This window comes from Paenibacillus spiritus (assembly GCF_008710135.1).
Taxonomy (GTDB): Bacteria; Bacillota; Bacilli; order Paenibacillales; family Paenibacillaceae; genus Paenibacillus_AQ; species Paenibacillus_AQ glufosinatiresistens.
Genome location: NZ_VYKK01000017.1, coordinates 57,328 through 114,998 on the forward strand (window position 1 = coordinate 57,328; position 57,671 = coordinate 114,998).

Below are 57,671 nucleotides of genomic sequence, written 5' to 3' on the forward strand. Positions count from 1 at the left end.
GCAACCAGTGGCAGGACGGCCTCGGAGCGTATTTGCAGACGCTAAAGGACCTGAATCTCCAGCCGGTGGTGGGCATGATCGGCTCCAACTATATGGGCAGCACCGAGATGCTTGCCGGACATGTGTCCGAGGAGATCAAGACGTATATCCGCCAGTTCATGGCCTCCTACGGTTCGTCTTTCGCTTACCTGGAGCTGGACAACGAGCCGGGCGTATTCAATCACAACCAGGCATCCCTGGTGGAACTGGCGCAATTCCTCCAATCTCAGAAGGCCGCTTATCCCCAGTTAAAAATCGTGGCCCCCGGCTGGGCCTACTGGCCCTCCAAAGGCACCCCCTACGGCTGGGAGCGCGATCCCGCCCAGCGGAGACCGATTGAAGCCCTGTCCGATCTGACGAACGGCCACAGCTACGGGCTGTCCGGCCTTACGCAGGGCCGGGGTGGCTCCCTGAACGAGAACCTGTTGTCCTACAACGGGGGCACGGAAGAAGGTCTGCCCAAGGAAATGATGATGACGGAGACGGGCGCCAACGATCTGCATACCGACAACAGCAAGTTCGGCGCTACGGCTTACAAATACGCCGCGGCATTCGACCGGGAGCTGCGCGCCGACATCGGCTATGCCGACCATATGATGCAGCATACCGCCTTCGATACGGCCAATCCGAACTATGCGCTCTTTGCCCAGCCTGCCAACTGGAGCACCCACCGCGCTGCGGACACGGCGGCCTGGTCGGCGAATGCGGCAGAGGGCGGGGAGACGCGGCTGCGCACCTTCCGCAGGCTGGCGGCTGCCTATGCGACGCACGGATCGCCCCTGGCCTACTCCTTCCTGAGCAGCGATGAATCAGCCGGTCGCAAAATCTATGTCCGCGCTGTCGACACCCGGGCCTTGGGCGCTTCAAGCATCGGCGCTTCGGCGGACAAGCGGATTGTCAGCATCGTCAATTTCGAGCCGGCCGGCACCCCGGCACGGCGGGTTGCGGTCCGGATTATGTTCCCGGATAACGCCGCCTACCGGGTAGAGCAGTACCGGGACGGCAAAACGCTGGGGGCAGCTTACTCTTCCTATGAACGCACGGCATCGCCGTATATGGATGTGGATTTGAATGTGGCCGCAGGCGAAGCGGTGCAGCTGTACCTGACGCCGAAGGAGACGCAGGCTCCGGCGCAACCGGTCATTGCCAGCGCCGCTATGGCGACCTGGAATACCGCAGTCATCCAGTGGGGCGAGTCGGCCGACAACCGCAAAACAACCGGCTACGTGCTGTACCGCGACGGGGCCGAGCTGGCCGTCCTTCCCGCTGCCGTGACACGCTATACGGATACCTCGGTCGCCTATGACCATACCTATGCCTACACCGTCCGGGCGTTTGACGATTCCGGCAACAGCTCGGCGGCGAGCAGTCCGGCCACGCTGGCCGTGCCGGATATGCCGGTAACGCCGGGCGGACCGCTCTATGAGGCCGAGAAGGGCAAGCTCGGCGGCATCGCCAAGACGGCAGCCGACGCCGCGGCTTCTTCCCAAGGCTATGTCCGGGATATGCACGGCAGCGGAGCAAGCGTCAGCATTATCAACATCATGCCGGGTGCGGGCGATTATTCGGTTCGCATCGGGTACGCCACCGCGGCGGACGCTACGCTGAACCTGTACGTCAACGACAAGCTGATTCGCAAGCTGACCTTTGCCTCGACCGGCAAGTCGTCGGGCGCGGGCGCTTACAAGAGCATTGCCACCGAAGTGGCGTTGACCGACGGGCCCAATACCGTGATGCTGCGTCATGACAGCGGCAACACCGGCGGAGTCAACCTCGATTATATCGAGCTGACGCCGAAGCAGGGACTGCCCTCCACCGAGACCGGCTGGCGCGATTATGCTTTCAGTGACGAGGGGATCTTTTACTCGGCCGGCATTGCAACCAACGAGAACGGAAGCTGGAATGAGACCGAAAGCTCCGGCGAGATCGCTTCCTTCAGCTTCACCGGCACCGGCGTACGCTGGCTGTCCAATGTCCAGAGCAACATGGGCACGGCGCAGGTCTATATCGACAACGTCGCGAAGGGCATCATTGACCTGACTTCAGCGAACCTCGAAGGCTACAGCAAAGTCGTCTACGAAGTCAAAAACCTGACCGATGCCCCCCACTCGCTGCGGATCGTCTCATTGGAAGGCAAAGTAACCTTCAACCGGTTCAGCGTCAACGGCCAGGAGCAGGCTCTGAGAGCGGGCCAGTAATAGAAGTAACCTGGGGCAGCCACGGACAGTCTTCCTGAATGCCATCCTTGCAAAATAAAGAAGGTCGGCCAGCGCCGACCTTCTTTTGCATTCAGTGCCGCCTTGCGGACGGCGACGACGGCAGACTGCTTAACCCTAAGCCCCGCTCCCGCCTGGGGCCGGAAGAGATTCCGCCGCCGGTGCACCGCCGGCTCCGCCGGGTGCGGACGGGGACGCGGAGCGGGCCCGGGCCCGGGACCGGGCAACCGCGGCTCCCCAGCCGCCGCCGTCCATCTCCGTCAGCTCCTTCCAGTACCGCTTCGGCATATTGGAGATACGAAGCCGCTCATTCCGGCGTTCCTTGATGCCGATTGCTTCGTAGAAGCCCTTCCAGAGCCGCCGGTAGCGCTCCTCCGTCTCATCCGGTTGGGGCGGGGTCCACGCTTCCAGCGGGATGATGGCGGATCGTCCCGGTTCGTGAATGAGCGCCATGCGGTGGGCGGCATCATAGATCATGAAGCGTTCGCCCCCGAACCGGTCGCAGAAGTGGTCGCGGATGAGCGGGAGTACCCGGTTCCGCGGCTCAATCACCGCCGCCATGACCGGTCCGTAGACGGAGAAGCGGATCAGGCCGAGATAGCGGTGGCTCTCCCGCCGCAAATGCAGAACGGCCTTGAGCAGCGCATCCACCGTGTCATCGGCAAGCATGTCCATGACGCGCGGGCCATGGGCGAAGCCGAGCTGGAGGAACTTCAGCAGCAGCAGTTCCTTGTCCGGGAGACAGGTGCAGAAGCCCAGGCGCACCAGTTCCTCTGCCTCCGTTCCGATGCGCTGGGGGATGGACCGCAGGACGCGTCCGGCGTGCTCGGGATCGGTCTCGATCCATTTGGACTCCAGCAGCAGCCCGGGTCCATCGCCATCCGGTTGAATGGCCAGCGGGGTCTCCTTCCATACATAACTCTCAAATACGCAGGAGAGCAGCCCTTCGAAGCTGCCGTCATAGCTGTAGGCCAGCGCAGCCGTCTTAAACATAAGCAGTCCTCCCGGAAGAGGCCTCTTGGGCGAGCGCGTCGATGGAATCCGCGGTACCCGAGGCCGCTTCGGGGATCGGCGGATAGGCGGATTCAGCCCGGGCGGCAGCGGGCCCGCCGGCAGCCGGTCCGCCCGCAGCCGCTTCGCCAAGAGGCCGGGAAGAATTAGGCCCGCCGGGGAAGAGGTCCGCAGGCGCTGCGGGCTCCGGCAGTCCGGCCGCTTCGGCCTCGCTGAAGAAGGAGAGCTGTTCCGCCTGCGGCTCCCGGAAGGCCGCCAGCTCCTGACCGGACATCAGCGAGCGCAGCAGCGTATGGTCGCTGACCTTCAGCCCCTCCAGCATGCGGCCCCGGCAGGTCAGGAAGAACTGAGCCCGCTTCAGCACCACACCCAGCTTCTTGAGCGCAGCGAAGTCCAGGCTTACGGCCCGGCGGGCTTTGACGATTCGCTGGGCGCTGCGCACTCCGATGCCCGGTACGCGCAGCAGCATTTCGTAAGGCGCGGTGTTGGCCTCCACGGGGAACAGCGCCCGGTTGCGCAGCGCCCAGCTGCATTTCGGGTCCAGCAGCGGATTGAAATTCGGGGCCGACTCGTCCAGCAGCTCGCCCGCGCGAAAGCCGTAGAAGCGCAGCAGCCAGTCGGCCTGGTACAGCCGGTGCTCCCGCAGGAGCGGCGGTTTGGTGTCCAGCGCAGGGAGGAGCGAATGCTCCACGACCGGCGTGTAGGCGGAGTAGAACACCCGCTTCAAGCCGTATTTGCGGTACAGTCCTTCCGTCAAGGCGAGAATCCGCTGATCCGTGTCGGGCGTCGCTCCCACAATAATCTGCGTGCTCTGGCCCGCGGGGGCATACCGGGGCGCATGGTTGTAACGGACGAGATCGTGGCGATTCTCGCGGATTCGGGCCTGGATGAGTCCCATAGGCTTCAGAATGGAATCCTTGCTCTTGTCCGGCGCCAGCCTGCCGAGGCTTGCCTGTGACGGCAGCTCGATGTTGACGCTCATCCGGTCGGCGAGAAGGCCGAGCCGGGAGAGCAGCCGTTCGTCCGTTCCCGGAATGGCCTTGACATGAATGTAACCGCCGAAGCGGTGAACGTGGCGCAGCAGCTCCAGGGCGGCAATCATCTGCTCGGTCGTATAGTCGGGATTGCGCAGAATGCCGGAACTCAGGAACAGGCCCTCGATATAATTGCGGCGGTAGAACTGCATCGTGACATCGGCAATCTCTTCCGGCGTAAAAGTGGCCCGCCGCGTATGATTGGACCGCCGGTTCACGCAGTAGGCGCAGTCGAAGACGCACCGGTTCGTCATCAGCACCTTCAGCAGCGAAATACAGCGGCCGTCGGCGGCGAAGCTGTGGCAGATGCCCATGCTGGTGGTGTTGCCCATGCCGCCGGCGCTCCCCTTGCGGCTGGAGCCGCTGGAAGTGCAGGCGACGTCATATTTGGCCGAGGCGGTCAGAATTTCGAGTTTCTCCATTACGTCCACGGGGAACCCTCCTTTATATAAATGGAAGTATATATCGAACATGTGTTCCTGTCAAAGACAAAAATCCCGTGCTTCGGCTATAGTAAGTTCAGGAGAAGAAAGGGGTGTGAGGGCAATGATCGAAGTGGCGGCAGCGATTATAGAAGACCGTCAGGGGCGGATTCTGATTGCCCGCAAACGCAGAGGCAAAGCCCAAAAGGGGCTCTGGGAGTTCCCGGGCGGCAAGCTGGAGCCGGGGGAGACGCCGGAGGCATGCCTGAAGCGCGAGCTGCTGGAAGAGATGGGGCTGCGCATCCGGCCTTACGCCCGGTTCGGCGTCAGCGAGCACCGGTACGAAGAGATTCATATCCGGCTGACGGCTTACCGCGCCGTGCTGGAGGGCGGCGAGCCGGTGCTGACCGACCACGACCGGTACGAATGGGTCCATCCCAGCGGGCTGGGAGCGTATGAATTTGCGGCTGCGGACATAGAGTTTGTGGACAAGCTTATGCTATAGTTAACCAAGAGACTAACGAAGCAGAGGACCGGAGAGGAAGTACGTAATGGCAGAGTTCGTGTACAAGCAAATTATCGACGATCTGAAGAAGAAAATATTCGCCGGGCAGTTTGCGGATATGCGTCTGCCGGATGAGCGCAGCCTGAGCGAGCTGTACCAGGTCAGCCGCAGCTCGGTGAAGCAGGCGCTGACGAAGATGGAGCACGCCGGAATTATTTTCAAGAAGCGAGGATCGGGGACCTTCATCAACCCCCTGTACATTAAGAACGAATCGGTCTTTAACTATGAAGGCTCGAATCTGGGCGTGACCGACAACTTCCATATGAACGGCCAGAAGCCGCAGACCCGGGTGCTGGGCTTCGAGGTGATTCCGCCGACGGAGGAGCTGCAGCGGGATTTGTTCCTGGAACCGCATGATTTTGTCTACAAAATCGTCCGGCTCCGCCTGTTCGACGATGTGCCTTTTATGTTCGAGACGGGGTATATTCCGATCAAGATCGTGCAGAACCTGAACCAGACGATCATCGAAGGGTCGATCTTCAATTATCTGGAGAACGCGCACAATCTGGCCGTGACCAAATCCTTCATGTCCATCTTTGCGGAGCCTTCGCAGGAGCAGGACCGGGAGCTGCTGCTGCTGAAGGAGAACGAGCCGGTCGGCATTATGGAAGGGATCTTCTTCCTCGACAACGGAACGCCGCTGGAATTCTCCCATATGCGCATTCATTACCAATACCTAAAATTTAACACGTTTGTATCGGTGCAATAAGCGGAAGACTGGAGGAGACTCCGGTCTTTTTTTATTGGGTTGAAAAGGCGAATGACCATCCGTCCATATGTTGTTCAACTTTTCACAAAATTGGACCGTATCAATTATAAAAAAGGTTGTATTTTATAATTAAGTTGGTATGATGAATTAAAGAGAAATTTTTCACAATCGATCGGAAGGCTGATATTAAGGAGTGGAGAGAAATCATGGGACTGACTCTGCAAGTGGATTATTCGTCCAAAACCTATTTCGACAAGCTGGATGCATACTGGCGCGCTACGAATTATATTTCGGTCGGGCAGCTGTACCTGAAGGATAACCCGCTGCTCCGGGAACCGCTGCAAGCCGATCATGTCAAGGTGAAGCCGATCGGGCACTGGGGCACCATCCCGGGCCAGAACTTCATCTATGCGCATCTGAACCGGATCATCACCAAGTACGATCTCGATATGTTCTATATCGAAGGACCGGGCCACGGCGGTCAGGTCATGGTCTCCAACTCCTATCTGGACGGCAGCTACACCGAGATCTATCCGGACATTACCCGGGATATTGCCGGCATGAAGAAGCTGTTCAAGCAGTTCTCCTTCCCGGGCGGCGTTGCTTCCCATGCGGCTCCCGAAACGCCGGGATCGATTCATGAAGGCGGCGAACTGGGCTACTCCCTGTCGCACGGAGTCGGCGCAATTCTCGACAACCCGAACCTGATCTCCGCTGTAGTCGTGGGCGACGGCGAAGCCGAGACCGGACCGCTCGCCGCTTCCTGGTTCTCCAACCGGTTCATCAATCCGGCGACCGATGGAGCCGTACTGCCGATTCTGCATCTGAACGGCTTCAAGATCAGCAATCCGACCATCCTCTCCCGGATGTCGCGGGAAGAAATAACCGCCTACTTCACAGGCATGGGCTGGGAACCGCACTTCGTGGAAGGCAGCGATCCGGCGCTGATGCACCCGGCTATGGCCGAGACGCTGGACCTCATCGTCGAGAAAATCCGGGACATTCAGCGCGAGGCCCGCACCGGCGGCGGACAGACAACCCGCCCGCTCTGGCCGATGCTCGTGTTCCGTTCCCCGAAAGGCTGGACCGGACCGAAATCGTGGGACAATATGCCGAATGAAGATTCGTTCCGCGCCCACCAGGTACCGATTCCGGCTGACCGGAAGCATATGGAGCACGCGCCGGCGCTGCTGGAATGGATGAACAGCTACCGTCCGGAGGAACTCTTTGAGAACGATGGTAAGCTGAAAGCCGACATTGCCGAAATTCTGCCGACGGGCGACCGCCGCATGGGCAAGAATCCTGTGACGGATGCCGGACGGCTCGTGAAGGAACTCCGTCTGCCGGACTTCCGCGATTTTGCGCTGGATAACTCCGTACCGGGCGCCGTTACAGCGCAGGATATGGCCGTTCTGGGCAAGTACATGAAGGACGTCCTCGCCCTCAATGAAGACAACCGCAACTTCCGCATCTTCGGACCGGACGAAACGATGTCCAACCGCCTGGGACCTGTCTTTGAAGTAACGAAGCGGCAGTGGATGGATGCCGTCAAGGAACCGAACGACGAGTTCCTGGCTTCCTACGGCCGGGTCATTGACTCGCAGCTGTCCGAGCATCAGGCCGAAGGCCTTCTGGAAGGCTATGTCCTGACCGGCCGCCACGGATTTTTTGCCAGCTATGAAGCGTTCCTGCGCGTCGTCGATTCGATGATTACCCAGCACTTCAAATGGCTGCGCAAAGCGACCGATCAGGGCTGGCGCGCAGATATTCCGTCCCTGAACGTCGTGGCGACCTCGACCGTATTCCAGCAGGATCACAACGGCTATACGCATCAGGACCCGGGCCTGCTCGGCCATCTCGCCGACAAGAAGCCGGAATTCATCCGTGAATATCTGCCCGCCGATGCCAACACCCTGCTGGCCGTATTCGACAAGGTGCTGAATGACCGCCAGAAGATCAACCTGATCGTCTCGTCCAAGCATCCGCGTCCGCAGTGGTTCAGCGCGGACGAAGCGCAGGAGCTTGTCAATAAAGGCTTGAAGAGCATCGACTGGGCTTCGACCTGCGGCGGTCAGGAGCCGGATGTTGTCTTCGCTTCCTCCGGTACGGAACCGACCATGGAGAGCCTGGCTGCCATCTCGATTCTGCACGAGAAGCTGCCGAACCTGAAGATCCGCTATGTGAACGTCGTCGATCTGCTGAAGCTCAGAAGCAGCAAGCTCGACCCGCGGGGCCTCAGCGACGACGAATTCGAAGCTTACTTCACAGCCGACAAGCCGGTTATCTTCGCCTTCCACGGCTATGAAGGACTCATTAAGGATCTGTTCTTCGACCGCCGCAACCGCAATCTGCATGTGCACGGCTACCGGGAGAACGGCGATATCACCACCCCGTTCGACATGCGCGTGCTGAACCAGATGGACCGGTTCGACCTGGCCAAGGAAGCGGTGCTGAGCCTGCCGAACCCAGAACAATACCGGGCCATCGCCGATGAGATGGATGCGGTCATCGCCAAGCACCATGCCTACATCCGGGAAGAAGGCTCCGACCTGCCGGAAGTTGAGAGCTGGGTATGGAAAGACCTGAAATAACGACAGAGCCGAAATAACGAACGTGCAATCGGATCTCCGGCGGATCTGCCCCGGCAGCGAGCAACAGAGAGGCACCCTGGAGAGGGTGTCTCTTTTGTCTGTGCCGCTTTACCGGGAATGGACTATAATAAGCAGATAAACGAATGAGAGCGCATACGGAGGGATCGGGTATGGACAAGGTAATAGCATTGGCGCAGAGATTGCAGGCGAATATCGGCAAGGTGATCGTAGGCAAGGAGGAAGAGACCGAGCTGCTTCTGACAGCGCTCCTGGCCGGAGGACATGTGCTGCTGGAGGATGTCCCCGGCACCGGCAAGACGCTGCTGGCCAAAAGCCTGGCGGCCTCGCTGAGCCTTGGCTTCCAGCGCATCCAATTCACGCCCGACCTACTGCCTTCCGATCTGACGGGAAGCCATTACTATAACCAGAAGGACGGCGAGTTTCATTTCCGCCCCGGTCCCTTGTTCACCCAGATTGTGCTGGCCGACGAGATCAACCGGGCGACGCCGCGGACGCAATCCAGCTTGCTGGAATGCATGGATGAGCGGCAGATCAGCGTCGAAGGCATCACCATGCCGCTGGAGCGGCCGTTTCTCGTCATGGCCACCCAGAATCCCATCGACAACCAGGGAACCTTTCCGCTGCCGGAAGCGCAGATGGACCGGTTCATGATCAAGATGCGGCTCGGTTATCCGACCGCCGGCGAAGGCGTAGAGATTCTGAAGCGGACGCTCGGAGAAGGGGGAGGAACCTCGGTCATTGCTCCGGTCGCTTCCGCAGCCGAAGTGCTGGAAGCGCAGCGGCTCTGCGAAGAGGTCCGCGTAAGCGGCGACCTGCTCGGCTATATCGTGGCGCTGGCCGAGGCGACCCGAGAGCATCCGGAGACGGCGCTCGGCGTCAGCCCGCGCGGAACCCAGGTGCTGCTCCGGGCCTCCAAGGCGCTGGCAGCGCTGCGGGGCCGCTCTTTTGTGCTGCCGGACGATATCAAGCAATTGCTTGTCCCGGTATGCGCCCATCGCCTCGTTCCGAAGCGCCGCTATGGCGTTCAGGAACAGACGGCGGAGCGGCTGCTGCTGGACATCGCCGCGAAGGTTCCGGTTCCAAGCGAGGAAGGCGTGGAAGGCGGCGTTCGCTGATGGCGCTGATCTGGCTTCTCATCGCCTGCATGATTGCGATGACTCTGCAGGGCTGGCTGCTCGGCCGAAGGTCGCTGTCGAAGCTCGGTTATACCCGCCGGTTCAGCACGGAGGCTTGCCATGCCGGGGAAAGGATCGAGATGGTGGAGACCATTGCGAACCTTAAGGTGCTCCCGGTTCCCTGGCTCCGGCTGGAGGCGCTGCTTCCGGCTTCGCTGACTTTTGCCCGGAGTAGGGAGACGGCCATCAGCAAGGGCAGCATCTACCAGAACCATGCCAGCCTGTTCACGCTGCCTCCGAAGACCCGGATTACCCGCACGTACCAAGTGGAGTGCGAAGGCTGGGGAATCTACCGGATCGAATCGGTGACCATGACCGGCAGCGATCTGTTCGGGGTCTATACGCCGGCGCGCCAGATTCCGCTGAACCAGCGGCTGGTGGTCTATCCGAGGCTTCTGGAAGAGGAGGAGCTGCCGCTGTCGTGGCGGACCTGGCAGGGAGAACTGGCTGTGCGGCGCTGGATTGTCGAAGATCCTTTCCAATGGAGCGGCATCCGCGAGTACGCGCCCGGCGACCCTCTGAACCGCATTCACTGGAAAGCCAGCGCCCGTAGCGGCGGGCTTCAAGTGCGCCGCAACGGCCATTCCGCCGATCCCCGGGCCATGATCTGCCTGAATATCGAGGAATCGGAGGCGATGTGGAGCGTCGTTACGGAGCCCGCGCGGCTGGAGGCTGCGCTGTCCTGCGCGGCGACGGTGGCCGCCCGGCTGATCCATCAGGGCATGGCTGCCGGCTACGCCCATAACGCCTGCGTCTCGGAGGCCGCCGGCCGGCCGGAAGGGCGGGTGGCGCCGGGTCACGGGCTTCCGCATCTCGTGCTGCTCCTGGAGGCGATGGCCGGGACCGACCTTAAGGCCCGGGAGCCGTTCTATGAATTTCTGGCGCGCGAAGCGGCGGAAGAAGAGCGGGAGCCGCTCGATTATCTGCTCGTCACCGCCCATGTCTCGAACCGGATTGCGGATGCCATCCGGTCATTGGAAGAGCGGGGGCACCGCGTTACGGTAGTCGGCGAACCGCTATGGGGAGGAGGCGCGCGCGATGAACGATAAAGCCAAGCCGCAGGCGGCATTAAGCGGCGGACGGAAGGAAGCGGACTCCCGCCCGGAGCCGTCTCCCGGGGCGGCAGCCGCCCGGGAGACCGGGCGTGCCCGCAGCCGCGAGCTGCGGGCAATGGCCGCCGTCGCCCTCCTGGAGACGGCGGGCTTGTTCCCGGCAGCGCTGCTGTACGCCGTCTACGCGCTGCATGCTTCCCCGCCGATCCTCCTGCTGGGGATCGGCCTGCTGCACCTGGGCGGCCAGGCTGCGGGCGCCCGGCAGATCCGCAGCGGCCGGGCGCTGCCTGCGGCCCTGGCGCTGCTGCTGGCCGCGGCGGCGATGGCCGTCGCCGCGTACGGCCTTCGCCCCGCCGCGCTTGCGGGCGGGGCCGCCCTGCTGGCCGCTGCGCTGCGCGGCCTGTTGATCGGCCGGCAGCGGGGCTGGGCCCGCCTGCTGCCGCAGGTACCGGCCGTCGGGGTCGCCGCGGCGGCCCTGATGTATGCGGCCATCGCCGCTTCCAAGCCGGCGGGGCTGACTCCCTATGCCCCGCTGCTGTACGGCGCGGGCATGACGGCCCTGTTCCTGCTGCTGCTGCGCTGGAACCGGTACCGCATCCGCGCCGCTGCGCTGAACGTCGAAGGCGAGGCGGCGCCGGCCGGCCGGATTGAGACGGTCAACCGGCGGATGACCGGGCTCCTGCTGCTCCTTGTCGCCGCCTCAGCCGGCTGGCAGGGCCTCGGTCCTCTGCTGCGCAGGGTGGCCCGCTGGCTGATCGGCCTGCTTCCGAAGCCGGCCGCGCCTGTCCCTGAAGAGAAGCCGGCCGAAGTGCTGCCGCAGGCGATGCCGGGCTTCACCAAGGGCGAGGATGCCGCCGCCGGCACGCCGGAATGGCTGCGTATTGCCGGCTATATTCTGCTCGGTCTGCTGGCGACGGCAACGGCGGTTGCGCTGCTTGTGCTGCTGTACCGGCTGGTGCGCCGCTGGCTGCCTGAACGGGTGCGGTACGGGCTTCGCCGTCTCGGCCGGCTGCTGCGGCGTCTGCGCGAAGGGCGCAGAGCGCCGGAGGCCGAAGGCGGGTATATCGACGAGGTTGAGAAGATCGAGCGCGCCGCAGCGCCGGCACGGCGCCGCTGGCTGCGGCTGGGGATCTCCGCGCGCTCTGCGGACGAGGACCCGAGGGCCGCGTACCGGCGGCTGCTGCGCGGAGCGGTGAAGCGCGGCTTCGGCTACCGGCCAAGCCGGACCCCGCTGGAGAACGGAGCCGATATCGCTTCACCGGAGAAGCGCTTCACGGAACTGGAAGACCGGGAAGTCCGGCGGATTATCGACCGGTACAACGAAGTCCGCTACGGCGGAGAACGGCCTGACTGACTAGGCGGACCTTGGGTCCGCCTTTTTCTGTGCGGCGCGGCGTACACAGACGGACGGGACCGGTATTAATCTTTCTCTCATACTAGAAGCAGCAGTGTCCGCAAGAGAGGGAGGCCCGGCGCCCGGCAGCCAAGCCGATACCGCAGTTCGCTCGGCAGAAGGCAGAAATCCGCTTCAAGCATTTACCCTTTGTGAAAGCGCTATTTATATAGTAAGATAGAGCGGATGAAGGGTTTTAAACGCGCGTTCACAACCCAACAACCCGGTCACGGGAACCGATATGCAGAAGAATCAACGGACAGACAGGAGGAAGAGGAACAATGAAGATTACGCAACTGGGAGTCCCCCTGGAGGGCTTCGCCGAATTCAGCCGCCGGTCGGCTTCAGAGGGCGCCGTGCTGTTGAAGAATGACGAACAGACGCTTCCGCTCCGCAAGGGAGAACGCGTTTCTATATTTGGCCGTACCCAAATTGATTACTACCGCAGCGGTACCGGCTCGGGCGGCAGCGTGCATGTCGCGTACACCACCCATCTGCTGGGCGGGCTCCGGTCCAAATCCGGCCTCGCCGTCGATGAGGAACTGGCTGCGGTCTATGAGCAGTGGATTGCAGAGAATCCGTTCGACAACGGCGGCGGAGGCTGGGCCGCCGAGCCGTGGCACCAGCGGGAAATGCCGCTGACCGATGAACTGGTGGCCGGTGCGAGAAGCCGTTCGGACAAGGCGGTCATCGTCATTGGACGGACGGCCGGAGAAGACCAGGATAATGCCGATGAACCCGGAAGCTATCGGCTGACCGAAGAAGAGAAGGCGATGCTGGAGCGGGTTACGGCTCATTTCGAGCAGACGGTAGTCGTCCTCAATGTCTCCAACATCATCGATATGAGCTGGCTGAACGACGGAGATTATGTTCATCCGATCGCCAGTGTCATTTATGCTTGGCACGGCGGCATGGAGGGCGGCAACGCCATCGCCGACGTTCTGTCCGGAGAGGTGACGCCGAGCGGCAAGTTGACCGATACGATTGCCCGTTCGATCGGCGATTATCCGTCGACGCGCAACCACGGCAATGAATTCGCCAACCTGTATCAGGAAGACATTTATGTCGGATACCGTTATTTCGAGACCTTCTGCCCTGACCGGGTGCAGTTCGAGTTCGGGTTCGGCTTGTCTTACACGACCTTCTCCATTGCTCCCGGCGAAGCCCGGTTGTCCTCTGATAAAGGCGGGTCTGTTCTTAACCTGGAGGCTGTCGTTACCAATACCGGAACCGCCTATGCCGGACAGGAAGTCGTCCAAGTCTATTATGAAGCGCCGCAGGGGCTGCTTGGCCGGCCGGCCAAGGCGCTGGCAGCCTTTGCGAAGACGGGGCTGCTGAAGCCGGGCGAGAGCGAGACCGTTACGTTGAGCTTCCCGGTTCACCGCATGGCTGCCTATGACGATGAAGGCGTTACGGGCCACCGCTCGGCCTATGTGCTGGAGGCGGGCACTTACGTCCTGCATGTCGGAAGCAGTGTCCGCAGGGCGGCGAAGATCCGGGTAGAAGGCCGGGAAGGCTACCTCGTGCCCGAGCTCACGCTGGTCGAACAGCTGCAGGAAGCGGGAGCTCCGACGCAGAGCTTCCGGCGGCTGAAGCCGGGAGCCCGCAAGAATGACGGAACCTATGAGCCGCAGTGGACAGAGGTCCCGACCCGCCGGATCTCCATGGCCGAACGGATAGAGCAGAACCTGCCGGGCGAGCTGAAGCAGACCGGCGATCTCGGCTATACGCTCCGGAATGTTCAGGAAGGGCGAATCCGTATGGAGTCCTTCATCGCCCAGCTGGATGATGAGGACCTGGCCGCCATCGTCCGCGGCGAAGGAATGAGCAGCCCGCTGGTCACTCCGGGCACCGCTTCCGCCTTCGGCGGCGTCAGCGACGCGCTGGCCGGCTTCGGTATTCCGGTTGCCTGCACGGCGGACGGCCCTTCCGGCATTCGGATGGACAGCGGCCATAAGGCGACGCAGGTAGCGATCGGAACGCTGCTGGCGGCAACATGGAACCCGGCTCTCGTGGAGGAGCTGTATGTGCTGGAGGGCCAGGAGCTGCTTCGCAACGGCATTGACACCCTGCTCGGGCCGGGCCTGAACATCCGCCGGAGCCCGCTCAACGGCCGGAACTTTGAGTATTTCTCGGAAGATCCGCTGGTTACCGGTATCTTCGCAGCAGCCTGCACCCGCGGCATCCGGCGCGGAGGATCGAATGCCACGCTGAAGCATTTCGCCTGCAACAGTCAGGAGAAATACCGCAGCAAGGTCGACGCCGTCGTCTCCGAGCGAGCCCTGCGCGAGATCTACCTGAAGGGCTTCCAGATCGCCGTTGTCGAAGGCGGAGCCAAGAGCATTATGACCGCTTATAATCCGGTCAACGGTCACTGGTCGGCCTCCAACTATGACCTGAATACGACCATTCTGCGCGGCGAATGGGGATTCCAGGGCATTGTGATGACCGACTGGTGGGCCCAGATGAATGATCCTGTCGAAGGCGGGACGGCCGACCCCAAGAACACGGCCGCGATGGTCCGCGCCCAGAATGATCTGTACATGGTCGTGAGCAACTACGGCGCCGAAGTGAACGCAAGCGGCGACAATACGCTGGAGGCGCTCGGTGACGGGCGTCTGACCCGGGGCGAGCTTCAGCGCTGCGCCGCCAATATCTGCGGCTTCATCATGCAGGCTCCGGTCTTCTTCAGAGAGCAGGGAACGTGGGAGACCGTCCAATCGTTCTCCGGCGATTCCGGCCTCTCGCCGGAAGGCGCGGCGGAACTGCCCGAAGAGGGCGGCGCGATCACGCCGAACCCTTCGGGAGTTACCCGGGTGGCCGTGCGCCGCTCCGGCGAGTACCGGATGTTCGCCACCGTAATGTCCGAAGGCGATCATCTGGCGCAGAGCGCCTGCAATGTAACGCTGGGCGGCGAGCCGGTAACGACGATACAGACCAACGGAACCGGCGGCCGCCGGATCAGGCTGAAGCAGGTCAAGGTCCGGCTGGAGGCCGGCGTGTACGAAATGAAGCTGGAGTTCGTCAAGCCGGGCCTTCACATCGAGACGATTGAATTCAATCCCGTGTCCTGATCCTAAAGGGAACGGAGAGAGCGGACGGACGCCTCATCCCGCCTGTCGGGCCATTATTTTGGAAGCTTGGCCTCTGCCGCGGCGAGGACGCCGCTGATCTGTTTCTCCCAGCCGTACATGTTCTGCCAGCAGGCATGAATCCGGCCGAGTTCTCTGTACATGATCGCCATCTCGGTTGCAGCCGTCATGGCAAGCCCTGCCTTGACGGCCGAGCGATAACGCTTGCCGGCGGCGGTTCGGGTCTTGTTGGCTGACGCGATCTTCCCGTTCTCCGCCGTAATCTGCTTGCGGAGAGCCGCAACCGGAGCCAGCGCTTCCCGGACGGCGGCGGCTTTGGCCGCCGCCGTCTTCTTCGCTTCCGCCAGCGCCGCTTTGGCACCCGCAATCTCCTGGCGGGCGGCGGTTACGGCCGGCTTCATCCGGTTCCGCTGCAAGTCCAGCAGATCGGCGCTCTTCTTGTCCTTGGCCCCGCGGGCGGCGGTCGCCCGCTTGCCGAGGTCGGCATACTGCTGGAGCAGGGGAGCATAGCCGGCCGATGTGCCGGCGGCCGCTGCGGACAGCTTGTCGATGACGGCCTTGTCAATGAGCTTGACGGCGGCGGTGATGCGCTGCTGCCGAAGGTCATTGGACGCACGGAGATCGCGAATCTCCGCCTTCTCGAGCTTAATCGCCGCCTCCAGAGCGCCATACCCGTCATACAGTCCGTCCATGCGGGCCAGCGCTGTGCTGAAATCGGCGGCAGACTCCGCCCCTGAGGCTTCTGCGGAGCCGGACGGAGGCAGGACCAGGAGAGCGGCGGCCAGACACAGAACGAGCAGGCGGGCAAGCAGACGGGAAGAACGGCGGTACACACAAGGGTCAGGGGTTGGCATGGAATTCGATCCTCATTTCTATGAATATGTACCGGAAGCCGAAGCAGTCTTCGCCGGCAGACGGCAAGAAGCACCCTGCGGAACAAGGCGCAATGGCCTGTCCGCAGGGTGCTTCCCTGCTTTCAGCTATGGTTTGACCCAACTATATACAATATTTCCCTGGTCGTCAACATCTATCGGAACAAATGTTTCCCCGACGGGGAACCGGTAATCCCGTTTCAAAATAAGGCTTGCGCCTGACTCCTATCCATGATATATTATCCCTTGTGACTGCCCCTTATAGTTATGCGGTCGTGGCGGAATTGGCAGACGCGCACGGTTCAGGTCCGTGTGGGCTAACCCCCCGTGGAGGTTCGAGTCCTCTCGACCGCATCTTGATTTGAATATCGCAGTCCAGCCCTCCGGCGCTTAGCCCGGAGGGCCTTTCTTTTTATATTTATTGATTGTCCAAATCCGACCAAAGCGAAGTGAATGCAGAGATGGAACCACAGCTTGGGAGCAGAGGGAAGACGGCGCGGCAGCCGGGGAGGCTGGCGCGGAGTCTGACGGGAGAGACGATGGACTACAGGACCATAGCGGCGCTGTTCCTGCCGATTCTGGTCGACCAGATCTTTGTGGTCGGGCTGAACGTGGCCAACACGGCGATGATCAGTTCGGCGGGAGTGGCGGCGGTCAGCGCGGTCAATATGATTGACTCGCTGAATATTTTCCTGATCAGCGTCTTCATCGCCGTCTCTACCGGCGGCACCGTTGTCGTAGCCCAGTACAAAGGAAGCGGCAACGACGCGATGGTCTCCCGGGCGACGGCCGGTACGGTCTCCTCGGTCTCGCTGCTGGCGCTGGCCACGGGCCTTGCCGGAATTGCGCTGTCGTCTCCGCTGCTGCGGCTACTGTTCGGCGCTGCCGAACCGGAAGTCATGGCGAACGCCCGGCTCTATCTGATCGGAAGCTGCATTTCCTACCTCGGCATCGCCGTCGTGGAAGCGGTCTGCGGCGCGCTGAGGGGCATCGGCCGGACCCGAGCCTCCCTGTGGCTGTCCCTCATCATGAATATTGCCTATGTGCTGCTGAACGTGCTGTTCATCAACGGATTCCGGATGGGTGTGCTGGGCATGACGCTGGCTATCAATATAGCCCGTTACCTCGGCGCGGCCTGCGCAGTCTACTACCTGTTCCGGCTCGACACCAGCCTTCGACTCAAGCTGAAGGATCTCCTGGCGGTGAAGCTGGATATGGTCAAGCGAATTCTGTCGATCGGGATGCCGTTTGCGGCGGAACAGATGTTTTTTAACGGCGGCAAAATCCTGACCCAGACCTTCGTCGTCAGCCTGGGCACTTACGCCATTGCGACGAACGCCATATCCGGCTCCATCGCGCTCGTCATGCAGATTCCGGCCAATGCCCTCTCGCTGACGATTGTGACCGTCGTCGGCCAATGCATGGGCAGCCGCAACATCGACGACGCGAGCAAGTTCATCAAGACGTTCCTCAAGCTGTCGTCTCTGTCCTTTGCGCTTATGGGGCTGCTGGTGCTCCCGTTCTTCCATCCCCTGATCTCGCTGTTCCACCCGCCGGCGGCCATCGTGGACGACATCTGGATCATTGTGCTCATGAATACGATCATTCAGGTGCCGCTCTGGTCGATCAGCTTCATCACGCCGGCGGCGCTGCGCGCGGCCGGAGATGCCAAGTTCACCTCGCTGGTCGCCATGCTGTCGATGTGGCTGTTCCGCGTTGTTCTGGGTTATCTGCTCGGCATCGTCTTCGGTTTCGGCATCATCGGCATCTGGGTCGCCATGGAATGCGAATGGGCCATTCGCGGTACGATCTTCCTGCGCCGGTTCCTCAGCCGGCGGTGGGCCCGGCATCAAGTCATCTGAAGCATTGAGCGGAGCCGTCTCTCCAAAAGGAGAGGCGGCTTTTTTGGCATATCCCGGACCCTGCAGGGAGAAAAATGTCATTTACAAAAATTTCTATTTATTTTACAATTTAGAGCATCAAAACCTATACCAGGCAAAGGGGAATGGAAATGAATCGGGCTGCCGGAATTGAGGATATGGTAGGAGCCATCCGCCGCAGAACTCTGCTGGACAAGTATGGAAGGGACGGCGGCGCAACTGTGCTGGAGGCGCTGAATCTGCCGCTGAGGCTGAACCGGTTCAGCTGGGGCGGGCTGTATCTTCTTCTCGCCGGTTATGCGGACAGGCTCTGCGGGGCAGAGACGGAGGAGATTGCGGTATCGGTTGAGCTGCTCTGTCTGTCCTCGAAGATACTGGATGATCTGGCGGACGGAGATAACCCGGCGCTGGCGGACGCAATCGGCGAATCGGGGGCGGTCTTTCTGTTCACCGATCTGCTGGTGGATTGCCTGCGGCGGCTGAACCGGGTATCGGAGGAGCCCGATCGGCTGTACGCCTATTTGCAGGAGGCGCTCCACGGAGAATGGATCGACGTCAGCCGGACGGCATTCGACGGCATGGATGAAGAACGCTATATGACCGAAATTCTGCCCAAATCCGCCGCTTTCTTCAAAATCGTCGCCTTCCTTGCCGACCCCGGCCGGCGCGAATTCTGGGAAGCGTTCTGCGATTCGGCCGCCGCGGCGACCCAGCTGCTGAACGATCTGCACGGAGTCTTCAGCGAGGGCAAGAGCGATCTTGCGCGTCTGCGACCGACGCTGCCGCTGATCAAGGCGCTGGATATGCCGGAGGAGTACGGAAGAGCGGAGACGGCGCGGCTCCTGCGCGGCTGCGCGGCCGGAGACGTCCCGCAGGAAGCCGCCCGGGAGCGCCTGGCCGCCAGCGGCGCGCTGGAATACTGCGCCATTATCCGCGAGATGCACAAGGAGAGATGTGCGGAGCTGCTCCGCACGCGTTTCCCCGAGGAGCAGGAGCGGAACGCCCGTCTGCTGGACTATCTGGGTCTGGGTCCCGAATGAGCCGTTCCGTCTGGAAGGGCCTGATTCCGGCCCACTCCATTCTGCTGATGCTGACTGTGGTCCTGTTCAAGGACGGCAGTCCGCAGGGGTACGGAGATGATCTGCTGTTCATCACCCTGCTGATCGGGCTGGGCACGTTCGTCTATCTGAATACGTCGAAGATGCCGGCGGCCGGATGGTTCATCGTCTGCATGTATATGGCCGCCTGGATTCTGCTGCTGCTGAACGGGCCTTCCCGGGGCTATTATGCCGTGGGGCGGGTACTGATGAGCCTTGCGCCGAACGCTCTGTTCATGTTCTTCGTCCACTTCACGGAGCTTCCCCGGAAGGCCCCCTACCGCAAATGGAACCGTCTATTGCTCGGCTCGGCGCTGGCGACGGCCGCCGCGCTGCTGAGCTTCCGGGCGGAGCTTGCCTATATGCTGTTCCTGCATCTGCTGGTCATGGCCGCAAGCTGTATCCGGCTGTCGGTCTACTACAGGGCGAGACAGCGCCGGGTGCTGAACTGGGAACGGACGGTGCTCAATGTCTCGATCTGGGGCGCGCTGCTGCCTTTTATTACGGCCTATACGTTTCTTCGCCACTTTCTGACCGATTCGGTCAAGTTCAATACGATCTACGCGCTTATTCTCGTTCCCGCAGCGGCGGGCTGCATCTTGATGAAGCGGAGCCGGCCGCTCCGCACCCATCTCAACTACATGTATCTGCTGAAGCTGACGGCATTCGTGCTCACGGGGGCTGCCCTGCTCGTGCTGTTCAGCAGCTGCCTGCTGGGCATCACCCTGTTCCAGACCTTGCTGCTTCTCTATGCAGGGACCATTCTCTTCTACTCCTGTCTGCTATACCAGCGTCGTCTGGCGACCCGCCATCTGAATATGGTGAATCAGGCCCGGGAGAAGATGGAGAAGGAACGCCAGGACATTCTGCAAAAAGTAACCTACGATCAGTACCTGTCCACGCTGAGCAATCTGATCCGCCAGCTGATCGACCGGACGATCGCTCTGGACGGAACGCTGATTATCTGGAAGGAGGACGGGCGCAGCTATGTCCTGGAGCAGAGCGGCGTGTTCGAGCCGTTCTCGCTTCGCAAATACGATACCCGGCAGCTTCAGGAGAGCATCGGCTATTTTGCCTACGGAACGCAATCGTATTATTCCTTCCCGCTGAAGTACCGGAATGAGGTGCACGGATGGCTGATTGCAGGGCACAAACGCGGCGGCGACAAATTCACGCCCGATGAAGTCAATACGATTCTCGTCATGGCCGACACCATCTGCGAAATTCTGAAGACAACGGAGATTCTGCACCGGGGGCGGCAGCGGCGCATCCTGGTTCCGACCATCCGCCAGGAGGATTATGTCAACGTGACCATGAAGCAGAAGGAGGAGGATATCCGCAAAAGCATTGCCCTCTATCTGCACGACGATGTGCTTCAGCCCATTCTGGCTCTGCGCAATATGACGGAGGTGCTCCATACCCGGCAGTCGGATGTGCGGGAGCTGATGCTGGACACGCTCGGCGAGCTGAACGCTTCGATCCGGGACCGGATGTTCGATATTTATCCGACGACGCTGGCCGACCTTGGACTCGTGGAGAGCTTGGGCATTCTGTGCGGCAAAATGAAACGCGAGGCCGTACACCGGCCCGGCCTGCAGATTCGTCTGGACGCGGAGCCCGGTCTCGATCCCGGGGGAGAACTGGCGTACGCCTTGTTCCGCATGATTAAGGAACTGCTGACCAATGCGGTCAAGCATGCCGACGCCAGCGAGATTGTCGTCTCGCTCTATGCGACCGACCGGGACCTTCTGATCGCGGATGTCACCGATAACGGCAAGGGATTTGATTCGGAGGACTGCGAAGACGGCATGGAGAGCGGCCGGGGCCTGCATATCGGCCTGCTGTCCATCCGGCAGGAGGTCAGCGTGCTTCGGGGCGAATTCTCCATCCGCAGCGGCGGCGACTGCGGCACCCATGCCCAAATCAAAATTCCGTTGAAGGAGGCGGACAAGGATTATGCACATTATGCTGTTTGACGACCACAAGCTGTTTGCCAAGAGCCTGGAAATTTCTATGCGGGGCATGGTGGAGCGCTTCGAGACGCATACTTCGCCGGAGAAGATGATGGACATTCTGGCCGCTGGCCGGCCGGACATTGTGCTGATGGATATACATATGGGGGATTACAACGGACTGGAGATGGCGCGGAAGGTGCTGGAACGGTATCCGGAGCAGAAGATTATTTTCCTGTCGGGCTACGACTTGATCGAATACCATAACCAGGCGATTCAGATGGGAACGCGGGGGTTCATCAACAAGAATATTTCAATTCATGAGCTCGTGGAGCATATCCAGTTCGTGGCCCGGGGCGGGCTGATCTTTCCGAAGTACGACTCCGATACCCAGCCGCTGACCAACCGGGAAAAGGAGGTGCTCCAGCTCATGGCGGAGGGGCTGCGCCAGCAGGAAGTGGCGGACCGGCTCTACATCAGCCGGCGGACGGTCAATAACCATCTGCAGACCATTAATGAGAAGTTCAATGTCAATTCAACGGTGGCCGCCATTATGCGCGGCATCGAGATGGGGATTGTGAAGGTGAAGTTCGTCAAATAGGAAGATCTGCGCTGCCGGGCGGAGGGCCCGAGCCGGCCGCTCAGTGCAGCCGGACACGGGGAGCTTCCTCGATCCGGACGAGCAGATCGGCCGGCGAGCACTGGAGAGTCTCGCACAGTCTGTCGAGCAGATCCAGCCGGATGGAGGGATGGCTTCCCCTGCACAATCCCGCCAGGCTGGCCGGGGCAATCCCGGTCAATTGCGCCAGCTCGGGCAGTTCGATTCTTCTCTTGAACATCATAAGATCCAGATCAATCATAATCATACGGGTCAGAACCTCCTTGAATTAACGGACGGCGGCGCCGCCTCTGCCTGATATTGTAGCGTTGCTTCCAGTCGGCGCAGAAGAGTAATTTGTGCAGAGAGTTGGAGGGCCGATAGATTGCACAATATACTCATGGCGGCGCTCGGAGTTCGTCTTATAATCTAGCTATCCGATAAAAGGAGGATGAAAGAGATGTCTCAGAATCTGTGGCAAATGGTACAAGGTATGAAGGGTGGTACTCTCCAGCTTGCGGATGTGCAGACGAATGTTTCTCCCCAGGTGTTCGAGAAGCTTAATCTGATGTTCGGCGACTCCCCCCGGTCGACCGTATCGAAGATTGTCAAGACCGCTAAAGGTGAATGGCCGAGCTGATCGCCCGCAAGCGGGTTGAGCAGTACCAAGCGGACTGCAGCAGCAGCCAGGATCGACTGTCGATCCTGGCTGCTGTCTGTTTGAGGCCGGAACGGGAGCGAGAAGGAGGGGAATCGGCTGTGTTCGCTGAAGTGGATGGGCTGCCGGCTGAACAGGATAAGGAGAAGAACCGGGGAGAGGATGCGGCAGAGTTCACAAGGCCAGCTGCCGCTGCCCCTGAAGCCGGAGCCGTGATCGGCCCGGGCGCTGCGGAGCAAGTGGCCGCAGCTTTCTTTCTCTTCAATGCTGCGGTGCTCCTCCTGCTCTATCTGCTGGGGCTGGAGGGGCGGGGACAGCCGCGTTTCGGGTCGATGGGAGAGGCGCTCAGGGAAATTAACAATTCCATTATCTGGCCGGGCTGCATCGTTCTCACCGGCTGGACGGCCCGTGTGGCCGATGCCGCAGGGAAACGGCATACGGGCACAAGAATCTGGCGCGCACCGGCCATGGGGCTGCTGGGAACCCTGCTCTCGACTTTGCTGCTGGATGGACTGCTGCTGATCTTTGAACCGGTCTACCGGCTGGCGGGTTCGGCGGTCTCTCTGCAAGGATTCTTCACCGGCGCCTTCTTTGGCCGGTTGATGCTTAGCTCGCTGTGCATCGGACTTCTGTCGCTGCTGCCGCTGTATCTGCACCAGCGGGCCGGTTCGGGCACTCTGGTGCTGGCTGCTTCGCTGATCGCAGCCGTTCTGTGGGCTACCCAGTTCGGCCTTGAGGCCAAGCCGGTGTGGGTAGACTGCACGCGGGCAGCGATGGCCGCGGCCTGCCTGCCGCTGGGAATAGCGGCGGGTCTGGACAGAAAGCCGCAGAAAGGCGGGAAGGGCTAAAATGGTTTTCATTTGTCCGTGGGCTCCGAACGAGCTATAATAAGGGGGACTAGCGCATATCCAAATCATGAAAGAGAGCGATAAAGTATGGGCCGTAAGTGGAATAATATCAAAGAGAAGAAAGCGTCGAAGGACGCCAATACGAGCCGAATCTATGCCCGTTTCGGCCGTGAGATCTATGTCGTTGCCAAGCAGGGGGAGCCGGATCCCGAATCCAACCGGGCGCTGAAGGTGGTGCTGGAACGGGCCAAGACCTACAATGTGCCGAAGGCGATCATTGACCGCGCGCTGGAGAAGGCAAGAGGCAACTCCGACGAGGTCTACGACGAACTGCGCTATGAAGGATTCGGTCCGAACGGCTCGATGATTATCGTCGATGCTCTGACCAATAACGTCAACCGGACGGCGGCTGAAGTGCGCGCGGCGTTCACGAAGAACGGCGGCAACCTCGGCGTCAGCGGTTCCGTCAGCTACATGTTCGACTCCACGGCGGTTATCGGCTTCACCGGCAAGAGTGCGGAGGAAGCGCTGGAGATCCTGATGGAGAACGACGTCGATGCGCGCGACATTATTGAAGAAGAAGACTCCGTTATTATCTATGCCGATCCGGAGCAGTTCGGAGCCGTGCAGGAAGCTTTCAAATCTGCGGGCGTAACGGAATTCACGGTAGCCGAGCTTACCATGCTGCCGCAGAATTACATTGAACTGCCGGCGGAATCCGTTCCGCAGTTCGAGAAGCTGATCGATGTGCTGGAGGATCTGGAAGACGTACAGCAGGTATACCACAACGTGGATTCAGAAGAATAGTCTTACCGGAAGACGGACAGCCGCCCTCCCGGTGTCAGGCTGCCCGGGATGCCGGACAGCCCTTTTTGGCGTCGGAAGAAAGAGCCCGGGGTAATTTCCTGTAGGGGAGAACCCTGCGGGAGGAGAGCGAAATGCAGCGATATTATTCCAACATCTATTGGCATTTTACCGGTTCGCCGCAGGTCGATTGGCATTTGGTCGAGCGTCCGCTGGATATTGTCAAGCTGCGCCCGCCTCTGGATGACCGGGAGGCCGCCCAAATTCTGCTGCGGATTCTGGGAACGCGGAAGCTGATCGCTTCCTGTACGGAGTTGCTGTACGGCGAGAAGGAGACCGCTCCATTCTGCTCGGTCACAGACGTGCCGTTCAAGGATCTGCCGGGCCATTCCCAATATTACGGACGGGTGGCCATCGGATTCCGGGCCCCGGTCATTCATGAGTCCTTTATGCCGGTGATGTATATTTCGCGCAGCAACCGCGAATTTGCCGGCCGGATGGCCGCATCGGCCGACCATTTCCTGATGAACTTTGTGAAGATGACGGATTATGCCGTTCGTGACGCGGAGAGCTTCTACCGGGAACGGGAATGGCGGCATCTGGGCGACTTCCGCTTCGGACCCGGCGATGTGGCAGCGGTCATTGTGCCGGGCGACCGCATTCCGGAGGTGCGGGCGGAGTTGGACAGGTTGGGCTATGCGAAGGACCTTTCGGTATTGAGCTGGGATTTTGTCGAGAATGCCTAAGGCGTAAGAGAAAGGGAAAGAGGCCTGCATGGAAGCACAGGGCGCCCGGTCCCGCCGATGAGGCGGAGCCGGGCGCTTGCCGGACAGCGGGCGGGAGACGCAGAGACGATTCTCAGCGGTCCCATTTCTCGCCGGTCAGATATTTCTCGGTCAGGACAGCCAGAAGCTGAATCCCGACTTCGTTCTGGCCGCCCTCGGGAATGATGAGGTCGGCGTACTTCTTCGACGGTTCGATGAACGCTTCGTGCATCGGTTTGACGGTGGTGAGATACTGATGATGGACAGACTGGATCGTCCGCCCGCGGTCTTCGATGTCCCGGAGAACGCGGCGCAGAATCCGCACATCCGGATCGGTATCGACGAACACCTTGATGTCCAGCAGTTCGCGGAGCTTCTCGTCGGACAACACATGCAAGCCTTCAATAATGACGATGTGATTCGGCGCGAGTTCTGTCGATAATTCCCGGGAACGGGCGTGAACGGTAAAATCATACACCGGCGCCAAGGCCGGACGGCCTTCCTTAAGCGTCTTCAGGTTCTCGATCAGCAGTTCATTGTCGAAGGCGAACGGATGGTCATAATTGATGGCCGCACGCTCTTCCAGCGTCAGATGCGAATGGTCTTTATAGTAGTTATCCTGGGATATGAACGTGACTTTGTCCGTGCCGAGGCGCTCGATCACCGAGCGGGCGACGGTCGTTTTGCCGGAGCCGGTTCCGCCGGCAATTCCAATGATTAACATGGGTTTTCTCGAACCTCCCTAAATACTGCGCCCTACAACCTTCATATTGTAGCATGGGCCTAAAGGGTTCGCAAAGGCTTGTCTCCTTTTTGACGGAAGTAGGATCGGATACATAACGGAACGCTGAAATTCATAAAGGGAGGAATGCTTGGATTGCTGTACGTTGTGAAAATTCTGTACAGTTGGGTACTGCCGCCGGGAGGGCTGATTCTCCTTCTGCTGGCAGCCGCAGTCCTGCTGTATCGGCGCCGTTCCCGCCGGCTGGGAACCGCAGTCCTGACCCTCACGCTGCTGCTGTACGCAACCTGCATTCCGCTGGTCGGGGAGAGGCTGATCGGCGGTCTGGAGGGGCGTTACCCCCAGCCTGCGCCTCAAGGCGACATGATTGTCGTTCTCGGAGGCGGAGCGACAGCGGCGACGCCAGATATCGACGGCCGCGGGAACGAGTTGGGTTCGGCTTCGGGCCGTCTGCTGACGGCCGTTCGGCTGCACCGGCTGACCGGGCTGCCGATTCTGTTCTCAGGCGGACAGGTCTACCCGGACAGCGGGAATGAGGCGAATATCGCCCGCAGGCAGCTGCTCGGACTCGGAGTGGAAGAATCGGCCATCCGGATAGAGAATCGGTCCCGCAGCACCCGGGAGAACGCGGAGAACACGGCCGCGCTGCTGCGGGAAGGCGGCTTCAAGGCGCCCATTCTGGTGACGTCCGCCTTTCATCTGCCCCGGGCAGTGGCGGAGTTCCGGCAGGCGGGGATGACGGTGCAGCCGTATCCGACCGACTATACGACTAATACCGGCGGGCCGCTGCGCCTGTACGCAGGCAAGCTGACGCCGAGCGGATCGGCGATGGCGATGACTTCGCTGGCGCTCAAAGAGTACCTCGGCCTGCTGGCCGTTTCGCTTCGGTGAATAGGGGCGTACACAGGAAGCAGCAGCGAACCATGAACAACGAATAGTCGGGAATCACCGATTCCCTTAGGGAGAGGATTAGAATGAATAGCGCAGACGAACAGAAAGAGAAGAACCCTTCTTCCGGGGGCTACGGAGCAAGCGCATCCTCGCTGGCGGCGGATCGGCTGGTGGCCGCCAACCGGAGCGCCCGGTATTGGCTGGCCGGTACAGGTCCCCGCACCGTCGGCCAATTGGCGGAGCTGCTGGATGGAATGGACAAGGACCTGCCGGCGGACCAATATGGAACCGGCGAGATCATCGAGAGCTTCCAGAGAGAGATGGCCGCGCTGCTCGGGAAGGAAGCGGCGGTCTTCTTCCCGAGCGGAACGATGGCCCAGCAGATCGCGATGCGGATCTGGTGCGACCGCAAGGGAACGGCCAGAGTAGCCTATCATCCGCTATGCCATCTGGAGATTCATGAACAGGACGGGCTGAAGAAGCTGCACGGCATTCAGCCGGTGTTGCTCGGGGCCGCCGACCGGCTGATTGCGCCGGAGGATGTCCGGGCGATGAAGGAGGAAGTCTCCTGCCTTCTGCTGGAACTGCCGCAGCGGGAAATCGGCGGCGAGCTGCCGGCCTGGGCCGAGCTGGAGGAGCTGGCTGCGCTCTGCCGGGAGCGGGGGATTCCGCTGCACCTCGACGGGGCCCGCCTGTTCGAGGCGCTTCCTTATTACGGCAAGACGGCGGCTGAAGTATGCGCACTCTTCGACAGTGTGTACATCTCGTTCTATAAGGGTCTTGCCGGCATTGCGGGTGCGGTGCTTGCCGGGGATGCGAAGCTGACGGAAGAAGCGAAGATATGGAAAAGACGGCATGGCGGCGACCTCATCAGCCTCTATCCGTATTTCCTGTCCGGCAAAGCGGCGCTGGACCGGCGGCTGCCCCGCATGAACCACTACTGGCAGGGCGCCCGCAAGCTGGCGGCTGCCTTTAACCGCTGCCCGGGCTTATCCACCCGCCCGGCCGAGCCGGTCACGAACATGTTCCATGTTCATACGAAGCTGGCTCCCGGGGAACTGGAGGCCGTGCTGGCGGAGGTTACGGAGGAGACCGGCGTTGTCTTTGCGCGCGGCGTACGTCCCGGCGGGGAGACGGCTTATTTTGAACTGAGCGTCGGCGACAGTCTGGATGCCATCCCGGAGGAGACGCGTACTGCGGCGTTTGACCGGCTGGCGGAGAAGCTTGCCGAACGCCTGCCTTCGGAGGGCAGATAGACGGCAGAGACAATCGGCGGGAGGAAGGATCAGAGGGGGAGTGCGGCCGGCCGCACTCCCTTTTTTGTATCGCTGAAGGTAAGGATGGTGTCAGAATGGCGGCAACGACGCGGGGATTGTCACATAACCGAGGAGATAAGCTGCCCAATCTTTGACACTCTGTCACATGTAAAAGACCGGAACGGGTTTTACCATGAAAACAGGCAGATTGTAAGTATCCGAAGAAAGCGGGGGACAGGTCTATGCAGCTAAAGCAGATGAATGTAGACGGAGCCAGATTGCGAAGCACGATAGATGCATTCGCAGCGATCGGGCGGACGGAGGGAGGCGGCGTGACCCGGTTGTCGTTGAGCGGGCCGGACCTTCAGGTGCGGGCGTATTTTCGCTCCTGCTGCGAGGAGTTGGGGCTGGAGGTGCGGATGGACGACATGGGCTGTATGTACGCGACACTGGCGGGAAGCGGGGCGCTGCCGCCGATTGTAATGGGTTCGCATCTGGATACAGTGGTGAAGGGCGGCCGGTTCGACGGGGTCCTCGGCGTGATCGCAGGTTTGGAAGTGATCCGTACGCTGGTCGACTACGGCATTCAGCCTCGCTGTCCGGTAACGGTCATGAATTTTACCAATGAAGAAGGCGCCCGGTTCGAGCCCTCCATGATGGCGTCGGGCGTTCTCTCCGGCAAATTCAGCAAGCCGGAAATGCTGGCCAAGCGCGACGCGGAAGGGGTGACGTTTGGCGAGGCGCTGAGCGCCAGCGGCTTCGAGGGCGGAGAGGAGAACCGGCTTCGCGAAGCGGCCGCTTATCTGGAGCTGCACATTGAGCAGGGGCCGGTGCTGGAGAGTGAAGGCGTAACGATTGGACTGGTGGACTGCGTCGTCGGCATGGTGTGCTATGAAATTACGGTTAGGGGCGAATCCAACCATGCCGGAACGACGCCGATGGGAATGCGCCGGGATGCCTTCTTCGCCGCCGCCGATTTGGTAACCGAGCTTCGGGAGCGTCTCGGGGAGCTTGATCCGGAACTGGTCTTTACAATGGGCCGCGTGAATGTCTATCCGAATGTGCATACGGTCATCCCGGACCGGGCCGTATTTACGGTGGAAGCCCGGCACAAGGACATGGAGGTGCTCGCCGAAGCGGAGCGGATCATCCGGGAGCTGCCGGGATCTGCGGGAGGATGCGAGGTAAGCAGCGTCAAGCAGTGGGCGCGCGATACGGTCCGGTTCGATTCCCGTGTATGCGCAGCCGTGTCCGAGTCTGCCCGGTCGCTGGGCTATTCCGCCAAGGAGATGGCGAGCGGGGCCGGACATGATGCCCAGTTCGTGGCAAGCTATCTGCCGGCGGCGATGATCTTTGTGCCGAGCGTGCGGGGACGCAGCCACTGCGAGGATGAGCTGACGTCCTACGAGGACTGCGAGAAGGGCGTCAATGTGCTGCTGGGCGCCGTGCTGGCGCTTCTGGGGGAGACTGGAGAGGCGAGCGTACACTAGGAATGCGGAAGGAAGCGTGTGATCGCACGAAGAGGAAGGTATGTAGAGAGGGCATGACAAAAAGACCGTTTGCGGAATGTCCGCAAGCGGTCTCTTTGTGGTGTGCCCCCGGGCAGGAGCCCAGGGGCAGATGGCTTGAATGGCCGATTAGTTGATCAATCCGGCCTTGCTCAGCAGCTGGTAGAGAGCGGCGGCTGCCGTCTCGCGGCTGGCGCTGGCTTTTGGATTGAAGCTGGTTCCCTGATCGGCAGAGATAACGCCCGCAGCGGTCAGCGATTGAATGCTGTCCTTCGCGTAAGGCGCGATCTTCGCGCTGTCGGCGTAGGCCGACAGGGACGGATTGGTCTTCAGCTCTGTGCCGGTCAGCTTAAGCGCCCGGTCCAGAATGACGGCCAGTTCCTGGCGGCTAACCTTCTGTGTCGGTGCGAACTTGCCGCCGCCTACCCCGAGGATGAGGCCGGCCTTGGAGGCTGCGGCAACGTCAGCGGCGTACCAGTCGGTCGATTTCACATCGGAGAAGGAGGCCTTGGCATCGGTGCGGAGACCGAGCGCACGGGTCAGCAGTGCGGTGAATTCCGCACGGGTCAGGCTGCTCTTCGGCGAGAAGGCAGTAGCCGAAGTGCCTTGAATAATCAGCTTGTCTGACAGCTTCTTGATGGCGTCTGCCGCCGGGGAAGAAGCGATATCCGTGAAGGCCGCTGCCGGCTTGCTTACAGCGGCGTAAGTCGAGAAGCCCGGACGGCTAACCGTGACGAGCGTTGTTCCGTCGGACTGCGGAGCGAACTTGGAGGCAACCGGCGTTACAACGCCGCCTTCTTCAAACAGTACGCCTCCGGTTTCTACTTTGCCCGGTACGGTGAACGAGCGGTCGATGAAGACGTTGACCGGCGTGTTCAGATACGTGCTTCCCGTAGCGGTAGTCCAGGCAGCCTCGAAGGAAATCGGTGTGCCGATTACGCTGGCTCCGGTTACGCTGGCGGTCAGCTTGGCCGCTGCTTCCGGGGCTTGCTTGATGTCCAGCTTCAGGCTGGCGCCCGCAGGCGTGCCTGTCAGCAGCGATACCGGCAGAGCGACGGCCGAGCCGTTCACGCTGACGACAACGGTGCTGCCTGTCTGGAGACCGGCCAGTTTCTTCACCTGGTCGCCGGTCAGGTTGACCGTGGCGGCTTTATCGGTGGTCGCCGGAATCGTGATCACGACAGCCGTTTTGCCGGTTCCGGCGGCCGTCAGCGCCGCAGTCAGGGCCGTATCCGCTACGGTAACGGAAGATACGCCGTTCGCGGAAGTAACGGTTGGAGCTACCGCCGCCTGCTTGGCATCCGCATCCACAACGGCCGCTGCCGTAGCAGGTACAGGCGCCGCAGGAGCAGGGGTTACAGTGCCGCTTCCGGCACCGCCGCCAGTGCCGCCGCCGCTGGAGCCTCCCGTGGAAGGAGCGGTTGGGTTGGGGTTGGCAGCATCGATGTAACGGAATGCGGTGTAGGCGGTGTAATAATCATCGTTGAGCAGGTCAATCTTGACCGGGAGCTTCGTATTGTCCTTGGCCTTGATGCCGACAATCTGAATCTTGTACTCGCCGGCTGTCAGCTTGGCGGTTACAGGAGCTCCGCTGGCGTCGAGAACCGGATTGCCCTTCTCGTCATACGGATAATAAGTCGAGCCGATGACTGTGCTGTACGTATACGGGCCGAAGTATTGGGATGGAGATCCGGTACTGTTCACTTCGAAGTAGCCTCTGGTCTTGTCGTCAAGCCCGACGAGATCCACTTCATAATAGTTGATATCTTCGGCTTTGATCTTGAAGTTCAGAACATTCGTTTCATTGTTGTACATCACTTTGTTCTGGAGAACCGGCTCCTGGATGCCTGTGCCCCAATCCGGCTGATTGGTCGTCTCATCGACCGAGATGGCAAATGGCAGATGGAGTGTCGGCAGACCAGGCGAAGTCAGAACGACATAGCCTTGGTACATGCCGGGCTCGGCATCCTTGGCCACCTGAACATTCAGGTTGAAGTCATCAGTGCCATAAGCACTGGCCGTTACGGATTCAGCGTCAAGACTTGCTTCAACGCCTGCCCCGCCGTATGTCCACTCAATAGAAGCCGAGTAGGCTACGGAGCGATCGCTCTTGTTCTGAAGCTGAAGCGTTCTGCTGTCCGACGAGCTTGGCGTCAGTGTGCCGAAGCTGGTCGAAGGGTTGAAGTTCGTAATAGCCTGCTTCTGGTAGTTCTTGTCCAGAATCGTGATCGGTTCAACCGCTCCGAGAATCGCCGGAGTCTTGATGGCATTCTCCACGTTGGCACGACCAGGTCCCTGGGCGTAGAAGTCTTCCGGATAGACGACGCCCTTCTCGGTATAGGTCAGAGCTTGAGAAGTGTTGGCCAGAGCGGCGCGAACGTCCAGAGGCGAATACTCGGGATGCGCCTGAAGCAGCAGCAGCGACAGGCCGGCTACGTGCGGCGTTGCCATACTTGTACCGCTGATCCGGTTGTAGGCGTGCTCGTAAGAAATTTCAGGATGATCCTTGCCGTATGCCGGCCAGGTGGACAGAATACCGTCGCCGGGAGCCACGATATCCGGCTTGATGCTCAGCTTGCCGTCGGTGTTCGGGCCCCAGGAGGAGAAGCTGGTGATTTGGTCCCCTGCGGACATGGACGGATGGTAGTCGTTAGGGAAAGTGAAATAGACGTCTTTGTCCGGGTTGGCGAGAATGGCTCTCGCAAGCTGCCGGCCGGTGCTTCCCTTGATATCAAAGGTCGGGATGTTGTCGAAGCCATCTCCGAGCGTAGTGCCGATGAAGCCGTCGCGGTCCTTGATGCTCTCCGACAGATCCGCTGTATTATACCAGGTGTCTTTATTGTTAGGGTCAGGCTTGACTGTCTTGAAGTTGCCGTTAAAGATGACCACAGCCTTGGCGTTTCTCTTCTTGGCGTTGGCGATCTTGTCGGTAAAGGCCAGGTCGCCGCGTGAGATCAACACCACCGCATCGCTAAGATCGGCATTCTTTGGATAGTCGTCGTCGGCGCCAAGATCGGCGTAGACAACGCGGACAGGGGCGGTGCCCAGAATGCCGGTAAAGTCGTCATTGCCGAGTTCATAGCCCATGAGGCGGAACTCATAATCGGTGGCATAAGTGGCATTGGTGACCTTTGCCGCAATGGCCGCCTTGAACGTGCCGGAGAACTGCTTCACCGGACTGTTAACCGCTCCGACGGCAATGCCGAGCTGCGATACCGCCGGCGAACCCATCGTGAAGTATCCGGGTCCGTTGTTGCCGTTGGCGATAACGGCAGTCACGCCGGACAGAACGGCGTTATTAATCGCGATGGAATCGGGAGAGTTCACATCCTTCTCGCTGTCCGATCCCAGAGACAGGTTAATGACGTCCATGTTGTCCTTAACGGCATGCTCGATGCCGTCGATAACCTGGGCGGAGGAGCCGGAAGAAGTGCTTGGATCGTCCAAATTGCGTCCAAGTACTTTATAGGCGTACAGTTCCGCGCCGTAGGCAACGCCCTTCTGGGCGATCTCGCTGTCCTTGTATTGGCCCACGATCGTACCTGCTACGTGGGTGCCGTGATACGTGCCCTCGTATCCGACATGATACGGGTCGTTGTCTTTGGTGAGCGGAACCTCTTCGTACGGATCATTGTCCTGATAGAAGGAGTCGTATCCGCCTTTGTAGGCGTCCTTCAAATCGGGGTGGGTGTAGTCCACGCCGGTGTCGATGACGCCGATCTTCAGCCCCTTGCCGGTGTAGCCCATGTCCCAGGCGTTGGTGGCATGGATCTGCTGCAGAGGCGCAATATCATTGCGGTACGTCTCTTCCGTAACCGTCGTCTGCTGGTCGGGGAGCGCATACCAAGTGCTGTTCGGATAGATGGAGGCGACGCCCGGAATCTTCGCAAGCGCCGGGATTTCGTCGGCTGGAATGGTAACTTCAAAACCGTTCAGAACGGTGTCGTACTGGTAATTGACGGTCAGGTCGATGCCCTTATCGTCAGCTTTGTCCAGAACGTCGGACTGCTGGCTCTTGACCGAAGCTTCCGTAGCGGTCTTGGCCAGAGCTGTAATGCCCTGCTTCGCGGCGTACTTGCCGACGGCTGCCGGCTGGCCGCTGAGCTGAACGATAACGCGGACATCCTTCGAGGATTTGGTGTTGATCTCTGGTGAAATATAAGGCGCTGCGGAATTCTGAGTCAAAGATTGCTTCTGCAGGCTGTCCGACGAGGCTGCGAAGGCAGCGCCCGGAATCATGCCGGCCGTCACTCCCAGTGACAGAGCCAGAATGGATGCCTTGCGAGGTAGTTTGTTCCACTCCAAAATAAAATCCCCTCCGTGTCATATGTTCTGAAAAATTACTCATTCCCCCACCGACCGTACCGGCCCCGCGGTCCTCCTCTCAAAACCTATTGAATTTCCGTCCGGAATGGTAGGAAAAATATTAACAAGATTTTACCACCGGTAAAATGCAAAATCTACTCCAAATTTCAGAAAGGCCCCGCAATTTCTGGAATTTAGAGCCAAATAACTAACGCGAGTAGGTGAAATGTTGTGAAATTTTGAACAAAAAGCAGGCACTTTGATCTCGAAAATAGTACGCTTTTGTCTAATAAAGTCAGATAACATGCCACAATGACTATTTTAAATTTGCGCAAATCTCTGCGTCTTAGCAGAATCCCTAGCAGATTCATAGGGGATGGGAAGAAAGTGGAGCGGATTGGGTAAGTTAAAAGAGAAGGAGGGATTGGCATGGAACGAAAGGACTTTAGCGATGTGGGTGAAATCGTGAAGGAGCATCATGCTTTTGTTATCCGGACGGAGGAAGGGCCGATCGGCGAGATCACGTATGTGCCGGCGGATGAACATACCTGGATTGCCGACCACACCTATGTGTCCCCGAACTACAGGGGCGGCAATATCGCCCAGCGGCTGCTGCAGCGGCTGGTGGAGGAAGCGCGGGAAGAGGGAGCCAAGATCATTCCCCAGTGCTCTTACGTCGGCGTCCAGTTTCGGAGAAATCCGGAATACGCCGATGTGTGGAAGCACTGAGACGGCGGCGAAAGGCCGCCGTTCCTGATCGTGAGCAAGGCAAGCGTGCCCCGGAACGGGACGCTTGCCTTTTTTGCCGACGCGTGCCGTGAAAGATTGTTGAGCTTTAAGGGTGTCGTCCCTTATAATATAACGATCAAATAAGAAAAAAAGGTGTATATTCCAAATGAGCATATTGAATGTAGAAGGTTTGAGTCACGGCTTCGGAGATCGTGCGATCTTTAAGGATGTATCCTTTCGTCTGCTGAAGGGCGAGCATATCGGACTGGTCGGGGCGAACGGCGAAGGCAAATCGACCTTCATGAATATCGTGACCGGCAAGCTTCAGCCCGACGAAGGCAAGGTCGAATGGTCCAAACGGGTGCGGGTCGGTTACCTGGATCAGCATGCGGTGCTGGCCAAGGGAATGACGATACAGGATGTGCTGCGCAGCGCCTTCCAGTATCTGTTCGATCTGGAGCAGGAAATGAACGACATGTACGGACGGATGGGCGATGTCACGCCGGAAGAGCTGGACAAGATGCTGGAGGAAGTCGGCACCATTCAGGATACGCTGACGAACCAGGATTTCTATATGATCGACGCCAAGGTGCAGGAGACGGCCCGCGGTCTCGGCCTGACGGATATCGGGCTGGACCGGGATGTGTCGGAGCTCAGCGGCGGGCAGCGGACGAAGATTCTGCTCGGCAAGCTGCTGCTGGAGAAGCCGGACATTCTGCTCCTGGACGAGCCGACGAACTATCTGGACGAGCAGCACATCGAGTGGCTGAAGCGCTACCTCCAGGAGTATGAGAATGCGTTCATTCTGATCTCCCACGACATCCCGTTCCTCAACAGCGTCATCAACCTAATCTATCATATGGAGAATCAGAAGCTGACCCGCTATGTCGGCGACTACGACCAGTTCCAGCAGGTCTACGAAATGCGCAAGCAGCAACTGGAATCGGCGTTCAACCGTCAGCAGCAGGAGATTGCGGAGCTGAAGGATTTTGTGGCCCGGAACAAGGCGAGCGTGGCGACGCGCAACATGGCGATGTCCCGGCAGAAGAAGCTGGACAAGATGGAGATTATCGAGCTGGCCAAGGAGAAGCCGAAGCCGCAGTTCAACTTCCGGGAGGCAAAGACGTCCGGCAAGCTGATTTTTGAGGCCAAGGAGCTGGTGATCGGCTATGACAGCCCGCTGTCCCGGCCGCTGGACCTGACGATGGAGCGGGGCCAGAAGATCGCGCTGGTCGGCGCGAACGGCATCGGGAAGACGACGCTGCTGCGCAGCATTCTGGGCGAAATCCCGGCGCTGTCGGGTTCGGTGGAGCTGGGCTACAACCTGGAGATCGGCTACTTCGAGCAGGAAGCCAAGGAAGGCAATTACAATACCTGCATCGAGGAAATCTGGGAGACGTTCCCGTCTATGAACCAATTCGAGGTCCGCGCAGCGCTGGCCAAATGCGGTCTGACGACGAAGCATATCGAGAGCAAGATCGCCGTCCTGAGCGGCGGCGAGAAGGCGAAGGTCCGGCTGTGCAAGCTCATTAACCGCGAGACGAATGTGCTCGTGCTTGACGAACCGACGAACCATCTGGACGTCGATGCCAAGGAAGAGCTTCAGCGGGCGCTGAAGGCCTACAAGGGAAGCATTCTGCTGATTTCCCATGAACCGGAATTCTACCGCGAGATCGCAACCGACATTTGGAACTGCGAATCCTGGACCACGAAGGTCTTCTAAGACAGCAATTCAGGTTCGGACCGGGAAGGACAGGACCTTGTCTGTGTTCCTTAAAAAAACAGCCGTGCGGACGATACCGCACGGCTAATTTTTGGCCTATTGCCAACAGAGGGAAGCTGCGGCTTCCGGTCGGTTGGCTTTTTTGCTGTGGCCCGAAGCCGGGAGTCCCGGACCTCGAAGCCCCTCTACCACTGGCGCCTCAGCGTAACAAGTTCCCGGAGCGCATCGGTGGACAGCTCCGTAATCCAGTTCTCGGACCCGGCGATGATGCTGTCGCTGAGCTGCTGCTTGCTCTCCAGCATATCGTCGATCCGCTCCTCCAGCGTGCCGAGCGAGATGAACTTATGCACCTGTACCTGCCGGGTCTGCCCCAGCCGGTAGGCGCGGTCCGTCGCCTGGTTCTCGACGGCGGGATTCCACCAGCGGTCGAAATGGAATACGTGATTGGCGGCCGTCAGATTAAGCCCCACGCCGCCCGCCTTCAGCGAGAGGATGAAGACGCCGGGCTGCTTCGCGCCCGGAGGCAGCGGCTCCGCGCCGCCGCTCTGGAACGCTTCGATCATCCGGTCGCGCGCCTGCTTGGCTGTGCCCCCGTGCAGATACAGCACGGGCTCTCCCAGCTCCTCCCCGAGCACGCGGCGAAGCATCCGGCCCATTCCGAGATACTGGGTAAAAATCAGGCAGCGCTCGCCCTCCTCGCGCAGCTCGCGGACCATTGCAAGAAGCCGCTCCAGCTTGGCGGAGCCGGCAACCAGCACGGCAAGGTCCGGGGCCTCCAGCTCTTCGCCCCCGTCTTCGGGAAGCAGCTCCTTGTTCAGCAGCAGCGGATGGTCGCAGAGCTGCTTCAGCCGGGACAGGGCGGCCAGGATGGCGCCTTTGCGGCGCATGCCTTGAAGCTGCTCCATCTCCTTCATCAGCTCGCTTACAGTTCCTTCGTAGAGCGAAGCCTGCTCGCCGGTAAGCGCGACATAGGTCTTCGTCTCATTCTTCTCCGGCAGCGCAAGCTGAATGGAGGGATCGCTCTTCTTGCGCCGGAGCATGAACGGACGAATCAGCAGCTGCAGCTCTGCGGTCCGCTTCGGATCGCCTTCCTTCTCGATCGGCGCAGCGAACCGGTCCTGAAAGGCTTTGGCGGAGCCGAGGTAGCCGGGGAGGAGAAAGTCATAGATCGACCACAGCTCCGCCAGGCGGTTCTCGATCGGTGTGCCGGTCAAGGCGATCCGGTGAACTGCCGGAAAGGAGCGGACCGCCGCCGACTGCTTCGTCCCCGCGTTCTTGATGTTCTGGGCTTCATCGAGGCAGACGGCCGACCACATCTGTCCGGCCAGCAGCTCCCGGTCCAGCGACGCGGTGGCATAGGAGGTCAGCACGACATCGGCTCCCGCTGCAAAAGCGGCGAATTCTTCCTCACCGGCTGCCCGCGACGGCCCGTAATGCAGCCGGACGCGCAGCGAAGGCGCGAACCGGGCAAGCTCCTTCTGCCAGTTGCCCAGCACCGAAGTCGGGCAGATGATGAGAGAGACGGAGTAGGGCGGACCGCTGAAGCCGTCCCGGCCGCCGCTCTGCTCCCGGACGTGCAGCAGATAGGAAATGAGCTGCACCGTTTTGCCGAGGCCCATGTCGTCGGCGAGACAGGCCCCAAGGCCGAGGCTGCGCAGAAAGGCCAGCCAGGCGAAGCCCTCCTGCTGATAGGGGCGCAGGGTGGCCTGGAGATCGCGCGAAGGCGCGGGCTGCGGCCAGCCGCCCTCGGCCAGCTGGCCGAGCAGCTCGGCGAACCGCCGGTTCAGCTCGACGTCCAGCTCCGGCCGCAGGGCGCCGGCGTCCTCGGCCGGATCGCCGTTGTCCTCCGGCGGCTCCGGGGAAGCGAAGGCGCCCGAGCGGCGCAGATGCAGCTGGAGCACATCCTGGAAGGAGAGGCCGCGCCGCTTGTCGATGCCGTCCATGACGCGCCGGATCTGGGCGAGCAGCTCGGGGTCGAGCGGAACCCACTGGTCCCGGAAGCGGACCAGCCGCTCGCCCCGGGCGACCAGCTCCGCGAACTCTTCCTCGCTGAGATCGGCCTCGCCGATGGAGATGCGCCAGTCAAAATCGACGAGCGCATTCAGGCCAAGCTGCGAGGGGCCGCGCTTCTTCCCGTCCTCTTCGCGGAGCTTCGCCTTCACCCGCGGCTTCCGCCGGCGCGCGGCTTCCCACCAGGCCGGCAGGAGCACCTGCCAGCCGGCTTCCAGCAGACGGCGGCTGTGCGCCGTCAGGAACTGCCAGGCCGCCGTGTTGTCCAGCGGCCGGCTGAGCACGTCGCCGCCGGCCGCGAGGCGCTCCGGCGGCAGCGCGGCCCGCAGGCTCGCCAGCCAGCCGGCGGACCGTTCCGCGGCGTGCGGCGCCCAAGCCGCGGGCCACTTCCCGGCCGCGGTGCCGTCCGCGGCCAGAGCGGCCGGGACCAGGACCGACGGGTCGGCCTTGTCCTGGAGCGCAAGCTGGAGCTGCCATGCGGCTCCAGGCTCGTCCGGCTGCGGCTCCAGCAGCCGCAGCAGCGGGCGGAACGGGGCCGTGTCGGCTTTCCAGCCGATCGCAATCAGCCAGCTCTCCGCGCTCATTCCGGCTGCCGCCAGAGCCCCGCCGCGTTCGAACAGCGCCGGATATTCCCGGCGCAGATCGGCCGCTTCGCTCTCCGTCCCGTACCAGGTCCGGAAGACGGCGGCCGTAAAGGCGGCCTGGACCGCCTCGGCGAACTCGGCATTCTCCTCCAGCCGCCGCAGCGCATAGCGGGCTGCGGCCGCCCGGTCGGCAGCGCTCTCGAGGCCGCCGTCCGTACCGCCTTCCGCCGCTGCTCCCTCCAGAGTTGCGGCGCTCTCTTCGCCTTGGCCGTCTTCTTCGTCCGGGCCGCCGGCCGCTATTGGGGCTTCGCCGATCCGCCGAACCTCGGCCGCGAGCTCGGACCGGTCCCAGATCCATTCCAGCCGGCCTTTGCGGTAGGCGGAGAGGGAGGGCGCGTACGCCCGCTTGCGGACGCAGGCCATCAGCGGACCGGCGAGGCCGGTCAGGGGCGCGCCGTCGCCTTCCCACTCCCAGCGGATATGCCGGAGGAAGTGGCCGGGTTCCGCAAAGTAAGGCAGCACCATCTCGGCAGGAAGCACAATCAGCTCCAGCTCGCCCAGCCGCCGCACCTCCAGCTCGGTGCCGTACAGCGACTCTTCATGCCAGGCGAAGAGGCGGTGCTTCAGCATTCGTCCCGGCAAGGAACCGCCTTCCTCATTCAGGGCATAGAGAAGGGCGTCGCCGTATTCGCTGAGGGCCATCTGGACAGTCAAGGCATGGAGGGTTCGGTTCATGATGTCGATCTTCCTTTCTTGTCGGTGTGCCGGGAGAGAGGTTCTTCAGAGCCGGCCTTAAGGGGGTTCAGCAGGGAGCGCAGCGTCCCGGCAAGGTCCGGGGCAAGCCCGCCGCTCAGCTGCTCGCGGACGAACCGGTCCTGCCTGCGGCGCATCTCCGGGCTTGGCCCGTTCTCATGCAGGCTGCGGAGGCGCTCTTCGAGGAGACTGCGCAGCTCCGCAGCGAGTCCGGGGGAGCTCTCCATCTCCGCCTCGACCCGCTTCATGTACGCCCAGTCGTCGTAATAGGGCGGCCTCGGGACAAGCTCTTCCCAGTCAAGGAAGAGACCCCGGTCCAGATGAGCCTTCATGAAGCGGGTATAGCGAAGCTGGCCGGCGTTCTGCGGCGGCAGAACCACCGGCGTTAGGCCGAGATACAGGATTTCGCAGAGGGTGGCAAAGCCCGGCTGGGCCGCGACGACCGGATATTCGGACAGCTTCCGAAAGTACTCTTCCGGCGGAAGCGTGCGGCTTCCCGCGAGAAGGGCGGAGCCGCACATCTCCATGCCGGGAATTCCGCCAAGCGTGTCGTTCATGAGCTTCCGGTAGCGGTTCTGCTCGGACATGCCGCCGAGCACGGCCAGCGTCCGCCCAAAGGGAGCGTCCGGCGAAGCGGGGAGGTCCGGCGCAGAAGAGGCGTTCGGCCGGGTGTATTCCGCAGCTGAAGGCGAAGAATCCGGGGGGCTGCCGCCCCGATCTGTGTCCCGGCAAGAATCCGGGGCGCAGCCCCGGCCTGTGCCGCTTCGGAAGAGCTGCCCGGCTTCCCGCCGGGCAGCCGGCAACGAGTCCAGCACGGTGTCCAGCGCCTCGTCCAGAACAGGCGGAAGGAACCGGGTGCCCGCGGGCTCCAGAAAGGCGCGCAGCCGTTCCCCGCAGGGAACGAACTCTTCGACCAGACTGAGGTCCGCCGTCAGATGAGCCAGGATGGAACGCTTCTCCCGCTCCTCCAGATAAGCACGGTCATAGGTCCGGCCCGCAGGACGAAGCAGTTCCTGAAGCTCTTCGCCCGAGGCGGATTCAAGAAGCCGGTCCGCTTCCTTCCGGTACACCGGCAGGGGAGCCGGAGGATCGTAGAGCCAGAAGATGAGGTCGGCGTAGACGACGCGCAGTCCGGCCTTTTTGGCCAGAATCGCAAGCCGGCTGTTCATGACTGAGAGCAGACAATCGTAGCGGGACAGAAGCGCCATCGCATCCGGCAGAAGGGGCGGGAGCGGGATGGGCTGAAGCTGAAGGCTCGCAAAATACTCGTAGCTGGTCTCCGAGCCGATATAGTCGGCCTGCCGCGGGTCGATTCCCAAGCGGCGGAGCAGATGAACGGCATTGGCCGAGGGGCCAAAGCCTTGGGCTTCGGCGCAGACGAGCAGCCGGGGGGACGGTACAGTCATGGAATCAGCTTTCCTCTCCGCAGTTCTTCCTGAAGCGCGCGCAGGCGGCTGTGCCGGACCGAGAAGCCCAGCAGATAGCCTTCCCATTGCTCGGCGCGCCCGAGCTTTTTATAGATTTTGGCCAGCCGTTTCAGCAGCCGGACGGCCGCTCTGTAATCCTGCCGGTTCTTCCCGTCGATCAGCCGCTCCACGGCCTGGTGATAAAAAGGCAGAAGCAGCGCGGGTTCCCGCTTCTCGATCTCCTGCAGCTCCGCCGCCCGGAATTCCGCCGGGTCACTCCCGGAGCTTAACAGCAGATCCATCCACTCGCGGTAGCGGCCGCGGGCCTTAAGCTGCTCCTTGTACATGTCTTCACCGAGCGGACTCAGCTCATCCAGCGTCCGCCACATCCGGCCTTCCGCTTCCGGCCGACGTTCCAGCACCGCGTTCCAGTAAGCGGAGTAATCGGCCAGCCGGGGGTAGCGGCACTCCCGTAGCAGCGCTGCGGCCCCGGACAGCCATTCGAGCAGGCGGTCCCATTCCTCCAGCTCCGCGAGCCGCTGCCAGTACAGATTCATCCGCTCGGCGGAGAACCCGGGCAGTTCGGCGGCGGACTTAAGCGCCTGCCGCGCGTCTTCGTCCCGGCGGAGAATCAGCGCCATCCAGGCGGCAGCCAGCAGGCGCTGGAGCCGCCCGGACGGGGAGGAGCGGACCGGCTCCTCGGCGAGCAGGACGTCCAGCTCGGCCTCGCACCAGGCCAGATCGGGCATTCCCGGGAGCAGCCAGCTTCGGGTGAAGGCGAAGTAGAGATCGGCGTAGAACGATTGCTCCCGCGAGTCGGCCAGCATTTCGGCGCGGAGCACCGCAAGCGTCTCCAGCATCCGCGCAGCCAGGGCGGGCTCTCCTTCGCCCTCCGGCGGTCCCGACTCCGCCGCTTCCGCGAGCTCCCGCTGCAGGCCCGCAATGGCCAGATGGGTAAAATACCCCGGCGTCGCGGCCCAGCCCGGAAGCCCGGCCCGGCCCGGCGGCGGCGCGGTCAGCCGGTGCAGGACGAACAGCCGGGCGTGCAGGCTGTAGAGCTTGCCGATGCCGGGCGGAAGGGGCGGACAGCGGTCCAGCAGGGCTGCCAGCGCCTCCTCGGCGTAGCGGGGTGTACGGGGGGCGGCGTCGAGCGAAGCGGTGCAGAGCGCGAAATATTCCCGCCAGCCCGCTGCGGTCATGGAAGGGATCAGCGCCGCCCCTTCCTCTGCCGGGTCCCGTCGGCGGCGATCCCGCCCCGCTGCACTGCGAACGGCGGCCGGGGCGCCGGACGGTTCAGGTCCGGTCAGGCGCTTCCCGTCCGGGCGTGCCCCCGCTCCGTACAGCCTTTCCTGCTCCGGACCGGCCTGCCGCTCCTCTTCCGCGCGGTGCGGCTCGGCGGCTGCCGCAGGTCTCGCCGCGCCGGCGAAGCGGGCGTTCGCAAGCTGCTGAACCGGCCGCCCGGCCAGCGCCGCATAGCGCATCAGCGCCGCCGCCATATGCTTGCACGGCTTGCCGGCTCCGCAGCCGCAGCTGCCGGTCTCCGGCTGCCGGAGCGGGACCTCGGCCGTATAGGCCTCCCGGTCTGTGACAACAGCCCGGACCAGGTCCGGCTCCGGCATGGCGAACTCGCCCACGCGGCCCTGCTTCTCGTATTGGAATCCCTGCTTGAGCGTCAGATCTTCAAAACTCGCCGCCGCGCTTGCCAGCAGCGCCTGCCAGTCGTCGTCTCCTGGCGGATAGAATGCTTCCATATTTGAACTCTCCCGGGTGGTGAAGTTGATTTTATTCAGTATAGCATTTTTTCGCCGGTGCTTTTGTGATGAACAGAGCCTCATTGCAGACCGGACCCTAATAAGGCAGCCGCCCCGATATTCGGAGCGGCTGCCTTGTTGGCGGCGGCTGGCCAGGAGGACCCTGGCGGAGCTGCCGTATCCGGCTGGCCTTGAGGGGGCCTGGCGGCCTCGTCGTATCCGGCTGGCCTGGCGGCCTGACGGAACGGGTGCCTCTGGCGGTCCATGCCGACCCGGCACTCCCTGCCGGTCGGCGCCGAGGGAGACCTTAACGGCGATAACCGGCCGTTCTTTCTCCCGGGCCGGCACGCGCTTAGACCGAGCGTTTGCTGCCGTAAGCGCGGACGCGGTTGCGGCCGTTCTCCTTGGCATCGTACAGGGCCTGGTCGGCTTTGTTGATCAGCTCGGTCAACGAGTGAACCGAGCGGTCTGACGAAGCGACGCCAAGGCTGATGGTGATGGTCTGCTCATCGGCTTCCAGTTCCACCGGCGTCAGTTCCAGTTGCTCCCGCATCGCTTCTGCGAGCCGGAGGGCGCGATCAGCGCGGACGCCGGGCAGCAGAACGATAAATTCTTCGCCGCCGTAACGGCCGATCAGTCCCCGCGAATGCAGGAGCTTCCGAAGTCGGTAGACGACTTCCTGAATGACCCGGTCGCCGGCCTGGTGGCCGTAGTGGTCGTTGATGCTCTTGAAATGGTCGATATCGACCATAATCACTGAGAGCGGATAATCCGATCCCTGGCTCCGGTCGAAGTGGCGTTCGGCCAGCTTCAGGAAGTACGTCCGGTTGTAGACGCCGGTCAGACCGTCGGTGGTCGCCATCCGGTTGATCTCGCCGAACAGCCGGGCATTCTCGATGGAGACCGCCACCTGGCTGGAGAAATCGGAGAGAATCCGGCATTCTTCCTGACTGATGGTCCGGTAGCCGATGCTGTAGAGGACGATCAGGGCGAGCACGCGTCCGTGGTACATCACCGGGATGCCGATGCAGGTACGGACGCCCGGCCCGGTTCCGCACGGGACCAGACTGCCGTCCGTCCACAGCACGGTCCGTTCGGCCAGCAGACGGGCATAGAAGGGGTCGTCCTCCAGGCCGCCCTCTTCATGCTTGTTCCAGACTCCGCCTCCGGAGCCGACGGCGGCTTTCGGTACATAGGCTTCTTCCTCTTCCAGCAGAATCCAGCCGCTCTCGCAGCCGGTGACCCGGGAGAGGCTGGTCAGCGCCAGCGACAGCTGCTGGTCGATGTTATGCGTCGAGGTCAGCGTCCGCGTCGCCCGGTGCAGCGCCTTGAGCATGACGGCCTGCCGCTCCTCCAGCCGCTTCTCGCTGCGAAGCAGATTGAAGCGGTCGGCCAGCGCCAGCGACAGCAGCATCGTCTCGGCCACAGAGCCGAGACGGATGCCGTAGAGCGACCAGAAGTTCAGCGGCAACAGCTTGAAGGCGGCGAGAATATTCAGAATCGCCCCCGCGAACAGCGCTGCCCAGGCCAGGCTGTAATACAGCACGGTCCGCGAGCGGAGCCGGACGGCGAAGACGCCCGCGATGCAGGTCAGAAGTCCGGCCGTGGCCGCATAGACGGCGATGCGGGTTGAGGCTGCGGCAGACAGCAGCGGAAAGGAGGCCAGACAGGCCATCATGCCGGCGGAGACGCCCTTCATGATTCGACCCATGCGCGGCGAATGCCGGGCTACGGACAGGAAGCTGGAGGTGAAGAGCAGGGCGGCCAGTGTAGTCAGAACGATAAACACCGGATTGCTCTTGAGCTCCCAGGCCGGCGCATTGGGCCAGAGATAGGCATAGGCGAGGCCGTCCCAGACCAGCTGCAGTCCGGCGAAGGACAGAATGAACATCATATAGTACAAATACGTCCGGTCCCGGATCGAGAAATACAGGAAGACATGATACAGCGCCATAATCAGCATGATGCCGTAATAGGCGCCCAGTATCAGATTGACATTCTGCTCGCGCTCCACGAAGCTCTGCACTTCCCACAGCTTCATCGGAAGCTGGAGATACGTGTCCGTGTGCACCCGCATGTACAGCTCCTGCTCTGCCGATGGAGGAAAGACCAGCTGGAACACAAAGTTACGGTGCAGGATCTCCCGTTCCCCGAAAGGCAGGGCATGCCCGGTATGCGCCTTCTGAATCAGCCGGCCGTTCTCGAATTGATAGAGAGTCACTTCGCTAAGCTGGGGCTTGGACAGTTCCAGCAGCAGGTTCTTCGCGTATGGAGAACCGTTATGAAGCCGGATTCGGACCCAGTAGACCGAATCGCTCAGCGTCCCGGCGAGCCCGCTGTCCGAATAGGAGCGGAACAGGCTGCTGAACTCCGGCTTCCGGACGTTCTCGATCGTCAGCTTGCCGGTCCGGTCCTCAAGAATGGCCAGGCGATCCTTGAGGTCCAGTGATTGCTGGAAATCCCCGGCTTCCGCGGGGTAAGCGGCTTCTGCGCGGGCCGGGAACCAGGCCAATACAAGCAGCAGAAGCAGTCCAAGCGCTCCCAGCCTGCGGGTGCAGGCCGAAGCGGGCCTGCGCCGGTCTGGGCAACCGGCGGTGCTGTTCACTCCCGGAGTCATGAAGCGCTCAGACCGGCTCTTTCTCGGGGTCCAGCGAAATTTCGATTTCTTCGCCGAACCGGCCTTTCAGCAGCTCGAGGTTGCCGTCCGAGGAGAAGTCCTTCGGCATGAAGCCGTTGACGACAGAGTCCTGGCTCAAGAGTCCCATGCGGATATACGATTCGGCGACCAGCTCGCTGCAGGTGTAGTTGTCCTGCTGGGAGCGGATGTGGAACAGGCGGCCCAGCGCTACTTCCCAGATCATCTCCCACTGGCCGGGATTCGGAAGTCCGTGAATTTCGGTGAACAGATGCCGAAGAGCGTCCAGCATCTCCGTCGTCCGATCCATCACCAGCGGCCGGACGGCGTAGCGCGGCGGCACATAAGGCACCACATCGCTGCCGTAGGAGCGCAGGCGGTCCTCCAGCTTCACCAGCTTCGGACCGGGAATATGGTCCTGGTAGGTCTCGTCGGGCAGGTCGGTCAGTGCGGTGGACTCCCAGAGAAGCGGGTACTGGAATTCCGGCAGGCGGACGGCCATGGCGACGTGCGACCACGGGCTGCCTTCAAGCTTCTCCACCTTCTTGCTGATTTCATATTGTCCGCTGAACAGAATCAGATCTCCGGTCTGAAGCCCGGACTGGATCTCTGCGTATGGCAGTTTATTCATGAATCAATTTCCCCCCAAGTCATGCGCAGGACGACAGCGCTGCGCACGGAATTCTGCTGACCAATTCGACAATGCAGGAGGAAAATCCTGTTTGCGGAGGAGAAAATGCCAATTTTATTGTGAAAATGTGTAAGCGGCTTGACTGTCGAGATCTTGCTCTCCTGGCCCGCGAACCTTATAGAAGCGGGAGTGATGCGCTATAATGGGGCCATGGAGGAGATCGACATGGATCAGACGCTCTTCGACCGGCTGTATCAGGCAGTGACTGCCTGCGATGCGGCCTATGACGGGGTGTACTATACGGGAGTTCGGAGCACGGGCATCGTCTGCCGCCCTTCCTGCCGGGCAAGAACGCCCAAGCCGGAGAATGTGACGTTCTACCGGACGCTGGAGGAGGCGCTTCAGGCCGGCTACCGTCCCTGCAAAAGATGCCGCCCCGACGAGCACGGGGCCCTACGCCCCGACGCCGTCCTGGCGATGCAGGCCGACGCTATGCTTGCGGCCGGGGAAGGCCGGCCGCCGAAGCTGGCCGAGCTGGCCGCGGAGCTGGGCGTCAGCCCCTGGCATCTGCACCGCATCTATAAGGAAGTGACCGGGCAGACTCCGGCGGCCCGGTCGGATGCGCTGCGGCTGGAGAAGGCCTGCGGGCTGCTGGCGGAAGGGAAGCGGCCCATAGCCGAGGCCGGGCGCTGCGCTGGGTTCCGCAGCGCTTCCCATTTTGCCGCCTGGTTCCAGCAGCGCACGGGCATGACGCCAAGCGAATACCGGCTGTCCCTGCGGGAAGGAGCAGCCGCCGAGGCTGCCGGAGAAGACATCGCGGAGGAGGAGAACCGATGAAGACGCGGATATACAAGCACGGGATGGAAGGAATAGGCCGGAGCTGGACGCTCTGGGCAACGGAGCGGGGCCTGTGCCGGCTGTCGTTCGGGCACGAGCCGGAGGAGACGGCGCTGGCCTGGCTGGGCCGGCATGTCCCGGAAGGAAGCATCGCGGTTGGTCCCGGTCCTTTGGCAGAATGGGGGGCTTGCGACCGGCTCGCAGATTACTTCGCCGGCCGTCCCGCCGCTTTCGGAGACCTGCCGCTGGATCTTCGGGGCACAGCGTTTCAACAGAGCGTCTGGCTTGCGCTGGCGGATATCCCCTATGGAGAGGTCCGGACGTATCGGGAATTGGCGGAGAGCATCGGGAAGCCTGCGGCGCTGCGGGCGGTCGGAACGGCCAACGGGCGCAATCCGCTCCCGCTCCTTCTTCCCTGCCACCGGGTTGTGGGCACGAACGGCACGCTGACCGGCTATGCCGGGGGACTTGGACTGAAGCAGCAGCTTTTGCAGCTGGAAGGCATTCGTAATGTGAGGGAGGGCGGACATGAGCGTTTTGCTTTTTGAACGGGAGCTGCCGGAGCTGTTCAGCTGGGAAGAATGTCTGGCTTATCTGGACCGAACGCCGCTGGAATGCCTGTTTCGGACGAATCCGGCGGACCAAAGCATCATCCGCCTGATCGAAGCGGACGGTCTGCGTCTTCCGGTGCGGCTGTCGCTCTCCCGGCCGGGTACGCTGGCCGCCGAATCCTTGACCGGGGAGATGCCGTCCGAAGCCGGACTTGCGGAGCTGCGGGAATATGTCGCGGACTGGTTCGATCTGGACCGGAACCTGGCGCCGTTCTATCAGCGGGGGGAGAACGATGCGGTGCTCGGACCGCTGCTGCGCCGCCACCGGGGCCTCCGGATCGTCGGCATCCCCGATCTGTTCGAGGCGCTCTGCTGGGCCATTCTCGGGCAGCAGGTCAACCTTGCCTTTGCCTATTTGCTCAAGCAGCGCTTGACCGAGGCGTTCGGGGAATGGAGAGAGTATGAGGGGGAACGCTATCCGCTGTTCCCGAAGCCGGAGGCGCTGCGGGGCGTGACCGAAGAGGAGCTGATGCGCCTGAAGCTGAGCGGAAGCAAGGCCCGGACCGTGCTCGAGGTCGCCCGGCGGATCGACGAAGGGCTGCTCAGCCGGGAAGAGCTGCTAGCGCTTGCGTCGCCGGAGGATGCGGGGCGTACGCTGACGGCAGTCAAGGGCATCGGCCCCTGGACGGCGGCCTATGTGCGGATGCGCTGTCTGCGCGATCCGAGCGCTTTTCCTATCGGGGATGCAGGACTGCACAACGCGGTGCGGCATACACTCGGGACCGACCGGAAGCCGACGATGCCGGAACTGCTGGAGTTGTTCGCAGGGTGGAGAGGCTGGGAGGCGTATGCCACCTTCTATCTGTGGCGCGTTCTGTACTGACAAGCCCGTTTTTGTCGGTGAAGGCCAATTATTCCCGCTGTCCGTATTCGTGCCTTCTAGGCAAGAAGTGTTCTGCGAAGAATGGACATACGCAGAGTAAGACGAGGCTTTGCTTTTTTGGAGGGGGTCATAATTCTGAGAAGAAAACTTATAGCGGTCACGCTGCTCGTGCTTCTCATTCAACTTACCGGTTGTGATCGGCATAACGGGAGATATACGGAAGAGCTGAACGCATTGTCCGAACATATGAAAGAAAACCAAGGGTTCTCGAAAACGATTTCCAATGACCGGTACAAGTTGACAGCAACCGTTGATTTAAGTCAAGAACAAGACGCTGACCGTTTAGTCTATGAGATCTTTATCCGCAAACCGCGGACGCCAATGAAAGATATTCTGATGAGTTTCTCTTTGGATCCCGATATGTCGAAGAGGCTGAAGACGAGTGATGTTTTTCAAAGCAACGCCTTCAATGACAAGCCTGTAAATTTTAATCCGGGTGAGGATATGAATGGAATCAGCCTGTTCAGGGGCTTTATACTCGACAAAGAGTTGTTGGATAAACATACTTTGAATATCTTTAGAACGCTGTATGTAAAAATTACGTATAGTGACCCCGATGGAGATAAAAGGACGGATTATGTTAAAATGCAGGCCGAGCCATCAGATGCTGTAAGGCGTTACCTGGTGAATGGGGCAAATAAGGGCAAATAATAGAGAGCAGACCAAAGAGACGGCCGCGTGTCAAGCGCAGGCCGTCTGTTTTTGCATTCAGGAGGGGCGCGGATTAGCCCGCCCCTAATTCCATATATCGAAGTCCGCGGCGCGAAGCCGTCGCGTCTGCCTTACAGCAGTTCGCCGCGCTTCTTCAGCAGCCGGTAGAGCGGAATCGCAGACAGGGCGCACAGGATGGCGCACAGCCCGATGAAGCCGTACCCGGCCTGAAGTCCGCGCAGCAGGGCGTTGTCTCCGTCTCCGCCGGAGACCATCCGCCGGATGCCGGAGATAATCGCGCCGATGGCATAGTTGCCGAGCACGCTGCCGACGCCCATCAGCGTGACGATGAACGTGATGACGGCATCGCTGCCGCGCCGGTAGCGCTGGGCAATCAGGGCCATCACGGTCGGATAGACCGGGGCGATGCCGACGCCCGCCGCGGCGAACAGGAAGGCGCCGGGCTCGCCGGCGAAGATGGCGGCGAAGGTCAGCACTCCGGATACGGCCGAGAAGAGAATGAGCGACAGGGCGAAGCCGATCCGGTCGGTCACCGGTCCGAGCAGCAGCCGGCCGAGGGTGAAGCAGAGGAAGAAAGCGGACAGCATCGCCGAGGAGGAGGGTCCGCTCCAGCCGTAGGCTTTTTCGAGGAAATTGACGAGCCAGCCGCCCACGGCCATCTCCGAGATGACCCCGAACGACAGAATCGCCACCAGCAGCCAGATCACGCGGTCGCCCATAATGGTCTTCAGCGGAATCCGGTCCTCCGGCATGTTGCTGTGGGCCGGGAATTTGCCGGCCAGCGCCGGAATCATCGGCAGTACGGACAGCAGCAGAATAATGAGATAGACATCGCGCCAGTCGAGCAGTCTGCCGCCTACGTGCAGCGTCATCATGCCCGAGGCGACCATCGGGGCGACGGTGGAGCTGAGTCCGTAGAAGAAGTGCGACAGATTCATCATGGTCCCTGTGTTGCGGACAAAGATGCGCGCGCCCAGCACGGCCAGCCCGATCTCCAGCATGCCGTTGCCGATGCACATGAGGAAGAAGGACGACGACAGCGTCGGATAATTATGGGACCAGAAGATGAAGATGCCGGATACGGCCATTGAGCCGAAGCTGATAAGACAGACGGCCTTGATGCCGATCCGGCGGATCAGCCAGGCGGTAAAGGTGCAGGCCAGCAGATAACCGAGCGAATTGAGCGACAGGAGCTGGCCGATCTCAAGCTCGCCGAGCCCGAGCTCCGTCTGGATACGGGGGATGGCCGGGCCTTTGATATTCTCGGAGAAGCCGAAGATCAGGAACCCGACAAATACAGTCAGGACCTGCAAGATATAATGGCGTCTCGATGAGGCGGCGTTCGCTTCGGGAAGCGCCCGGGCGTCCGGGGGATGGGGATTCGTCACAGTCTGGTAAGCCTCCGTCTAAGTTGATGGTCAAGCTGTTGTGCGAAGTTGACCGGTCCTTTTGCCGGGCGGCCAATTCTTGTATTATACAGGTTAAGCGGCCGGTTCGGGAAGATTCGATTTGCGGGACGCGCAGGGCATACGGTAGACTGTACCTAAGTGCAATTTGCAAGGTGAATGGAGAGAGAGCATGGAAGTTCTGAAGCGGTTTTCCGCCAATCTGACCGTGAGGCGGTTCGCCATCCTGATTTTGATCGGTCTGTTGATCTACGGCATTCGGGATATGCTGAACCTGGTGCTGCTGACTTTTCTGATTGCGTATATCATGAACAGCTTTCAGGTGATGCTGTCCAAGGCCATCGGCGGCTATATCCGCGTCAACAGCAAGGTGATTGTCATCGTTCTGTATCTGGCTTTTGTCACGATGCTGACCTTGGCGCTGATTCATTATTTGCCGAAGATCTTCGTGCAGGTCAAGCAGCTGACCAATTTCCTCAATAATCTGACTCCCGAGAACATTCCCCAGAATGACTTCGCCCAGTACCTGTTCCGAACCGTCAAGGATCTGAACTATCAGGATTATATGGAGCGCGGGCTGGATTATGTCACCGCCATCGGCAACTGGGGCACGACCTTCGTGTTCTCTCTCATCTTAAGCCTGGTCTTCATTCTGGAGAAATCCCGGATCGTGGCGTTCACGGCCCGGCTGAAGGACAGCAAAATCTCGTGGTTCTACAACGAGCTGGAGTATTTTGGACTCAAATTCATCCAGTCGTTCGGCAAAGTGATCGAGGCGCAGATTCTGATCGCCCTCTTCAATACCGTCTTTACCGTTATCGGCCTGGTTATTATGCAGTTCCCGTACCTGTTCGCGCTCGGCGTCATGATCTTCCTGCTCAGCCTGATTCCCGTAGCGGGCTTCGTCATTTCGCTGATTCCGCTCTGCATTATCGGCTATAACATCGGCGGCCTGGAGACGGTAGTCTTCGTGCTCGTGATGATCGCCGTGTTGCACTTCCTGGAGGGCTACTTCCTCAATCCGAAGCTTATGGCTTCCAAAATGAACCTGCCGATGTTCTACACCCTCGTCGTCCTGCTGTTCTCCGAGCATTACCTCGGCGTGTGGGGCCTGATCCTCGGCATCCCGATCTTCGTGTTCGTGCTGGATATCCTGGATGTGCGGCGGGGCGGGAAGATAGGGGAAGAAAAATAAGATTATTCAAATGATAACCGGCCCTGGATGGGGCCGGTTTTATTTTGGGCTGTTAAACAACACAAAATAATCCAACGTAAATTTTTGATTTCTAAGATATATTTATTTTTGTGTTTATAAAAACTGGGGGAGAGGGAATAGGTTGGATAAAAAGAGATTATTTTTTTGCATTTTGTTTGTATGCTTTTTAATAGGAGGATTTGCGGCTCCTGTAAAAACTACTCTGGCTGCCGCCGAAACTCAAAAAGATGTAATTGTTACGTTCAAACAAGAGATCAATGAAAATGTACTTCCTAATTCTAGGATTAAGAAAAAACATAAGCGCCTTCATGCCGTTTCATTGAAATTAAGCAATAAAGAAATTGAAAAGTACAAAAAAGATCCTGCAGTAAAATCCATAGAACCGGATATTGAATTAAAGGCAGATGTTCAGTCCGTTAGTTCCAACAATTTAACTGAAGAAGGTATACAAAAGAACCCCGAAGGTTCTTTTACAGGAAAAAATATAAAAATAGCTATCGTAGACACAGGTATTGACCTTCATCATCAGGATCTAAAAGTAGCGGGAGGACAATCTTTTGTCTCGTATACTTCCTCTTATGATGACGATCATGGTCACGGAACACATGTCGCAGGTATTATAGGTGCATTGAATAATGGCATAGGGATAATAGGGCAAGCACCTGATTCTGAATTGTACGCCTTAAAAGCTCTAGATAGTGATGGGAATGGGAAGCTATCCAGTGTGATTTCAGCTATTGAGTGGAGCATCGCCAACGATATGGACATTATTAATTTAAGTTTATCTACGGATATTAATTCAGTAGCCTTAAATGAAGCCGTTAACTTGGCCTATCAGGAAGGGATATTAATAGTAGCGTCTGCAGGTAATAACGGAAGCAGCAATGGCAACCAAGATAATATACAATACCCAGCTAAGTACCTCTCTGTTATCTCGGTTGGTTCGATAGACTCTAAGAACAAACGCTCTGTTTTCTCAGCCACGGGTCCTTCGCTAGAAGTAATGGCTCCAGGGGAAGAAATACATAGTGCATATATAAATAATAGTTACTCTACAATTAGTGGAACATCCGTAGCTACTTCGTTTGTAACCGGTATGTTGGCGCAAATGAAGGAGGAACACCCAAACCTCAACAATAAGGAATTGAGAGAAATACTGGATCGAAATGCTATGGACCTTGGTGAAACCGGAAGAGACAACCAATACGGATACGGGCTTGCTCAATTGGGGGAAAGCCCTAATCCTAATCCGACCTTGCCTGAAACGGAGGATAAGGACCAGAATTCAACTACAAAAGATGGCTCCGTAAAAGTGTCGCTGGCACCCTGGCAGGTTGCAGTTTCTGGAAATTCTCCAACAGGGCGCACTTACGGAATTACTTGGGTAACAGATCATATCGTATTGAAAACTGCCCGTTCTTCTACTAACTATGAACAGGTCTGTAACTTGTCAGTAAGTGAACTTGTCCCCGATCCTACAAAGTTCAAAACTCTAGATAAAGCTAGTTGGAGTGATAGTAATTTATATGTCGAATTTACTACTACTTTTGGAGTGAGATACAAAACCTTTGTTAATCCGCTTGCTCCAATAAACGTCAGTCCCGGCAATAGTTACTCTCCGCCCATCATACCAATTGATACTCCTCCTACATTAATGTGGAAATTGCAGAGTAACGATGCTGTACAGACCGCTTATCAAGTAGTGGTTGAATCAAGCAATCATGTCCCTTTATATGACTCAAAATGGGTGAGTTCGAGCAATACAAATTTTACGCTTCCCTCTGGGATTCTTAAGGAAGGAAGCCTTTACTACTGGAGAGTAAGCATCAGGAATGAAAAAGGGGAGCCTATGCCATTCTCGAATTACTTTTTCTTCCGAACTAATTATAAGCCTTACGCTTCATTCACTTCTTATAACGATGGGCAGGAACTCACAAATAACTCATCAATCAACTTAACATGGTCGTATAGTGACTCTAATGGGAGTGAACAACAACAAAATTATTACCAAATTCAAGCTTCCAGAGATAACTGGTCATCTGTTGCTTTTGATAGCGGGAAGTTGATAGGGTCTTCCAAAAGCTACTCTATCAATAAACTTGAAGCGGGTGCATGGAGTTTTAGAGTATTCGTCTCAGACGGCTTGGACTGGTCTACTCCATCCTTCCGGACGAATCTTATAGTACCTGACATAGCAGAGCCTAACAATACAATCGAACAAGCATATTCCCTGATCACAAGCAATATGGAGGGGTTTCTTATTAATTCTGCAACGGACGTAGATTACTTTTCCTTTAAAGCCTCTTTATCAGAAAGGGAAAAGGTAGTATTGGATGTTCCATCAGGTAAAGATTATGATATTTACATTTATAATAAGGATCAAAAATTAATAACCTCCGGGATATTGGGAACTGGAATAACGGAAGAAGTCTTCTTTAAGGTTGAAGCAGGCCAGACATACTTCATTAAGGTTGTTGGCTATAAAGGAGCCTATAGTCTAGCTGATGCTTATAGTTTAACGGTAGATAAGGCCGGAAGTGCTATATATGAGTATCATTACGACCCTCTTGGCCGAATAGACTACGTTATTATAGATGGGAAGTCCAGAATAGAATATATATATGATAATAACGGAAATTTAACCCAGGTAAAAACTCCCCTTAAAGTGTCGAAATAATTATGTTCATAAACAAAGTGAGGTCAAGTAATGATAAACAGAAGAAGAATCAGAGTAACAGCTCTTTTGCTGTCCATCTTGCTAACTATAAACTTATTTGGTGATCTTTCAATCTCTTTAGTGAAAGCAGAGACAAATACTAATAATTCTACTATACCTTCAAGCCAAGTTTACCAGTTAACCATGTCGGACATCTTAGAACGTTTTCAAACTACAGAAACGTTTGTACAAAGCCAATTAGACCAAGGCTATTCTTTAAATGAAATTTATAATCTATTCTTTCAATCCCAAGTTCGGGGGCTTAGCTATGAAGAGACACGATTGTTATTCAGTCCTTCTGAAGTAAATGCGTCTGCTGAAGTAACTCCGGAAGTATACAGCGAGCTTGTCCCTCAGGAACTGCGGAATATACCAATAGTGCCGCTAAACAGCGTGACTGGCGTTGTATATGACGAACCGAAATCTTCTGAAATTGCTGATACCGTTAATAATAGTGTTTATCTAAGCAATAAGAGATCTATGTTACGTGCTTCTGCATTGGATGCACCAGAAAATCCGGTGCTGGAGAAACCGCCGGTGTATTCCAAAACTTCATTTAACGAAGCGCCTTACACAGTAGGGTTAGACAACGAATCAATCTCCACCTTAAGCGGAGGAGTGTCTCTCCGCAGCGACGATTTAACCCTGCCCGGGAGAAATGGCCTCTCGTTTACATTGAGTCGTCAATATAACACAGGAGACGCTCAATTTTTTGATATGGGATATGATTACACTACGTATGCATATCCGGAGTATGCTTGGCGTGTCACCTATAATGCTATACGAGTTCCGGTTATCACGAAGTATGATGTGCTTGTTCAAGAATATATGCTCATCCAATATGACCAGAACTCGGACGGGATTATGGATCACTTTTCGGGTCCTCTTCTTCAAGACCCAACAATAGACCAAACATATGATACTGAGGAGCAGGCGCAAAATGCAGTTAACCTTCTTTCCAATCGTTATTATAAAGTTCCGGGTGATTCCTTATATCTGACTGATTCGCGATCGTCATCTGTAAATTCCTTTCAAGATACTATTCCTCCATGGAACGGGTACAGCGGAAGTCTTAAGAAAGTTGGCGCTGTCAAAGTTACGGGTTCTTACACAGCAGCCCAAAGTAAAGTGGCCACAGGAACACGTACACGAACAATTTCGGGGGTATACAACCCGAACGGAACCTGGGAAGCACAAGTGTATAGCGATGAAGTCCCGCTTTCACTACCCTACTCTGATTCGGATGGTTACAAAGGGGATTTGACCAGAACCGGGACGACTACCCAAAAGACTTGTCCTACTCAAGGAACACCTGGATGGGTATGCACCAAGTCCTTCCAAGCGGAGTACTCTGGAACTGTTCGAAAAGAAGCTGTGGACAATCGTCTCTATACTCAGGATTATGGTGGTACTGTAGAAAAAGCTGAGTATTATTCACCGGATCGATATACGCCATGGACCTCTACAGATAAAGGACGTGTTCGCTACATATATTCCAGATATGGGAAGGCCTTTCAGAAGCCTCGCGAAATCGAGGATACAAAGAATTCAAGTATAGAAGTAATGTATGGCGGTGATTTTGACCAGCAGAAAAATGCAGTTGCTCAACAAAACTTCTTTAATAATCGTTCCGGGATGTCCTTTGGGAGTACCTTTATTGAAGGCAACGAAACTGTCCATTATTATATAGCATCACCAGCAAGCGCCTCAATTGAGCAATATGTGATAGGAACAGGGGTAGGAGCAAATTACTTTAATACAACCAGTAAGCCAACCCTGGATAAGCTTTATCCTATAGGGAAAGGCTGGAGCTGGAATCTTCCATTCGTCGAAGTTAAAGACGGAAGGAATATTATTCATCCGGGAGATGGCGGGAGCTATACTATTGAGAACGGAGCGCTTAAAGAAAGCGAGTGGCAGGGAGTAAAGTTTGTTACCGATACGTCAGTAAACGTGAATGGAGAACAATCACAGAACGTATTGATTAGCTCCGACGGGATGACTAGACAATATTTTAATTCCAATGGCTTACTAATTCAAATTGCAGATTCTCAGAACAATACGATTAACTTTGCTTACACCTATAATGCAATTTATAATTCCAAGTTGCTGAGTCAGGTGAAAGATGCGATTGATAACACGATTGAAATTAATTATACGTCAGAGACTGTCACTCTGAAATCTGGTGATCGAACTGTTGTATATAACAAGCATACTGAAGAAGGCGTAGAATTGTTGGGCAGCGTAACCGATCCGCTTGGGCGAAAGACGACCTACAGTTATCAAATCAAAAATGCCTGGTTCAATTTGTTGAGTGACTATGCTGAACGAGCAGTATCCAATCCATATGCTTTGCTGACACGTGTACAGCATCCAACCGGAGCAATTACGGAGTATACCTTCGAGGAAGGGCCTGTTAAACGATATCTTGGGGAAAGATCGTATAATGAAAGTTACCGCCTGTCTTCTAGACTGGATCGTATCATTTATAAGAACGGCCAATCATCAGAATATAACCGAAAGTCAATCAACTACAATGAGACCGACATGGGATCTTCGGGAAATCAAGACTTGAATTTCTCGACTCGACTGAGTGACGGACTCACGGACACCTCGTTCCATTACCGGAAGGATTACATTGACACGGAGACACCGGCACGATTCTTTTTGGAATCCTCAGTCCAGAGTGGTGGGGGAGTTAGCAGAACTACCAGTTACGAATATGGAAAGTATGTGAACGGTCATTCCTATCCGGCTCAAACACCAACAAAAATAACCGTCTCAAATAATCAAAATGGGGATATTCTTGTAGAAACTACGGACTACGATGACTACGGAAATATCACTAAAGCGACAGATGCACAAGGTCATAATGTTACCTCAACTTATGATGATCGTCACTTGCTATCAACGAAAATGGAGCCCGCGAATGAGGGCAGTTACCGGTTCACTGTTTTTACACGAAATCCTCAAGGGGAGACTACAAATATTAGCGTAAGGAAGAATAATGCGGAAGGGGAACTGTTGCAATCTATCACATTTGATAAATTCGATGACTATGGGAATATTCTCTCTCAAACTGTTCGTAATAAGGATAAGAATATTACGGTCTTGACAGACTATAACGCTACAAATCACGCGTTTGCTGAAAAGCAAACGATGGATGTACACGATGCTGAAGGACAAAAAAGTACGATCTCGGTGGAAAGAGAGTATGACTCTTCTACGGGAGATTTATTATCTGCAACAGATGGGAAAGGCAATCGCAGCTCTTACAAATATGATGCATTAGGACGAGTAATAGAGGTTACCCATGCAGATCAATCCAACCTTACTGCTGTCTACGATGATTTGCTGAATACTGTAACAGTGACCGATGAGAATAATTTGGTCAGTCAGACGAAGTGGAATGCCCTTGGATGGCAATTAGAGAGTGGAATTTTTGAGAAGGGGATTTATAAGCGGAAATCATCTATAGTATATGATGCCTTCGGAAGAAAGGATTGGGATCAGGATGCTCTAGGTAACAAGACTCAATACCATTTTGACGCTTGGAATAGACTTACATCCACGGAGTATCCCGATGCTTCCAAAACCATAAAATTATACGATG

General features: G+C 58.9%; 40 protein-coding genes and 1 tRNA gene (2 of these 41 only partly in view). 29 read left to right on the plus strand and 12 right to left on the minus strand.

The genetic code is table 11. From position 1 onward, the window contains the following. Positions 1-2,237: the 3' portion of a polysaccharide lyase family protein gene (locus F4V43_RS13310; RefSeq protein ID WP_150458737.1), read on the plus strand. Its footprint begins 979 nt before the window's first position; the window shows 2,237 of its 3,216 coding nt (coding positions 980-3,216); the start codon falls outside the window, past its left edge; it ends in the stop codon at positions 2,235-2,237. Positions 2,238-2,372: 135 nt separating this feature from the next. Here F4V43_RS13310 and F4V43_RS13315 read toward each other — a convergent pair whose 3' ends face one another. Together F4V43_RS13315 and F4V43_RS13320 are read right to left on the minus strand one after the other, a co-directional pair. Then, positions 2,373-3,248 (minus strand): TIGR03915 family putative DNA repair protein, encoded by an 876-nt coding sequence (locus F4V43_RS13315; protein ID WP_150458738.1) that lies wholly within the window; start codon positions 3,246-3,248, stop codon positions 2,373-2,375. Beyond that, positions 3,241-4,722: a putative DNA modification/repair radical SAM protein gene (locus tag F4V43_RS13320; protein WP_223879887.1), complete on the minus strand. Its 1,482-nt coding sequence runs from the start codon at positions 4,720-4,722 to the stop codon at positions 3,241-3,243. Before F4V43_RS13320 ends, F4V43_RS13315 begins: the two co-directional genes overlap by 8 nt. Positions 4,723-4,846: 124 nt before the next feature. On the opposite strand from F4V43_RS13320, the gene F4V43_RS13325 reads away from it, so the two are divergent. From F4V43_RS13325 to F4V43_RS13355, 7 genes are all read left to right on the plus strand, one after another. Next, complete coding sequence (locus F4V43_RS13325) at positions 4,847-5,227, plus strand: (deoxy)nucleoside triphosphate pyrophosphohydrolase (RefSeq protein WP_150458778.1); 381 nt, start codon at positions 4,847-4,849, stop codon at positions 5,225-5,227. Positions 5,228-5,273: 46 nt separating this feature from the next. Then, the gene (locus tag F4V43_RS13330; protein ID WP_150458740.1) at positions 5,274-5,996 is read left to right on the plus strand and encodes a GntR family transcriptional regulator; all 723 of its coding nucleotides are present in this window, start codon (positions 5,274-5,276) and stop codon (positions 5,994-5,996) included. 206 nt (positions 5,997-6,202) lie between these two features. Further along, on the plus strand, positions 6,203-8,587 hold the full coding sequence (locus F4V43_RS13335) for a phosphoketolase (RefSeq protein WP_150458741.1): 2,385 nt from the start codon (positions 6,203-6,205) through the stop codon (positions 8,585-8,587). A gap of 170 nt (positions 8,588-8,757) precedes the next feature. Beyond that, on the plus strand, positions 8,758-9,723 hold the full coding sequence (locus F4V43_RS13340) for an AAA family ATPase (protein WP_150458742.1): 966 nt from the start codon (positions 8,758-8,760) through the stop codon (positions 9,721-9,723). Further along, positions 9,723-10,832 (plus strand): DUF58 domain-containing protein, encoded by a 1,110-nt coding sequence (locus F4V43_RS13345; protein ID WP_150458743.1) that lies wholly within the window; start codon positions 9,723-9,725, stop codon positions 10,830-10,832. The genes F4V43_RS13340 and F4V43_RS13345 overlap by 1 nt, the downstream gene beginning before the upstream one ends. Next, positions 10,822-12,189, plus strand: a complete 1,368-nt coding sequence (locus F4V43_RS13350; RefSeq protein ID WP_150458744.1) for a DUF4129 domain-containing protein — start codon at positions 10,822-10,824, stop codon at positions 12,187-12,189. Before F4V43_RS13345 ends, F4V43_RS13350 begins: the two co-directional genes overlap by 11 nt. 320 nt (positions 12,190-12,509) lie before the next feature. Beyond that, the gene (locus F4V43_RS13355) at positions 12,510-15,302 is read left to right on the plus strand and encodes a glycoside hydrolase family 3 protein (protein ID WP_150458745.1); all 2,793 of its coding nucleotides are present in this window, start codon (positions 12,510-12,512) and stop codon (positions 15,300-15,302) included. 53 nt (positions 15,303-15,355) lie between these two features. Here the strand turns inward: F4V43_RS13355 and F4V43_RS13360 are convergent, their stop codons facing one another. Next, the gene (locus tag F4V43_RS13360) at positions 15,356-16,174 is read right to left on the minus strand and encodes a hypothetical protein (RefSeq protein ID WP_150458746.1); all 819 of its coding nucleotides are present in this window, start codon (positions 16,172-16,174) and stop codon (positions 15,356-15,358) included. Positions 16,175-16,461: 287 nt separating this feature from the next. Between F4V43_RS13360 and F4V43_RS13365 the strand changes: the two genes are divergently transcribed. The 5 genes from F4V43_RS13365 (at position 16,462) to F4V43_RS13385 (ending at position 21,722) form a co-directional block, all read left to right on the plus strand. Beyond that, a tRNA-Leu gene (locus tag F4V43_RS13365) sits at positions 16,462-16,546 on the plus strand. Between the two features lie 107 nt (positions 16,547-16,653). After that, positions 16,654-18,054: an MATE family efflux transporter gene (locus F4V43_RS13370; protein ID WP_150458747.1), complete on the plus strand. Its 1,401-nt coding sequence runs from the start codon at positions 16,654-16,656 to the stop codon at positions 18,052-18,054. 149 nt (positions 18,055-18,203) lie between these two features. Beyond that, complete coding sequence (locus F4V43_RS13375; RefSeq protein WP_150458748.1) at positions 18,204-19,112, plus strand: hypothetical protein; 909 nt, start codon at positions 18,204-18,206, stop codon at positions 19,110-19,112. After that, positions 19,109-21,145 (plus strand): sensor histidine kinase, encoded by a 2,037-nt coding sequence (locus F4V43_RS13380; RefSeq protein ID WP_191089577.1) that lies wholly within the window; start codon positions 19,109-19,111, stop codon positions 21,143-21,145. Before F4V43_RS13375 ends, F4V43_RS13380 begins: the two co-directional genes overlap by 4 nt. Then, positions 21,126-21,722 (plus strand): response regulator, encoded by a 597-nt coding sequence (locus F4V43_RS13385; RefSeq protein WP_150458750.1) that lies wholly within the window; start codon positions 21,126-21,128, stop codon positions 21,720-21,722. The genes F4V43_RS13380 and F4V43_RS13385 overlap by 20 nt, the downstream gene beginning before the upstream one ends. Positions 21,723-21,762: 40 nt before the next feature. Here F4V43_RS13385 and F4V43_RS13390 read toward each other — a convergent pair whose 3' ends face one another. Next, positions 21,763-21,987 (minus strand): helix-turn-helix domain-containing protein, encoded by a 225-nt coding sequence (locus F4V43_RS13390; RefSeq protein ID WP_150458751.1) that lies wholly within the window; start codon positions 21,985-21,987, stop codon positions 21,763-21,765. 192 nt (positions 21,988-22,179) lie between these two features. On the opposite strand from F4V43_RS13390, the gene F4V43_RS13395 reads away from it, so the two are divergent. The 4 genes from F4V43_RS13395 (at position 22,180) to F4V43_RS13410 (ending at position 24,775) form a co-directional block, all read left to right on the plus strand. Continuing rightward, complete coding sequence (locus F4V43_RS13395; RefSeq protein WP_150458752.1) at positions 22,180-22,359, plus strand: hypothetical protein; 180 nt, start codon at positions 22,180-22,182, stop codon at positions 22,357-22,359. Beyond that, a complete protein-coding gene (locus tag F4V43_RS13400) occupies positions 22,347-23,225 on the plus strand; it encodes a hypothetical protein (RefSeq protein WP_150458753.1) in 879 nt (292 codons plus the stop codon). Before F4V43_RS13395 ends, F4V43_RS13400 begins: the two co-directional genes overlap by 13 nt. A gap of 87 nt (positions 23,226-23,312) precedes the next feature. Beyond that, the gene (locus tag F4V43_RS13405) at positions 23,313-24,032 is read left to right on the plus strand and encodes a YebC/PmpR family DNA-binding transcriptional regulator (RefSeq protein ID WP_150458754.1); all 720 of its coding nucleotides are present in this window, start codon (positions 23,313-23,315) and stop codon (positions 24,030-24,032) included. Between the two features lie 131 nt (positions 24,033-24,163). Beyond that, a complete protein-coding gene (locus F4V43_RS13410; protein ID WP_150458755.1) occupies positions 24,164-24,775 on the plus strand; it encodes an abortive infection system antitoxin AbiGi family protein in 612 nt (203 codons plus the stop codon). A gap of 112 nt (positions 24,776-24,887) precedes the next feature. On the opposite strand, the gene udk is transcribed toward F4V43_RS13410, so the two are convergent. Beyond that, positions 24,888-25,517, minus strand: coding sequence for a uridine kinase (gene udk / locus F4V43_RS13415; protein ID WP_150458756.1), 630 nt, complete (start codon positions 25,515-25,517; stop codon positions 24,888-24,890). Between the two features lie 153 nt (positions 25,518-25,670). Between udk and F4V43_RS13420 the strand changes: the two genes are divergently transcribed. The 3 genes from F4V43_RS13420 (at position 25,671) to F4V43_RS13430 (ending at position 29,172) form a co-directional block, all read left to right on the plus strand. After that, positions 25,671-26,426: a YdcF family protein gene (locus tag F4V43_RS13420; protein WP_150458757.1), complete on the plus strand. Its 756-nt coding sequence runs from the start codon at positions 25,671-25,673 to the stop codon at positions 26,424-26,426. 83 nt (positions 26,427-26,509) lie between these two features. Then, the gene (locus F4V43_RS13425; protein WP_150458758.1) at positions 26,510-27,682 is read left to right on the plus strand and encodes a threonine aldolase family protein; all 1,173 of its coding nucleotides are present in this window, start codon (positions 26,510-26,512) and stop codon (positions 27,680-27,682) included. 242 nt (positions 27,683-27,924) lie between these two features. Further along, a complete protein-coding gene (locus F4V43_RS13430; RefSeq protein WP_150458759.1) occupies positions 27,925-29,172 on the plus strand; it encodes a Zn-dependent hydrolase in 1,248 nt (415 codons plus the stop codon). Between the two features lie 147 nt (positions 29,173-29,319). Here the strand turns inward: F4V43_RS13430 and F4V43_RS20030 are convergent, their stop codons facing one another. Further along, entirely contained in the window at positions 29,320-33,495 is a 4,176-nt protein-coding gene (locus tag F4V43_RS20030) for a S8 family serine peptidase (protein WP_317983788.1), read from the minus strand. A 429-nt stretch (positions 33,496-33,924) separates the two neighbouring features. Between F4V43_RS20030 and F4V43_RS13440 the strand changes: the two genes are divergently transcribed. Then, positions 33,925-34,224, plus strand: a complete 300-nt coding sequence (locus tag F4V43_RS13440) for a GNAT family N-acetyltransferase (RefSeq protein WP_150458760.1) — start codon at positions 33,925-33,927, stop codon at positions 34,222-34,224. 166 nt (positions 34,225-34,390) lie between these two features. Continuing rightward, complete coding sequence (locus F4V43_RS13445) at positions 34,391-35,947, plus strand: ABC-F family ATP-binding cassette domain-containing protein (protein ID WP_150458761.1); 1,557 nt, start codon at positions 34,391-34,393, stop codon at positions 35,945-35,947. 185 nt (positions 35,948-36,132) lie between these two features. Here F4V43_RS13445 and F4V43_RS13450 read toward each other — a convergent pair whose 3' ends face one another. The 5 genes from F4V43_RS13450 to F4V43_RS13470 form a co-directional block, all read right to left on the minus strand. Further along, a complete protein-coding gene (locus F4V43_RS13450) occupies positions 36,133-39,171 on the minus strand; it encodes a DEAD/DEAH box helicase (RefSeq protein ID WP_411898464.1) in 3,039 nt (1,012 codons plus the stop codon). Between the two features lie 101 nt (positions 39,172-39,272). Next, positions 39,273-40,700: a hypothetical protein gene (locus F4V43_RS13455; protein ID WP_150458763.1), complete on the minus strand. Its 1,428-nt coding sequence runs from the start codon at positions 40,698-40,700 to the stop codon at positions 39,273-39,275. Next, positions 40,697-42,451, minus strand: a complete 1,755-nt coding sequence (locus tag F4V43_RS13460) for an SWIM zinc finger family protein (RefSeq protein ID WP_150458764.1) — start codon at positions 42,449-42,451, stop codon at positions 40,697-40,699. Before F4V43_RS13460 ends, F4V43_RS13455 begins: the two co-directional genes overlap by 4 nt. A gap of 352 nt (positions 42,452-42,803) precedes the next feature. After that, positions 42,804-45,068: a diguanylate cyclase gene (locus F4V43_RS13465; protein ID WP_150458765.1), complete on the minus strand. Its 2,265-nt coding sequence runs from the start codon at positions 45,066-45,068 to the stop codon at positions 42,804-42,806. Between the two features lie 7 nt (positions 45,069-45,075). Next, positions 45,076-45,717, minus strand: a complete 642-nt coding sequence (locus F4V43_RS13470; RefSeq protein ID WP_150458766.1) for a hypothetical protein — start codon at positions 45,715-45,717, stop codon at positions 45,076-45,078. 192 nt (positions 45,718-45,909) lie between these two features. Between F4V43_RS13470 and F4V43_RS13475 the strand changes: the two genes are divergently transcribed. From F4V43_RS13475 to F4V43_RS13490, 4 genes are all read left to right on the plus strand, one after another. Then, positions 45,910-46,554 (plus strand): bifunctional transcriptional activator/DNA repair enzyme AdaA, encoded by a 645-nt coding sequence (locus F4V43_RS13475; RefSeq protein ID WP_223879886.1) that lies wholly within the window; start codon positions 45,910-45,912, stop codon positions 46,552-46,554. After that, a complete protein-coding gene (locus F4V43_RS13480; RefSeq protein WP_150458767.1) occupies positions 46,551-47,102 on the plus strand; it encodes a methylated-DNA--[protein]-cysteine S-methyltransferase in 552 nt (183 codons plus the stop codon). Before F4V43_RS13475 ends, F4V43_RS13480 begins: the two co-directional genes overlap by 4 nt. Then, on the plus strand, positions 47,083-47,988 hold the full coding sequence (locus tag F4V43_RS13485) for a DNA-3-methyladenine glycosylase family protein (RefSeq protein ID WP_150458768.1): 906 nt from the start codon (positions 47,083-47,085) through the stop codon (positions 47,986-47,988). The genes F4V43_RS13480 and F4V43_RS13485 overlap by 20 nt, the downstream gene beginning before the upstream one ends. Positions 47,989-48,069: 81 nt before the next feature. Next, a complete protein-coding gene (locus tag F4V43_RS13490) occupies positions 48,070-48,699 on the plus strand; it encodes a hypothetical protein (RefSeq protein WP_150458769.1) in 630 nt (209 codons plus the stop codon). Positions 48,700-48,830: 131 nt separating this feature from the next. Here F4V43_RS13490 and F4V43_RS13495 read toward each other — a convergent pair whose 3' ends face one another. Further along, positions 48,831-50,036 carry an MFS transporter gene (locus tag F4V43_RS13495; RefSeq protein ID WP_411898465.1) on the minus strand — a complete coding sequence of 402 codons (1,206 nt, stop codon included), beginning with the start codon at positions 50,034-50,036 and terminating at the stop codon, positions 48,831-48,833. Between the two features lie 262 nt (positions 50,037-50,298). On the opposite strand from F4V43_RS13495, the gene F4V43_RS13500 reads away from it, so the two are divergent. The 3 genes from F4V43_RS13500 to F4V43_RS13510 form a co-directional block, all read left to right on the plus strand. Continuing rightward, the gene (locus tag F4V43_RS13500; RefSeq protein ID WP_150458771.1) at positions 50,299-51,321 is read left to right on the plus strand and encodes an AI-2E family transporter; all 1,023 of its coding nucleotides are present in this window, start codon (positions 50,299-50,301) and stop codon (positions 51,319-51,321) included. Positions 51,322-51,463: 142 nt separating this feature from the next. Then, a complete protein-coding gene (locus F4V43_RS13505) occupies positions 51,464-54,019 on the plus strand; it encodes a S8 family peptidase (RefSeq protein ID WP_191089578.1) in 2,556 nt (851 codons plus the stop codon). A 30-nt stretch (positions 54,020-54,049) separates the two neighbouring features. Then, positions 54,050-57,671 carry the 5' portion of a polymorphic toxin-type HINT domain-containing protein gene (locus F4V43_RS13510; protein ID WP_150458773.1) on the plus strand. Its footprint extends 2,726 nt past the window's final position, so only the first 3,622 of its 6,348 coding nucleotides appear in the window; the start codon lies at positions 54,050-54,052; the stop codon falls past the right edge of the window.

Coding starts and splice junctions, on each gene's coding strand:
- F4V43_RS13315 (WP_150458738.1), bottom strand. CDS start 3,248: ATGTTTAAGACGGCTGCGCTGGCCTACAGCTATGACGGCAGCTTCGAA.
- F4V43_RS13320 (WP_223879887.1), bottom strand. CDS start 4,722: ATGGAGAAACTCGAAATTCTGACCGCCTCGGCCAAATATGACGTCGCC.
- F4V43_RS13325 (WP_150458778.1), top strand. CDS start 4,847: ATGATCGAAGTGGCGGCAGCGATTATAGAAGACCGTCAGGGGCGGATT.
- F4V43_RS13330 (WP_150458740.1), top strand. CDS start 5,274: ATGGCAGAGTTCGTGTACAAGCAAATTATCGACGATCTGAAGAAGAAA.
- F4V43_RS13335 (WP_150458741.1), top strand. CDS start 6,203: ATGGGACTGACTCTGCAAGTGGATTATTCGTCCAAAACCTATTTCGAC.
- F4V43_RS13340 (WP_150458742.1), top strand. CDS start 8,758: ATGGACAAGGTAATAGCATTGGCGCAGAGATTGCAGGCGAATATCGGC.
- F4V43_RS13345 (WP_150458743.1), top strand. CDS start 9,723: ATGGCGCTGATCTGGCTTCTCATCGCCTGCATGATTGCGATGACTCTG.
- F4V43_RS13350 (WP_150458744.1), top strand. CDS start 10,822: ATGAACGATAAAGCCAAGCCGCAGGCGGCATTAAGCGGCGGACGGAAG.
- F4V43_RS13355 (WP_150458745.1), top strand. CDS start 12,510: ATGAAGATTACGCAACTGGGAGTCCCCCTGGAGGGCTTCGCCGAATTC.
- F4V43_RS13360 (WP_150458746.1), bottom strand. CDS start 16,174: ATGCCAACCCCTGACCCTTGTGTGTACCGCCGTTCTTCCCGTCTGCTT.
- F4V43_RS13370 (WP_150458747.1), top strand. CDS start 16,654: ATGGAACCACAGCTTGGGAGCAGAGGGAAGACGGCGCGGCAGCCGGGG.
- F4V43_RS13375 (WP_150458748.1), top strand. CDS start 18,204: ATGAATCGGGCTGCCGGAATTGAGGATATGGTAGGAGCCATCCGCCGC.
- F4V43_RS13380 (WP_191089577.1), top strand. CDS start 19,109: ATGAGCCGTTCCGTCTGGAAGGGCCTGATTCCGGCCCACTCCATTCTG.
- F4V43_RS13385 (WP_150458750.1), top strand. CDS start 21,126: ATGCACATTATGCTGTTTGACGACCACAAGCTGTTTGCCAAGAGCCTG.
- F4V43_RS13390 (WP_150458751.1), bottom strand. CDS start 21,987: ATGATTATGATTGATCTGGATCTTATGATGTTCAAGAGAAGAATCGAA.
- F4V43_RS13395 (WP_150458752.1), top strand. CDS start 22,180: ATGTCTCAGAATCTGTGGCAAATGGTACAAGGTATGAAGGGTGGTACT.
- F4V43_RS13400 (WP_150458753.1), top strand. CDS start 22,347: ATGGCCGAGCTGATCGCCCGCAAGCGGGTTGAGCAGTACCAAGCGGAC.
- F4V43_RS13405 (WP_150458754.1), top strand. CDS start 23,313: ATGGGCCGTAAGTGGAATAATATCAAAGAGAAGAAAGCGTCGAAGGAC.
- F4V43_RS13410 (WP_150458755.1), top strand. CDS start 24,164: ATGCAGCGATATTATTCCAACATCTATTGGCATTTTACCGGTTCGCCG.
- udk (WP_150458756.1), bottom strand. CDS start 25,517: ATGTTAATCATTGGAATTGCCGGCGGAACCGGCTCCGGCAAAACGACC.
- F4V43_RS13425 (WP_150458758.1), top strand. CDS start 26,510: ATGAATAGCGCAGACGAACAGAAAGAGAAGAACCCTTCTTCCGGGGGC.
- F4V43_RS13430 (WP_150458759.1), top strand. CDS start 27,925: ATGCAGCTAAAGCAGATGAATGTAGACGGAGCCAGATTGCGAAGCACG.
- F4V43_RS13440 (WP_150458760.1), top strand. CDS start 33,925: ATGGAACGAAAGGACTTTAGCGATGTGGGTGAAATCGTGAAGGAGCAT.
- F4V43_RS13445 (WP_150458761.1), top strand. CDS start 34,391: ATGAGCATATTGAATGTAGAAGGTTTGAGTCACGGCTTCGGAGATCGT.
- F4V43_RS13450 (WP_411898464.1), bottom strand. CDS start 39,171: ATGCTGAAGCACCGCCTCTTCGCCTGGCATGAAGAGTCGCTGTACGGC.
- F4V43_RS13455 (WP_150458763.1), bottom strand. CDS start 40,700: ATGACTGTACCGTCCCCCCGGCTGCTCGTCTGCGCCGAAGCCCAAGGC.
- F4V43_RS13460 (WP_150458764.1), bottom strand. CDS start 42,451: ATGGAAGCATTCTATCCGCCAGGAGACGACGACTGGCAGGCGCTGCTG.
- F4V43_RS13465 (WP_150458765.1), bottom strand. CDS start 45,068: ATGACTCCGGGAGTGAACAGCACCGCCGGTTGCCCAGACCGGCGCAGG.
- F4V43_RS13470 (WP_150458766.1), bottom strand. CDS start 45,717: ATGAATAAACTGCCATACGCAGAGATCCAGTCCGGGCTTCAGACCGGA.
- F4V43_RS13475 (WP_223879886.1), top strand. CDS start 45,910: ATGCGCTATAATGGGGCCATGGAGGAGATCGACATGGATCAGACGCTC.
- F4V43_RS13480 (WP_150458767.1), top strand. CDS start 46,551: ATGAAGACGCGGATATACAAGCACGGGATGGAAGGAATAGGCCGGAGC.
- F4V43_RS13485 (WP_150458768.1), top strand. CDS start 47,083: ATGAGCGTTTTGCTTTTTGAACGGGAGCTGCCGGAGCTGTTCAGCTGG.
- F4V43_RS13490 (WP_150458769.1), top strand. CDS start 48,070: ATGGACATACGCAGAGTAAGACGAGGCTTTGCTTTTTTGGAGGGGGTC.
- F4V43_RS13500 (WP_150458771.1), top strand. CDS start 50,299: ATGGAAGTTCTGAAGCGGTTTTCCGCCAATCTGACCGTGAGGCGGTTC.